The 56,463-nt window shown below is 71.3% G+C and carries 56 protein-coding genes (2 of these 56 running past the window's edge); 27 read left to right on the forward strand and 29 right to left on the reverse strand.

From position 1 onward, the window contains the following. Together H5965_RS42880 and H5965_RS42885 are read right to left on the reverse strand one after the other, a co-directional pair. Positions 1-321, reverse strand: partial view of a hypothetical protein gene (locus H5965_RS42880; RefSeq protein ID WP_310977036.1) — the beginning only. 624 nt of this gene lie to the left of the window's left edge; the window shows 321 of its 945 coding nt (coding positions 1-321); it begins with the start codon at positions 319-321; its stop codon lies off the left edge, out of view. A gap of 21 nt (positions 322-342) precedes the next feature. Beyond that, complete coding sequence (locus H5965_RS42885; protein ID WP_396136999.1) at positions 343-1,062, reverse strand: TetR/AcrR family transcriptional regulator; 720 nt, start codon at positions 1,060-1,062, stop codon at positions 343-345. 86 nt (positions 1,063-1,148) lie between these two features. Between H5965_RS42885 and H5965_RS42890 the strand changes: the two genes are divergently transcribed. Next, entirely contained in the window at positions 1,149-2,264 is a 1,116-nt protein-coding gene (locus tag H5965_RS42890; protein ID WP_310977038.1) for an NAD(P)/FAD-dependent oxidoreductase, read from the forward strand. 145 nt (positions 2,265-2,409) lie between these two features. Here the strand turns inward: H5965_RS42890 and H5965_RS42895 are convergent, their stop codons facing one another. Together H5965_RS42895 and H5965_RS42900 are read right to left on the reverse strand one after the other, a co-directional pair. Further along, positions 2,410-2,991 (reverse strand): dihydrofolate reductase family protein, encoded by a 582-nt coding sequence (locus H5965_RS42895; protein WP_310977039.1) that lies wholly within the window; start codon positions 2,989-2,991, stop codon positions 2,410-2,412. Positions 2,992-3,054: 63 nt separating this feature from the next. Next, entirely contained in the window at positions 3,055-3,876 is an 822-nt protein-coding gene (locus tag H5965_RS42900) for a helix-turn-helix domain-containing protein (protein ID WP_310977096.1), read from the reverse strand. A 241-nt stretch (positions 3,877-4,117) separates the two neighbouring features. Between H5965_RS42900 and H5965_RS42905 the strand changes: the two genes are divergently transcribed. The 3 genes from H5965_RS42905 to H5965_RS42915 all read left to right on the forward strand — a co-directional run bounded on the left by H5965_RS42905 (position 4,118) and on the right by H5965_RS42915 (position 7,220). Continuing rightward, positions 4,118-4,897 (forward strand): hypothetical protein, encoded by a 780-nt coding sequence (locus H5965_RS42905; RefSeq protein ID WP_310977040.1) that lies wholly within the window; start codon positions 4,118-4,120, stop codon positions 4,895-4,897. A gap of 125 nt (positions 4,898-5,022) precedes the next feature. Further along, the gene (locus H5965_RS42910) at positions 5,023-5,703 is read left to right on the forward strand and encodes an LppX_LprAFG lipoprotein (RefSeq protein ID WP_310977041.1); all 681 of its coding nucleotides are present in this window, start codon (positions 5,023-5,025) and stop codon (positions 5,701-5,703) included. After that, positions 5,700-7,220: an MFS transporter gene (locus tag H5965_RS42915; RefSeq protein ID WP_310977042.1), complete on the forward strand. Its 1,521-nt coding sequence runs from the start codon at positions 5,700-5,702 to the stop codon at positions 7,218-7,220. Before H5965_RS42910 ends, H5965_RS42915 begins: the two co-directional genes overlap by 4 nt. Here H5965_RS42915 and H5965_RS42920 read toward each other — a convergent pair. After that, on the reverse strand, positions 7,201-7,692 hold the full coding sequence (locus tag H5965_RS42920; RefSeq protein WP_310977043.1) for a GNAT family N-acetyltransferase: 492 nt from the start codon (positions 7,690-7,692) through the stop codon (positions 7,201-7,203). The genes H5965_RS42915 and H5965_RS42920 overlap by 20 nt on opposite strands. An 81-nt stretch (positions 7,693-7,773) precedes the next feature. Here H5965_RS42920 and H5965_RS42925 point away from each other — a divergent pair, with 81 nt between their 5' ends. Beyond that, entirely contained in the window at positions 7,774-8,490 is a 717-nt protein-coding gene (locus H5965_RS42925) for a VOC family protein (protein WP_310977044.1), read from the forward strand. A 23-nt stretch (positions 8,491-8,513) separates the two neighbouring features. Here H5965_RS42925 and H5965_RS42930 read toward each other — a convergent pair whose 3' ends face one another. Next, a complete protein-coding gene (locus H5965_RS42930) occupies positions 8,514-9,368 on the reverse strand; it encodes an SDR family oxidoreductase (RefSeq protein WP_310977045.1) in 855 nt (284 codons plus the stop codon). Between the two features lie 101 nt (positions 9,369-9,469). On the opposite strand from H5965_RS42930, the gene H5965_RS42935 reads away from it, so the two are divergent. The 3 genes from H5965_RS42935 to H5965_RS42945 all read left to right on the forward strand — a co-directional run bounded on the left by H5965_RS42935 (position 9,470) and on the right by H5965_RS42945 (position 11,481). Beyond that, positions 9,470-10,306, forward strand: a complete 837-nt coding sequence (locus tag H5965_RS42935; protein ID WP_310977046.1) for a helix-turn-helix transcriptional regulator — start codon at positions 9,470-9,472, stop codon at positions 10,304-10,306. A 119-nt stretch (positions 10,307-10,425) separates the two neighbouring features. After that, the gene (locus H5965_RS42940; protein ID WP_310977047.1) at positions 10,426-10,935 is read left to right on the forward strand and encodes a hypothetical protein; all 510 of its coding nucleotides are present in this window, start codon (positions 10,426-10,428) and stop codon (positions 10,933-10,935) included. Between the two features lie 39 nt (positions 10,936-10,974). After that, complete coding sequence (locus tag H5965_RS42945; protein WP_310977048.1) at positions 10,975-11,481, forward strand: hypothetical protein; 507 nt, start codon at positions 10,975-10,977, stop codon at positions 11,479-11,481. A 1-nt stretch (position 11,482) separates the two neighbouring features. Here the strand turns inward: H5965_RS42945 and H5965_RS42950 are convergent, their stop codons facing one another. Further along, a complete protein-coding gene (locus H5965_RS42950) occupies positions 11,483-12,703 on the reverse strand; it encodes an Ig-like domain-containing protein (protein WP_310977049.1) in 1,221 nt (406 codons plus the stop codon). A gap of 65 nt (positions 12,704-12,768) precedes the next feature. Continuing rightward, positions 12,769-13,188 (reverse strand): VOC family protein, encoded by a 420-nt coding sequence (locus H5965_RS42955; RefSeq protein ID WP_310977050.1) that lies wholly within the window; start codon positions 13,186-13,188, stop codon positions 12,769-12,771. A gap of 187 nt (positions 13,189-13,375) precedes the next feature. Here H5965_RS42955 and H5965_RS42960 point away from each other — a divergent pair, with 187 nt between their 5' ends. Continuing rightward, entirely contained in the window at positions 13,376-13,993 is a 618-nt protein-coding gene (locus H5965_RS42960; protein ID WP_310977051.1) for a TetR/AcrR family transcriptional regulator, read from the forward strand. A 26-nt stretch (positions 13,994-14,019) separates the two neighbouring features. Beyond that, positions 14,020-15,105: a winged helix DNA-binding domain-containing protein gene (locus tag H5965_RS42965; protein WP_310977052.1), complete on the forward strand. Its 1,086-nt coding sequence runs from the start codon at positions 14,020-14,022 to the stop codon at positions 15,103-15,105. Here H5965_RS42965 and H5965_RS42970 read toward each other — a convergent pair. Beyond that, positions 15,102-16,058 carry a YafY family protein gene (locus tag H5965_RS42970; RefSeq protein WP_310977053.1) on the reverse strand — a complete coding sequence of 319 codons (957 nt, stop codon included), beginning with the start codon at positions 16,056-16,058 and terminating at the stop codon, positions 15,102-15,104. The two genes, H5965_RS42965 and H5965_RS42970, sit on opposite strands and share 4 nt — an antisense overlap. 111 nt (positions 16,059-16,169) lie before the next feature. Here H5965_RS42970 and H5965_RS42975 point away from each other — a divergent pair, with 111 nt between their 5' ends. Beyond that, positions 16,170-16,628 (forward strand): nucleoside deaminase, encoded by a 459-nt coding sequence (locus H5965_RS42975; protein WP_310977054.1) that lies wholly within the window; start codon positions 16,170-16,172, stop codon positions 16,626-16,628. A gap of 38 nt (positions 16,629-16,666) precedes the next feature. After that, on the forward strand, positions 16,667-17,629 hold the full coding sequence (locus H5965_RS42980; protein WP_310977055.1) for a 2-oxoglutarate and iron-dependent oxygenase domain-containing protein: 963 nt from the start codon (positions 16,667-16,669) through the stop codon (positions 17,627-17,629). A 9-nt stretch (positions 17,630-17,638) separates the two neighbouring features. On the opposite strand, the gene H5965_RS42985 is transcribed toward H5965_RS42980, so the two are convergent. Beyond that, the gene (locus H5965_RS42985) at positions 17,639-18,919 is read right to left on the reverse strand and encodes a GGDEF domain-containing protein (RefSeq protein WP_310977056.1); all 1,281 of its coding nucleotides are present in this window, start codon (positions 18,917-18,919) and stop codon (positions 17,639-17,641) included. A 218-nt stretch (positions 18,920-19,137) separates the two neighbouring features. Here H5965_RS42985 and H5965_RS42990 point away from each other — a divergent pair, with 218 nt between their 5' ends. Continuing rightward, entirely contained in the window at positions 19,138-20,097 is a 960-nt protein-coding gene (locus H5965_RS42990; RefSeq protein ID WP_310977057.1) for a chitinase, read from the forward strand. A gap of 72 nt (positions 20,098-20,169) precedes the next feature. Here H5965_RS42990 and H5965_RS42995 read toward each other — a convergent pair whose 3' ends face one another. From H5965_RS42995 to H5965_RS43005, 3 genes are all read right to left on the reverse strand, one after another. Further along, the gene (locus tag H5965_RS42995; protein ID WP_310977058.1) at positions 20,170-20,649 is read right to left on the reverse strand and encodes a hypothetical protein; all 480 of its coding nucleotides are present in this window, start codon (positions 20,647-20,649) and stop codon (positions 20,170-20,172) included. 273 nt (positions 20,650-20,922) lie between these two features. Then, the gene (gene murJ, locus H5965_RS43000) at positions 20,923-22,704 is read right to left on the reverse strand and encodes a murein biosynthesis integral membrane protein MurJ (protein ID WP_310977059.1); all 1,782 of its coding nucleotides are present in this window, start codon (positions 22,702-22,704) and stop codon (positions 20,923-20,925) included. Between the two features lie 75 nt (positions 22,705-22,779). Beyond that, positions 22,780-23,037 carry a hypothetical protein gene (locus tag H5965_RS43005; RefSeq protein WP_310977060.1) on the reverse strand — a complete coding sequence of 86 codons (258 nt, stop codon included), beginning with the start codon at positions 23,035-23,037 and terminating at the stop codon, positions 22,780-22,782. Positions 23,038-23,191: 154 nt separating this feature from the next. Here H5965_RS43005 and H5965_RS43010 point away from each other — a divergent pair, with 154 nt between their 5' ends. Further along, on the forward strand, positions 23,192-23,494 hold the full coding sequence (locus H5965_RS43010; RefSeq protein WP_310977061.1) for a hypothetical protein: 303 nt from the start codon (positions 23,192-23,194) through the stop codon (positions 23,492-23,494). A gap of 380 nt (positions 23,495-23,874) precedes the next feature. Here the strand turns inward: H5965_RS43010 and H5965_RS43015 are convergent, their stop codons facing one another. The 8 genes from H5965_RS43015 to H5965_RS43050 are packed head-to-tail and all read right to left on the reverse strand — an operon-like array spanning position 23,875 to position 33,653. After that, positions 23,875-24,477 carry a TetR family transcriptional regulator gene (locus tag H5965_RS43015; protein WP_310977062.1) on the reverse strand — a complete coding sequence of 201 codons (603 nt, stop codon included), beginning with the start codon at positions 24,475-24,477 and terminating at the stop codon, positions 23,875-23,877. After that, positions 24,474-25,307, reverse strand: coding sequence for an NAD(P)-dependent oxidoreductase (locus H5965_RS43020; protein WP_310977063.1), 834 nt, complete (start codon positions 25,305-25,307; stop codon positions 24,474-24,476). The genes H5965_RS43015 and H5965_RS43020 overlap by 4 nt, the downstream gene beginning before the upstream one ends. Before the next feature lie 9 nt (positions 25,308-25,316). Next, the gene (locus H5965_RS43025) at positions 25,317-26,483 is read right to left on the reverse strand and encodes an acyl-CoA dehydrogenase (RefSeq protein ID WP_310977064.1); all 1,167 of its coding nucleotides are present in this window, start codon (positions 26,481-26,483) and stop codon (positions 25,317-25,319) included. Beyond that, positions 26,480-28,429 (reverse strand): biotin carboxylase N-terminal domain-containing protein, encoded by a 1,950-nt coding sequence (locus H5965_RS43030; protein ID WP_310977065.1) that lies wholly within the window; start codon positions 28,427-28,429, stop codon positions 26,480-26,482. Before H5965_RS43030 ends, H5965_RS43025 begins: the two co-directional genes overlap by 4 nt. Before the next feature lie 7 nt (positions 28,430-28,436). Beyond that, a complete protein-coding gene (locus H5965_RS43035; protein WP_310977066.1) occupies positions 28,437-30,035 on the reverse strand; it encodes a carboxyl transferase domain-containing protein in 1,599 nt (532 codons plus the stop codon). After that, entirely contained in the window at positions 30,032-31,180 is a 1,149-nt protein-coding gene (locus H5965_RS43040; protein WP_310977067.1) for an acyl-CoA dehydrogenase family protein, read from the reverse strand. Before H5965_RS43040 ends, H5965_RS43035 begins: the two co-directional genes overlap by 4 nt. Next, positions 31,177-32,865, reverse strand: a complete 1,689-nt coding sequence (locus H5965_RS43045; protein ID WP_310977068.1) for an acyclic terpene utilization AtuA family protein — start codon at positions 32,863-32,865, stop codon at positions 31,177-31,179. Before H5965_RS43045 ends, H5965_RS43040 begins: the two co-directional genes overlap by 4 nt. Beyond that, positions 32,862-33,653: a TIGR03084 family metal-binding protein gene (locus tag H5965_RS43050; RefSeq protein WP_310977069.1), complete on the reverse strand. Its 792-nt coding sequence runs from the start codon at positions 33,651-33,653 to the stop codon at positions 32,862-32,864. Before H5965_RS43050 ends, H5965_RS43045 begins: the two co-directional genes overlap by 4 nt. Positions 33,654-33,809: 156 nt before the next feature. On the opposite strand from H5965_RS43050, the gene H5965_RS43055 reads away from it, so the two are divergent. The 5 genes from H5965_RS43055 to H5965_RS43075 all read left to right on the forward strand — a co-directional run bounded on the left by H5965_RS43055 (position 33,810) and on the right by H5965_RS43075 (position 40,794). Next, positions 33,810-35,039, forward strand: coding sequence for a DUF222 domain-containing protein (locus H5965_RS43055; protein WP_310977070.1), 1,230 nt, complete (start codon positions 33,810-33,812; stop codon positions 35,037-35,039). Between the two features lie 115 nt (positions 35,040-35,154). Then, entirely contained in the window at positions 35,155-35,994 is an 840-nt protein-coding gene (locus H5965_RS43060) for an enoyl-CoA hydratase-related protein (protein ID WP_310977071.1), read from the forward strand. After that, entirely contained in the window at positions 35,991-36,575 is a 585-nt protein-coding gene (locus tag H5965_RS43065) for an acetoacetate decarboxylase family protein (RefSeq protein ID WP_310977072.1), read from the forward strand. Before H5965_RS43060 ends, H5965_RS43065 begins: the two co-directional genes overlap by 4 nt. A 225-nt stretch (positions 36,576-36,800) precedes the next feature. Beyond that, entirely contained in the window at positions 36,801-39,704 is a 2,904-nt protein-coding gene (locus H5965_RS43070) for a ribonucleoside-diphosphate reductase subunit alpha (RefSeq protein ID WP_310977073.1), read from the forward strand. 16 nt (positions 39,705-39,720) lie between these two features. Next, entirely contained in the window at positions 39,721-40,794 is a 1,074-nt protein-coding gene (locus tag H5965_RS43075; RefSeq protein WP_310977074.1) for a ribonucleotide-diphosphate reductase subunit beta, read from the forward strand. Positions 40,795-40,842: 48 nt separating this feature from the next. Here the strand turns inward: H5965_RS43075 and H5965_RS43080 are convergent, their stop codons facing one another. Then, positions 40,843-41,298: an NUDIX hydrolase gene (locus H5965_RS43080; RefSeq protein WP_310977075.1), complete on the reverse strand. Its 456-nt coding sequence runs from the start codon at positions 41,296-41,298 to the stop codon at positions 40,843-40,845. Next, positions 41,298-41,696 (reverse strand): pyridoxamine 5'-phosphate oxidase family protein, encoded by a 399-nt coding sequence (locus H5965_RS43085; RefSeq protein ID WP_310977076.1) that lies wholly within the window; start codon positions 41,694-41,696, stop codon positions 41,298-41,300. The genes H5965_RS43080 and H5965_RS43085 overlap by 1 nt, the downstream gene beginning before the upstream one ends. Before the next feature lie 81 nt (positions 41,697-41,777). Between H5965_RS43085 and H5965_RS43090 the strand changes: the two genes are divergently transcribed. From H5965_RS43090 to H5965_RS43105, 4 genes are all read left to right on the forward strand, one after another. Further along, positions 41,778-42,749 (forward strand): AraC family transcriptional regulator, encoded by a 972-nt coding sequence (locus tag H5965_RS43090; protein WP_310977077.1) that lies wholly within the window; start codon positions 41,778-41,780, stop codon positions 42,747-42,749. A gap of 18 nt (positions 42,750-42,767) precedes the next feature. After that, positions 42,768-44,228: a cytochrome P450 gene (locus H5965_RS43095; protein WP_310977078.1), complete on the forward strand. Its 1,461-nt coding sequence runs from the start codon at positions 42,768-42,770 to the stop codon at positions 44,226-44,228. Between the two features lie 237 nt (positions 44,229-44,465). Then, positions 44,466-46,283, forward strand: a complete 1,818-nt coding sequence (locus tag H5965_RS43100) for an EAL domain-containing protein (protein ID WP_310977097.1) — start codon at positions 44,466-44,468, stop codon at positions 46,281-46,283. A gap of 73 nt (positions 46,284-46,356) precedes the next feature. Beyond that, a complete protein-coding gene (locus tag H5965_RS43105) occupies positions 46,357-46,818 on the forward strand; it encodes a peroxiredoxin (RefSeq protein ID WP_310977079.1) in 462 nt (153 codons plus the stop codon). Here the strand turns inward: H5965_RS43105 and H5965_RS43110 are convergent. The 4 genes from H5965_RS43110 to H5965_RS43125 all read right to left on the reverse strand — a co-directional run bounded on the left by H5965_RS43110 (position 46,815) and on the right by H5965_RS43125 (position 50,711). Beyond that, a complete protein-coding gene (locus H5965_RS43110; protein WP_310977080.1) occupies positions 46,815-47,345 on the reverse strand; it encodes a GNAT family N-acetyltransferase in 531 nt (176 codons plus the stop codon). The two genes, H5965_RS43105 and H5965_RS43110, sit on opposite strands and share 4 nt — an antisense overlap. A gap of 38 nt (positions 47,346-47,383) precedes the next feature. Then, positions 47,384-48,577 (reverse strand): LCP family protein, encoded by a 1,194-nt coding sequence (locus H5965_RS43115; RefSeq protein WP_310977081.1) that lies wholly within the window; start codon positions 48,575-48,577, stop codon positions 47,384-47,386. Between the two features lie 89 nt (positions 48,578-48,666). Further along, positions 48,667-49,923 carry a cyclopropane-fatty-acyl-phospholipid synthase family protein gene (locus tag H5965_RS43120; RefSeq protein WP_310977082.1) on the reverse strand — a complete coding sequence of 419 codons (1,257 nt, stop codon included), beginning with the start codon at positions 49,921-49,923 and terminating at the stop codon, positions 48,667-48,669. Between the two features lie 95 nt (positions 49,924-50,018). Next, positions 50,019-50,711 carry an alpha/beta fold hydrolase gene (locus tag H5965_RS43125; RefSeq protein ID WP_310977083.1) on the reverse strand — a complete coding sequence of 231 codons (693 nt, stop codon included), beginning with the start codon at positions 50,709-50,711 and terminating at the stop codon, positions 50,019-50,021. A gap of 117 nt (positions 50,712-50,828) precedes the next feature. Between H5965_RS43125 and H5965_RS43130 the strand changes: the two genes are divergently transcribed. Both H5965_RS43130 and H5965_RS43135 read left to right on the forward strand, forming a co-directional pair. Further along, positions 50,829-51,557, forward strand: a complete 729-nt coding sequence (locus H5965_RS43130; protein ID WP_310977084.1) for an SIS domain-containing protein — start codon at positions 50,829-50,831, stop codon at positions 51,555-51,557. Positions 51,558-51,665: 108 nt separating this feature from the next. After that, the gene (locus H5965_RS43135) at positions 51,666-52,832 is read left to right on the forward strand and encodes a serine hydrolase domain-containing protein (RefSeq protein ID WP_310977085.1); all 1,167 of its coding nucleotides are present in this window, start codon (positions 51,666-51,668) and stop codon (positions 52,830-52,832) included. A gap of 105 nt (positions 52,833-52,937) precedes the next feature. Here the strand turns inward: H5965_RS43135 and H5965_RS43140 are convergent, their stop codons facing one another. Next, entirely contained in the window at positions 52,938-54,809 is a 1,872-nt protein-coding gene (locus H5965_RS43140; RefSeq protein ID WP_310977086.1) for an ABC transporter ATP-binding protein, read from the reverse strand. Between the two features lie 98 nt (positions 54,810-54,907). Then, entirely contained in the window at positions 54,908-55,339 is a 432-nt protein-coding gene (locus H5965_RS43145; RefSeq protein ID WP_310977087.1) for a MarR family transcriptional regulator, read from the reverse strand. 72 nt (positions 55,340-55,411) lie between these two features. Between H5965_RS43145 and H5965_RS43150 the strand changes: the two genes are divergently transcribed. Both H5965_RS43150 and H5965_RS43155 read left to right on the forward strand, forming a co-directional pair. Beyond that, positions 55,412-56,266, forward strand: coding sequence for an LLM class flavin-dependent oxidoreductase (locus H5965_RS43150; RefSeq protein WP_310977088.1), 855 nt, complete (start codon positions 55,412-55,414; stop codon positions 56,264-56,266). Between the two features lie 32 nt (positions 56,267-56,298). After that, positions 56,299-56,463: the 5' end (the start) of a glycosyltransferase 87 family protein gene (locus H5965_RS43155; protein ID WP_310977089.1), read on the forward strand. 1,188 nt of this gene lie beyond the right edge of the window; the window shows 165 of its 1,353 coding nt (coding positions 1-165); its start codon is at positions 56,299-56,301; its stop codon lies beyond the right edge, outside the window.

A 56,463-nucleotide genomic window follows, 5' to 3' on the forward strand; every position in this document is an offset into this window, starting at 1 on the left:
CGTGCCGATCGCGCACAGAACGCCGACGAAAACGGGCCGCACCGAAGTGAAGTAGTAGGCGCTGATGGAGTGCTGCCAGCACAGACCGTCATTGACGAACAGGAACTGCCAGAGGATGGCGAGGAACAGCAGCGCCACGAGCATGACCATGGCGACGCGAAGCGCCAGGTAGGTTTGGTGAATGTTTTCTTCCCGGTTTTCGACGCTCACGCCGACCTCCTTTCGGGAAACGTCCGTTGCCCGTGCAGGACGCCGTCGGGCCGCGGTTGTCCGGAGGTCGCAGCTTCTTCGCCGGCCGTTACCGTCCAGGAAAAACGTCACCTGAACGAGTCTTCAACGGAATCAACGGGACGACCGGGTCCGGCTGAGGTTGTCCACGATCAGACCGACGGTGAACTCGAACCGATCGTCCCCGCTCCCGGAAGTCAGCTCGGCGGCAAAGCGCCGCGTTTGCGGAAAAGCATCAGCCGGCAGTGCGGCGAACCGGTCCAGCAACTCCTCCTGGCCGACCACCCATTCGTCCTCCGGACGTTTCCGCCGCTGCCGCACCAGCGACTGCTCCAACGCATACGCGCTGACATAGAGAGACAGCGCATCAAGGCCCCACGCGGCGGCCTGCGGCTCGACACCCCCGGCCAGCAGAATCGCGAAAAGCCCTTCACGGACCCGCAGCGCGTCGAGGTTGGTGGGAACCATGCCCAACGCAGCCCGGGAAACACCGGGATACCGCAAATACTGATCCCGGATCCGGGAGTACACGTCGAGGATTTGCGTCCGCCAGATCGCCGGGTCCGGTTCGGGCAGCTCGATCCCGGCGCACAGCCGGCCGATGAGCAGGTCGTCGAGGTCGTCCTTGTTCACGATGTGCGCGTACAGCGACGACGGCCCGGTTTCGAGCACCGCGGCGACGCGGCGGATCGTCAGAGCGTCGTAGCCCTCGGCCGCCACGACCTGCAGGGCCGCGTCGGTGATCCGGTCGACCGTGATCGGCCTCTTGGGCGACGGGGCCGCGGGGTTGCCCGCGTGCCGGGCGGCTCGGCGTTGCCGGGGGTCCGTGGGCATGTCGATCACTATAGCTTGAGACGAACTAAGTTCGCGTGCTAGAACTTAGTTCGTCACGAACGAACTAAGTTCGAAAGGGATCTGACATGCGCGTTTCCATCGCCGGAGCCGGTCTGGGCGGCCTGTGCCTGGCGCAGGGCCTGCGCCAGGCCGGCATCGAAGCCGACGTGCACGAGCGGGACCCGGCGATCACCGCACGGTTCCAGGGCTACCGGCTCGTGCTGAACCCCACCGGGCTGGCGGCGCTCCGAGGCTGTCTGCCGCCACGCTGGCACCCGCTGCTGGACGCGATCACCGGCGACGCCTACGGCGAGCGGCTCGTCCTGGACCCGCGGCTGAACAAGATCGGCGAGCTCGGCCCCGGGAGAACCGGCACCGTCATCGACCGGCACGTGCTCCGCCACCTGCTGCTGACCGGGCTCACCGTGCGCACCGGGGCCGCGCTGACCGGCTACGACGTGCTGGACGACGGCCGCGTCGAAGCCCGGTTCGCGGACGGGGACCCGGTCGTCGCCGACCTGCTCGTCGGCGCGGACGGGGTCGGCTCCGCCGTCCGCGCGGTGCTCTCGCCGCAGACCACGCCGACCGACACCGGCGTCCGGTTCGTCATCGGCCGCACGCCGCTGACCGGGCAGTTCGCCGGACTGGCGCGGGCGTTCGGCTCGAAGATCGCCGGCAACGGCGTCAGCCTGCTGCTCGGCGCGATGCGCTTCCGCACCCCGCCGAAGGAAGCGGCCGAGACGCTGGCGCCCGAGGTGGTCCTCCCCGACGTCGGCGACTACGTGCGCTGGGCCATGATCCTGCCGCCGGACGGCCCGGCCGGCGGCCTGACCCCACAGGAGACCGTGCTGGCCCGGACCGAGGGCTGGCACCCGGACCTGCGGGCGCTCATCGAGCAGGCCGACCCGGACAACAGCACCCTGCTGTCCATCCGGGTGGTCGAGCCCCGCGAGCGCTGGGCGCCCGGCCCGGTCACGCTGCTCGGCGACGCCATCCACGCCACCTCCCCGACCGGCGGCAACGGCGCGAACACCGCCCTGCGCGACGCGGACCTGCTGCGCCGCTGCCTGACCGAGGGCCGCCCGGACCTCCCCGGCGCGGTCGACGCATACGAACGGCAGATGCTCCAGTACGGCGCCGAGGCCGTGCGCCACAGCCTCGACGCGCTTCCCGCCTTCGTGCCACAACCCGAATCGGCCTGACTCGAAGACGGGCAAAACCGGACAATCGGGCCGCTCACCCGAGAAAGTGACGCCTGACGCGGGGAGAAACCGGCCCGGTGCGCCACGGCCCGGCCCCGGCCGGCACTCGATCTACCGGCCGTGGTGCTGAAATCCCGCGGGGCGATCAGCGACGCACCCGGTAGCAGACGTGAAGCACCCGGTTGCCCCGGATGACCACTTCGGGATCCTCCAGCAACCGCTGCCCGTGAACCGGCCCGAAGAACCGCTTGCCGGTCCCGAACACGACCGGCACGACGTCCATCCGCACCTCGTCGACCAGTCCCGCGGCCAGCACCTGGCCACCGACGTCCCCGGCGGCGACCTCGACCACGCGGTCACCCGCGAGCTCCTGCGCCTTCGCCACCGCTGCCTCGACCCCGTCGACGAAGTGGAACGGCGCCTCGGAGTCCCAGCCCTCGGGCGGCGGCCGGTGCGTCACGACGACCACGTGGTCGACCCCGGCGGGCGGCGCGCCGTCCCAGCCGTCCGTCAGGTCGAAGACGTGGCGGCCGGCGATCGTCGCCCCGATCCCGTCCCAGTACGGCCGGACGTGGTCGTAGGACGTCTGCGACACCTTCAGGACGCCGCCGGCGTCCAGCGGGACGTCGCCGCCGGTGAGCCAGTCGAACAGCGGTCCGGGCTGGTCCTTCTCGTCCGCGATGAAGCCGTCCACCGACACCGAGCTGTACATGACCACCTTGCCCACGGGCCCTCCTTTGCTTGGGGGTGCCCAAATTAGCCCGTCGTGCGCGGTGGCTCTTGTAAGAAATCAATCGGCGGGCAGCGGCCAGCCGTCCAGCACGTGACCGGGGTGTTCGCGCAGGAACCGCCGCCGGATTTCGACGTACCGGGTGGGCGTCAGCCCGGTGAAAGCCCGGAATTCGTGGCCGAAGTGGGCTTGGTCGAAGTAGCCCGCTCCCCCGGCGAGGCCGCTCCAGTCGATCGGCCCGGCGGGGTCGATCGCGAACACGGTCGCGGTGAAGCGGTGGGTGCGCGCCAGCCGTTTCGGCGTGACACCGACGAGCTCCTTGAACCGCCGGACCAGGTGCGTGCTGCTGACCCCGGCGGCCACGCTCAGGTCGCCGATCGCCACCGCCCCGCCGGCCGCCGCGATGACCCCGCTCGTGTGGCGGACCAGCTCCAGGCCGGCGGTCTCGGTCAGCCGTCGCAGCAGCTCCTCTTCGAGCAGCGTCAGCATCTCGTGCGGTCCGGCCGCCGTGGCCAGCCGGTCGCGCAGCTCGGCGACGGCGGCCCGGCCCCACACCTGCTCCAGCGTCACCGGCCGGTCACACAGCTCGCCCGCGGGCATCGGCAGGAACGGCGCCAGCCCCCACGGCTTCACGTGCGCGCCGACCGACCGCGTCGGGACCGGGTAGCCGAATTCCAGCGCGCGGGTGGGTGTGCTGACCACGCAGCCGTCGGCGTACCCGGCCGTCTCGGCGTCGGTGCCGCCGCGGATGCGGAACGGCGCCCCGAGGTTGACGATGAGAAAGGCCCCGGGCATCGGCGGCAGCATCAGCCGGGCATAGGGCGGCGCGCCCTCCAGGTAGTAGAGGTCGTCGATCAGCCCGTCCAGCGGCGGTCGCGGCACTCGGGACACGTACTCCACACCCCTAGCATCGCCCACGGGACGATGGCAGGCTCACGCCTGGGGTGCGAGGGGACGCTACGCGGGCGACGGCTGGACCATCAAAGCCGCGCCCCCGGAATGCGAGAGGTCGCTCCTGGACGGGGAAGCGCAGGTGATCAAAGACGCCATCGCGGGAACGCGCTGACCGGCCACTTCCGCGCTCCCCGTGAAAATGTCTTGTCGGCAAAGGTAAATTGAAGTCATGACGCTGTCCGGGGAACAGTGGTTGGCGCAGGTCTTCCGACCGGCCGTGGCCGGGGTGAGCCGGGTCCGGCGCGAACAGTCCGCCGGCGTGGTTTCCGTGGATCCGTTGCGCATGCTCGGAAGCCGGCTCACGGCGCAGGTCGAGGCCCTCGGTGCCACCGGGGTGCTCACCGACGAGCAGGAAAGCGCCGCGCTCGACGCCCTCGAGGAGGCCGGGATCAGGCCGGAAATCCGGTCGGTGACAGCCTCGGTGTCGTCTTCGACGGCCGGGGGCACCTTCGCTCCCGTGGCCGCGCGGACGGGATCGGCACCGGTCGTGGCCCCCGAGCCGGCCGAGCCGCCGACGTTGCGGGGTGTGCTGGCGGGGCCGCGGCACCTCGGGCACCTCGGCGGACGGCCGGTGACGCTGATCTCGGCGGAGCTGTGGAGCGACCGGATCCTGGTCGACCTCTACACCCACCCCGGCCCGGAGCACCACGAAAGGCGGGCCCAGGCCGCGCGCGAGCACCTGGAATGGCTGAACCGCCGACGCCGCGGGCAAGCCACCGACCCACCGGCCCGCACGGTGGCCGGCTCGCCACTGGCCGACGTCACCTGGGAACTCCGCGACGAGCAGGGCACGGCGTACCGCCGGACCGGCGGCTCGGCCGAATCGGGCGACCACCTCGACCGGCTGAGAATGCAGTGGTCTCCGGCGCCGCCTGCGCATCCCGGACGCCTGACCCTGCTCGCCGGCACGACCGCGCTCGAAATCCCCATCCCACGATCAACCACGTGACGCCGGGAGTCCGGCGTCCGAGCGCCGGCAACTGTCCCCGCCGTTCACGCACCGCAGTGTTCCGGCCGAGCAGCCGTCACGAGGCGGTTCGTGCCTGGGGGTGGCTCCTGATCTAGGGTGTGCGCATGATTCTGCGGCGTAGCCTGCTCGCGGTGCTGGCCCTGGGCGCGGCGATCGTCACCGGCTGTTCCTCGAGCGGTGACGCCACGTTGCCCGACGCCGGTGCCCTGCTCAAGGACAGCGCGTCGGCGGCGGGCGCCGTCACCAGCACGCACTTCACGCTGAAGGTCACCGGCACCGTGCCGGGCCTGAGCGTGCACAGCGTCGACGGTGACCTGACCAAGGCCAACGGCGGCGGCGCGAAGGGCACCGGCACGCTGGACCTGATGGGCCAGGTCGTCGACGCCCAGTTCGTCCTGGTGAACGGCTCGCTGTACATCAAGGGACCCACCGGCGGGTTCCAGCGGATCCCCGCCGCGCTGAGCTCCTCGATCTACGACCCGTCCGCGATCCTCGACCCGCAGCGCGGTATCCCGAAGGTGCTGGCCTCGGTCCAGGGCCCGAACACGGAAGGCACCGAAGACGTCGGTGGCACGCCGACGTACCGCGTCGCCGGAACGGTCCCGAAGGAGGCGCTGACCGCGCTGGTGCCGGGAACGGCCTCGAACGTGAACGCCACCTTCTGGCTCCGTCAGGACGGCGGCCACCTGCCGGTCAAGGCTTCGCTGGGGTACCCCGGCGGCGCCACCGTGGACGTCACACTGTCCGATGTGGACAAGCCGGTCACCGTGACCGCGCCGGCGTGACCGGGCCGGTCGCCTCGCGCGGCGGCCGCGCGCTCGCGGTCGGCGCCGGCGGGCTCGCCGTGCTGCTCGGCGCGCTGGACACCTACGTCGTGGTCGGCCTGCTGCGGCAGATCATCGACGACCTGAGCGTCCCGGTGAACCGGCTGGAGATCGTCACGCCGGTCATCACCGGCTACCTGCTCGGCTACGTGGCCGCGATGCCGCTGCTCGGCCAGTACTCCGACCGGTTCGGCCGCAAGCTGCTGCTGCAGGCCTGCCTCGGCGGGTTCCTCGCCGGGTCGGTGCTCACCGCGCTGGCCGGCACGGTCCCGCTCCTGGTCGCGGGCCGGGTGCTCCAGGGGACCGCCGGGGGCGCGCTGCTTCCGGTGACCCTCGCGCTGGCCGCGGACCTGTGGCCGGGGAACCGCCGCTCCGCCGTGCTGGGGGCCGTCGGCGCCGCGCAGGAGCTCGGCAGCGTGCTCGGGCCGATCTACGGGATCGGGCTGGCCGCCGCGACCGGCTGGCGCGGCGTGTTCTGGGTGAACGTCCCGCTGACCGTGCTGGCCGCCGTCGCGGTGCAGGTTTCCGTCCGGGGCGGCAAACCCGCCGAGCGGCCGCGCGTGGACCTCGTCGGTGTCCTGCTGCTGGCGCTCACGCTCGCACTGCTCGTCATCGGTTTGGACAACCCGAACCCGCGCGAGCAGGTGCTGCCGCCGTGGGGAGTGCCGTTCCTGATCGGTGCTGGGGTCGGTCTGGTCGCGTTCCTCTGGTGGGAGTCGCGCGCGGAAGTCCGCCTCATCGACACGGCGAACGTCTCACTGCGGCCGTTCTTCACGGCGCTCGGGACGAGTGTCGCCGCGGGGGCGGCGTTGATGATCACCCTGGTCGACGTCGACCTGTTCGCACAGACACTGCTGGGCCGCGACGACGGCGGCAGTGTCGAGCTCCTGCTGAGGTTCCTGGTCGCGCTGCCGGTCGGAGCGCTCCTCGGCGGCCTGCTCGCCACGCGAATCGGCGAACGTTGGATCGTCGGCGCCGGGATGCTGCTCGCCGCGGGCGGCTACCTCCTGATGTCCCGCTGGCCGGCGGACGTGCTCGCGGCCAGGTCCGTCCTGGGGCTGCCGCGCCTCGATGTCGACCTGGTGCTCGCCGGACTGGGCCTCGGCCTGGTGATCGCCCCGCTGTCGGCCGTGGCGCTGCGTGCGGTACCGCGCGCCCAGCACGGCGTCGCCTCGGCCGCGGTCGTGGTCGCGCGGATGACCGGCATGCTGGTCGGCGTCGCGGCGGTGTCGGCCTTCGGCCTGCACTACTTCCACACGCTGACGGCATCGCTGAACCCACCGATCCGGATCCTGTTCCCCACTCAGCCGGCCTACGACCGCGCCCTCGCCGACTACCTCGGCGCGGTCCGTGAGGCGCTGCTGACGGAGTACCGCGCGATCTTCCTGATCACGTCGGTGGTGTGCCTGGCAGGAGCGGCCATCGGACTGTGCATCGGCGGCCGGACGTCCCGAGGTGCTACAGCCGCTTCGAGGTGACCAAAGAAGGTCCGTGGATCCCGTCCACGTGTTCGCGCCCGACTTCGACGAACCCGAGCTTCTCCAGCACGCGGCGCGAGGCCGTGTTCCACTCCCACACCGTGGCCCACAACCGCTCGTACCCGGCCGACCTGGCCCAGTCCAGGACAGCCACCGCAGCCTCGGTCGCGTAGCCCCGCCCCCAGGTCCGGCGCAGCAGCTCGAACGCCAATTCCGGTCGTCCCTCGTCTTCCCCGATCACCCCGCAGTAGCCGATGACGTCGCCGACGGCCTTCCGCTCGACCGCCAGCAACCCCACGGACGCGCGAATCGCCTCCTCGAGCTCGGCAACAGTGGGATGCCCAGCGGCATCGATCCGCCGGTGCGGCGGCACTCGCGGATCACGTTCGGCCCACAGCTCACGCTGCACGGCAGCCTCGGCCACCCGCCACGGTCGAAGCACCAGACGCTCGGTCTCGAGGTCAACTGTCATGGAAGCAATCTCCCATGCGCAGGTTTCCGCCGGTTCCATAATGGTTTGCCGCCGCAGGAGAGCGGTGTCTACGTTCCGGTGATGCATTCGGAACTGCTGGCGGTGACCTTCGAAGCGGACAACCCGGCTGAAGCGGCCCGCTTCTGGGCCGGCCTGCTCGGCCGGGAAGTCACCGAGGACACCGGCGGTCTGCTGCTCCCGGGCGAGGACACCCAGCTCGGCCTGCGGTTCACCCCGGGCCGCGCCGGCCGCCCCGGCGCGAACCGGATGCACCTGCACCTGACCAGCACCGACCTCGACGACCAGCAGCACACCGTGGCCACGGCACTCGAGCTCGGCGGCCACCACCTCGACGTCGGGCAGCAACCCGAAGAGCCGCACGTCGTCCTGGCCGACCCGGCAGGCTACGAGTTCTGCGTCATCGAGCCCTGCAACGACTACCTCGCCGGCTGCGGCCCCCTGGGCGAACTCACCTGCGCCGGCACCCGGCAGACCGGCCTGTTCTGGAGCAAGGCACTGGGCCGGCCCCTGGTCTGGGACCGCGGCGAGCAGACCGCAATCCAGTCACCCCACGGCGGCACGAAGATCGCCTGGGACACCTGGGATGGCACACCCGTGACACCGGAGCCGAACCGCCAGCGCTTCGAACTGTTGCCGGCCGACGGCGACCAGCAGGCGACGGTCGACAGGCTGATCTCCCTCGGCGCCACCCACCTCGACACCCGCACCGACGGCACCGTCGTCCTGGCCGACCCCGACGGCAACGAGTTCTCCACGCACACCACAGCGGGGCGCTGACCGCTCCTGGCGCAGCTGCGGGCTCAGAGCCCCATCGTGTGGCGCACCATCCGGTCGAGCAGACGATCGGAGACCAGGTGCGTCAGCCGGGTCATCACAGCGGCGTCGCGACCGACGGTGTACCGGGTCCGCGGCCTGCGCTCCCGGATCGCCTTTGAGACGGCATCGGCGGCGACGCTCGCGTCCAAACCGTTGACGCCCCAGGCTTCTGTGGTGGCGCGGAAGGCTTTCGTGAGTCCGGTGTAGCGGGCTCGCTGCTCCGGGGTCATGCCCGCGATCAGCCGTTCCGCCGTGGCGTTTCCGCGTTCGGTCAGCTTGGTGCGGATCGCACCGGGAATGACCACGGCGACGGCGACACCGAACGGTTCCACCTCGCGGCGCAAGGAGTCGCTGACGGCTTCCATGGCGAACTTCGCGCCGGAGTAGGCACCGAAGCCCGGCATGGCGACCTTCCCGCCGGTGGAGCCGATGTTGACGATGCGGCCCTTGCTCCGCAGAAGAGCGGGCATGAGTGCCTGGACGACCGCCACCTGACCGAACACCGAGACCTCGAACTGCCGACGCCACTCGGCCAGCGGCAGCGCTTCGATCGGGGCGTTCACCGCGATCCCGGCGTTGTTGACCACCGCGCGCAGCGGACGGCGGTCCGCGCGAACCCGGTCGGCGAGCGCGGTCACCTGGCTCTCGTCGGTGATGTCGAGCAGCACCGGTTCGATGCGCCCGGCCGTCACCTCCGCGGCGGCCGCCTCGGTCCGGACGCCCGCCAGGACGTGGAAGCCGTCGGCGGCCAGCCGCTGCGCGGTCGCCCGCCCGATGCCGGTGCTTGCGCCCGTGACGATCACGAGTTCGGAGGGTGTGCTGGACTGGGTTGCGTTCATGGGATCACCCTGCGCCGCGGCCCGGGCGAGAGACAGCCACGGCATGTCCTGGTACAGCCGGTACCACCACGAACGAGGTCCGCTGAGCGCACAATGACCGCATGGACGATCTCGGGCGGGCACTGCGGACATGGCGCGATCGCCTCGATCCCGCGAGCGTGGGGATCCCGCACAAAGCGCCCCGCCGTGCTCCGGGCCTCCGCCGCGAGGAACTGGCCGTCCTCGCCGGCATCTCGATCGAATACGTCGTCCGGCTCGAGCAAGGACGCGCGGCCAATCCGTCCGCCCAGGTCTGCACCGCGCTGGGCCGGGCGCTGCAGCTGTCGGACGCCGAGCACGCACACCTCATGCGGCTGGCCGGACACTCGGCCGACCCGCACCGCGTCCCCCGGCTGATTCCCGGCAGCGTCCGCCGCCTGCTGGAACGGCTGGAGACCCACCCGCTCGCCGTGTACGACGCCACTTGGCAGCTGCTGCACTGGAACCCGCTGTTCGCCGCGGCGTTCGGCGACCCGACGACGGTGACCGAGGACCACCGCAACCTGGTGCTCATGCAGTTCGAGGGCATGCCGAACCCCGCGCGGTTCAGCCCCGGGGACCGGGCCGCGTTCGAACGATCCCTCGTGGCCGACCTGCGCGCCACGACCAGCCGGTACCCCGACGACCCGGACGTCGAGGCGTTGATCACCCGGCTGCAGCGGGCACCGCGCTTCCGGGAACTGTGGGCGGCCGCGTCGGTCGCCGAGCACCAGAGCGGGCACAAGCTGATCGAGCACCCCGAAGCCGGCCCGATCGACCTCGACTCCGACGTCCTCATCACCCAGGGCTCGAACCTGCGGGTCGTCGTCTACACGCCCCGGCCGGGCACCGACGCCCGGGAAAAGCTCGACCTCCTGGCCGCGACGGGCACCCAGCGAATGGCCGCCGACCGCAAGTGACCCCAGGACTTCCACGCGGAGTCGCAGACGGAAGGCCAGGCGGATCGCCCGCGCCGGTCCACCGGTCATCGTGCGGAAACGAGGATGCCGGAATCAGCGGCCTGTGGGACCGTTCGCCGGTGACTCCGAAGGACCCTCACGTCTCCGGCTGGGTGCCTGCTTTCCTGCCCGCCGACGACCAACTCGACCGGCAGGCCGCGCGGCTGCGGTCCCTGCCGGGGCATCGGATTGCCGAAACGTGGACAGTCTGGTCCCTCGAACACGACGAATGGTTCGCCGACCTGCCCGTTGTCCTGCGTCTGGATGACGGACCGCAACTCGAGGTCTGCTGGGAGCAGTTCGACCACCTCTCCATCACGTGGAACACCATCGACGTGGCAGTCACGCCTAGGGCCTGGGTGGAGTGGCCCCTGGAATGGCGGCAGGCTGCGCATCCCGCACTCGCGGCGATCGCGGACGCCACTGTGGACGAGGTAGCCGCGACCTCATCGCGTTTCGCGGCCGAAAACGCGGTCGGCACCAGAGCGACCTGGCTGACCACCGGTCTCTGGCTGAAGACCAGCCGCGGCGATCTCCACATCTTCAACGCCCTGGACGAAAACGGACTGGCAACCCACCGTCCCCGATGACTGGTCCGGCCCTCCCCGCCGGACGGCTATCGTTCCCGCGTGCTCGATCGCCTCAACGCCCGCGCCGCGGCCCTGCTGGCCGATGTGTTCGACTTCGACGTCGCCCGCCTGGATCCCGTCGAACCGGTGCGGCCGGCCTCCGGTGGCGCGCTGCGCGCCGTCGCCGGGGATGCATCCGGAGGCACCTTCTTCCTCTGCGGCGACGACGGACCCGTGCTCTACGCCAGCTCCGAAGGCAGCGCCGGAATCCTGGCCGCCGACCTCGAAGCCGCGATTCGCCTCATCGTCGCGATCCCGACCTGGCAGGACGTCGTCCCGCTCGCGCCCGATCTCGCCGCCATGCGGGCTTCCTTCGAAGCCTCCTACACCGAGATGCAGGAGTACGAACCGCGGATCGACCAGCTCCGCGCCGAAGCCGCCGCGGAGCTGGGGCTCGGCCCCGTTCCCCTCGATGAACTGCTGACGTCGCTGAGCGTCTGCCTCACCGAACTCTCGCCCGCCTACGTACTGCTCAACGAAGACGGCGACGCCTACGACAGCCTCTGAATCAGCCGCGCAGGGCGCTGCCGGCCTGCCAGGCGCTCCAGCTGATCGCCCAGTCGCCATGGCCGTTGTTGATGGCCAGCTGGGGGCCGCCCGAGTTGGTCACCTCGACGACGTCGCCGACGTTGAAGTTGTCGAAGAACCACTTGGCGTTCTCGGTGTTCATGTTGAGGCAGCCGTTGGAGACGTTGTCGCTGCCCTGCACGCCGACCGTCTTCAGGTTCTCGTGCAGGTACTCGCCGTCGTTGGAGATCCGGACGTTCCAGTTCTCCGGCGCCTTGTAGTAGCCCGGGTCGCCCTCGCAGACTCCGTAGCTGCAGGAGTCCATGATCTTGTGGTCTTCCTTCCCCAGCACGGTGTGCGTGCCGTTGAAAGTCGGCGTCGGGCCGCGCGGCGGGGTGTTCGCCGTCTTGCCCATGCTGGTCGGCGCGGTCTTCACCAGCTGTCCGTTGTGGTAGGCCTTGATCTGGTGGGTCTTGCCGTCCGCCTTGGCGATCCAGGAGTCGTGGATCTTGTAGGTGGCCGAGACGTCCTGGCCGCCGTACGAGCCGCCGCCGATCGGCGTGCCGAAGGTCGTCGTCTCGAGCTTCACCGTCGAGCCGGCCTTCCAATAGTCCTTGGGCCGGTAGTGCACCTCGCGCTTGCCCACCCAGTACCAGCCGCCCTCCTGGGCGGGCGAGGATGTCACCTTGAAGGACTTCTCCACGGTGGCCTTGTCGGTGATGTCGTGGTCGAACTTCAGGCCGATGACCAGGCCGACACCGAAGTCGCCCGACGGCGCCTGGAAGAGCGCGGGAGTGGCGACCGCGGCCGGCTTGATCGTGTGCACTTCCCCGCGCTGCTCGGTCGCCGCGCCCGCCTGGTTCACCGCGGTGGCGACCACCTGGTAGGTGGCCGCGTACCGGAGGTGGTCCTTGCTGGTCCACGTCGTCTTGTCCGGCGACAGCTCGCCTTCGACGGCGTTGCCGGTCTGCGGGTTCGTCACCGCGACCGCCTGCAACGTCCCCCCGGACGCCTTGACGACGATCGGGTCCTTCGGGCTCAGCTGGTCCCCGCCCTCGAACGCCACGGTCGCGGCCGGTACCCCGGGCGCTGTCGCCGTTCCGGCCGGGCCGGCCACCCCGACCGCCTGCGCGGTCCCCGCGGTCTCGGACTGTCCACTGCACGCCGCCAGCAGAAAGGCGGCCAGGCCGAGGCCGGCCATGCGGATCGTTCTCACGCTCATCGGACGCGCGAGGCGACCCGAAGTTGTGTAACGATCCGATTTCCCCGCCGGCGCGATGCCGTCGTTCACTTCCCGCCCTCCGCCCAGTCGGCGGCGGTCATGCCGTCGGCGTGGCCCGGGGGCCACTGGACGAGTTCGATCCGGCGCCCGTCCGGGTCGGCGACCAGGGTCGTCGTCGGGGCGTCGCCGCCGCCGTCGTGCACCGGGCCGACCGGCTCGATCCCGTGCTCCGCCAGCGCGCGGAGCGTGCCGGCCATCGATTCGACCTGCACGACGAGGTGGCTGACGTCGGTGCCGTGCTCGACCGGCCCGCCGTCGTGGACGAGTTCGACGGTGACGAACTCGTCGCCGGGGAGCTTGAGCATGGTGAGGTGCCCGATCGGCGTCTCGGCGACCTCGCCGACCACCTCGTAGCCGAGGGCGGCGTAGAACGCGAGAGACCGGTCGAGCTCGCTCACCCGCAGCGCGATGTGCAACGTCCTCAAGCGCGTTCCCTCCTCGAAGGTGGTGGTGCGGACCGCACTTCCCCTGCGGCCGCACCACCACCCGACGAACACTGTACCCGACCCTCGAACGGGTGTTCGACCGGGGGTGTCTGCCGGGTCCCCCGCACAAAGCGCCCGCTTACAATGGGGACGACCGCGCGGGCGGGCGAGCTGGGAGGATCACCGGATGACGATGTCGCTGTCGGCCGAACTCTGGCCGGACGTGCAGCCGGAGACCGCCCGGCGGCTGATGCTGGCCGGCGTCGAGGCCTTCGCCCAGCGCGGCTACCACGCCACCACCACGCGGGACATCGCCGGCGCCGCGGGGATGTCCCCCGCCGCGCTGTACGTCCACTTCCCCTCGAAGGCCGCGCTCCTGTTCGCCATCAGCCGGTACGGCCACGAGCAGACCCTCGCCCTGGTCGAGAACGTCGTCGCCAAGGAATCCGACCCGGTCGAGCGGATCCGGCTGATCGTCGAGGACTTCGTGGCCTGGCACGCGCGGCGCCACACCGTCGCGCGGGTCGTCCAGTACGAGCTGCAGGCGCTGCCGGAGCAGGAGTTCGAGGTGGTCGCCGAGCTGCGGCGCCGGATCGAGCGGATCGTGCGGGAGGTCATCGCCGAGGGCGCCGGGAGCGGCGTCTTCACGGTGTCCGACCCGCACGTCGCCGCCCGGGCCGTGCTTTCGCTCGGCGTCGACGTCGCCCGCTGGTACAGCGAGCGCGCCCGCCAGACGCCGGCGGCGCTCGGCAAGGAGTACGGCAGCCTGGTCCTGCGCATGCTCGGAGTAGCGGACACACCCTGACCGCTGTCTGCGGCAAGGTGGGTCCCGTGCACCACGTCCTCGACGCGCGGGCCCTCAACCGCGCCACCCTCGCCCGCCAGCTGCTGCTCGAACGCGCCGACCTGCCCGTCTTCGACGCGGTCGCCCACCTGGGCGGCCTGCAGGCCCAGGAACCCCAGGAACCGTTCACCGGGCTGTGGTCGCGGTTGCGCGGGTTCGACCCGGCCGCGCTGGACGCGCTGCTGACCGGACGCCGGGTCGTCCGGACCCACCTCATGCGCCGCACCGTCCACCTGCTGACCGCCGACGACGTCCTCGCGTGGCGAAGCCGGTTCGACACCATGCTGCGGCAGCGGGTCGTCACCACCTACCGCAGCGAACTCGAGGGCGTGGATTTCGCCGAGCTCGCCGCGGCGGGCCGGGCGGTGCTGGCCGACGGCGAGCCCCGCTCGATGGGCGAGCTCGCGCGGGCGGTCGCCGACCGGTGGCCCGATCCCGGCCCGCGTCCGCTCGGCGAACTGCTGGTCGCCGCGCTGATCCCGTCGGCGCAGCTGCCCCCGCGCGGACTGTGGCGCACCAAGGCGGGCGTGCGGAACCTGCCCCTCTCCGCTTGGCTCGGCCGCGACGCCGACCCGCTCGACCCGGACGACGGTGTGGGGCGGACGCTGGTCCGGCGCTACCTGGCGGCGTACGGCCCGGCGGCGACCGCCGACCTGCGCGCGTGGTCCGGCCTGACCGGCTTACCGGCCGCGGTGAAGGCGGTGCGCGAGGAACTGGTGGCCTTCCGCGACGAGCGCGGCCGCGAGCTGCTCGACCTGCCCGAAGCGCCGCGGCCCGACCCGGAGACCCCCGCGCCGGTCCGGTTCCTGCCGGCGTTCGACAACGCGATCCTCGGCTACGACGACCGGACCCGGATCATCGACGACGCCCACCGCGGGCTCTCGGTGGCCGGCGAACGGGTGGTCCTGGTCGACGGCCGCGTCTCGGCGACCTGGACGGTGACGGAGGGCGCGGTCGCGGTGCACCCGCTGCGGCCCCTGACGAAGACCGAACGCGGCGAGGTCGCGGCCGAAGGACGCGAGGTGGCCGCGTTCCTGAGCGACGGCGAGAGCGACCGGGTGCGGCTGAGCTAACCCACCGCCCGCGCGAACCGCTCCGCCACCTGCCGCAGCCGCTCCACCAGCCCCGGCGGGGCCTCCTCGACCACGAAGTCGTACCCCAGCTGGGCCAGGTGGTACGGCACCGCGTCCAGGTCGCTCGCCCCGGTCCGGACCCGGCAGCTGCCCTCGTCGATCGCCTCCACCACGCCCGCCGACGGCGGGATGCGCCGGGCCAGCACCGCCGCCGGGGCGGCCACCCGCAGGACCAGCCGGTGCGGGTACGGCGCCGTCGAAATCTGCCGCGAGACGTACTCCGCCAGGTCCGCGGCCGGCGGCTCGCGCGGCGGGAAGCGGAAGCCCACCGACGGCACCCCGTCGATCCGGTCGACCCGGAACGTGCGCCAGTCCGCCCGGTCGAGGTCGAAGGCGACCAGGTACCAGCGCCGCCCAGTGCAGACCAGCCGCAGCGGCTCGACCGACCGCTGCGTCGCGGCGCCGGACCGGTCGCCGTAGCCGAAGCGCAGCCGTTCCTGGTCGCGGCAGGCCGCCGCGAGCACCGTCAGCACCGAGGCGTCCACCGTCGGGCCGGCCCCGGGCAGGGACAGCGTCGCCGCCTGCAGGGCACCCACGCGCGGCCGCAACCGGGCGGGCAGGACCTGCTCCAGCTTCGCCAGCGCCCGCACCGACGTCTCCTCGATGCCGCTGACCGTGCCGCTCGCCGCCGTGCGCAGGCCGACCGCGACCGCCACCGCCTCGTCGTCGTCCAGCAGCAACGGCGGCAGGGCCGCGCCCGCGCCCAGCCGGTAGCCGCCCGCCACCCCCGGCGTCGCGTGCACCGGGTAGCCGAGCGACCGCAGCCGCTCGACGTCCCGGCGGATCGTGCGGACGTCGACCTCCAGCCTCGCCGCGAGGTCGGCACCCGGCCAGTCCCGGCGCGCCTGCAGCAGCGACAGCAGCCTGAGCAGCCGTTCCGATGTGCCGTACATGGCACGCAGTGTGCCAGACATCGCGGACAGCTTCTGTCCGTGATCCGCCGGAAGGTGCAGTCTCGCCGTCAAGCACTTGCCAGGCACCACCCCGGCCGGAAAGAGTGACGCATGCCGATCGATCCGCACGCCCTGCTCGCCGTCGCCCGCGAAGAAGCCGAGCTGGGCCGGGCCGAAGGAGGCGTGCCGATCGGGGCCGCGCTGTTCGACTCCGCGGGCACGCTGCTGGGCCGCGGGCACAACCGGCGCGTGCAGGACGGCGACCCGTCGATGCACGCCGAGACCGCGGCCTTCCGCAACGCCGGCCGCCGCCCGCACTACCGCGACACGATCATGGTCACCACGCTCTCGCCGTGCTGGTACTGCTCCGGGCTCGTCCGTCAGTTCGGTATCGGGCACGTCGTCATCGGTGAGGCCGAGACGTTCCACGGCGGTCACGACTGGCTCGCCGGGCTCGGGGTCGAGATCACCCTGCTCGGCGATCCCGGCTGCACCGCGCTGATGACGGAGTTCATCGCCGCGCGCCCGGACCTGTGGTTCGAGGACATCGGGGTCGAGAAGTCCGAATAGGACAGGGTAGAAGAAGACAGCGCCCAACAGGAGCCGGTATGCCGTCATCCGTTCCGCTCGTGGACCTTTCGCCGTGGTTCGCGGGCACGTCCGAGGGCCGGGCCGAAGTGGCGGGCCGGATCGACCAGGCGCTGCGGGAGTCCGGCTTCCTGCTGGTCACCGGGCACGGCGTCCCGGACGACCTGCGCCACCGGACGCGCGAGCTGGCACGGGAGTTCTTCGCGCTGCCCGAGGACGTCAAGCAGCGCTACGCCGTCACGGTCGGCGGCCGCGGCTGGCTGCCGCCCGGCGTCGAGGCCAACGGCTACGCCGAAGGCACCGAGACCCCGCCCGACCTCAAGGAGTCCTACTCGGCGGGCGCGGACACCCGCACCGGCGTCGCCGAGGTCGACGGGTTCTGGTTCCAGCCGAACGTCTGGCCGCACGAGGTGCCCGGGCTCGGCGAGGCGGCCACCGAGTACATGCGCCGGATGCGGGCGCTGGCCGACCACCTCCTGGAGATCTTCGCCGCGGCGCTCGGCCTCGCCCAGAGCCACTTCACCCGGCACACCGGGCACCCGACGTACACGTTCAACATCAACTGGTACCCGCCGATGACCCACGTCGGCGCCCCGGCACCGGACCAGTTCCGGATCGGCCCGCACACCGACTTCGGCACGGTCACGGTGCTCGACCGCCAGGCCGGGGTCGGTGGCCTGCAGGTCTGCACGGCCGAGGGAGAGTGGGAGGACGCACCGTTCCACCCGGAGGCGTTCACGGTGAACATCGGCGACCTGATGGCCCGCTGGACGGGCGACCGCTGGCGGTCGACCCGCCACCGCGTCCTCCCCCCGGCCGCGACGGCGCCCGACGAGGACCTCGTGTCGTTGATCTTCTTCTACGAGACCGACCACGACGCGCGGATCACGTCACTGGCGCCGCCGCTGGGGACCCGGACCTACCCGGAGGTGATCGCGTCGCAGTACCTCAAAGAGAAATTGGACGCGATCACGATGTCCTAGAGCCTGTTCTCACGGCTCCGGCTCGGCGCAGACCGTCCGGTTCCGGCCCGCCGCCTTCGCCTGCAGCAACGCCTGTTCCGCGGCCAGCAGCGCGTCGTCGAGAAGCCCGTCCGCGCAGCCCGCCACGCCGATCGACACCGTCACCCCGACGAACTGCGGGCCGTCGCCCGAGGCCTTCAGCGCCACCAGCGTCGAGGCGATGCGCAGGCGGATGCGTTCGGCGATCGCCATCGCGTCGAACGGGCCGGTGCCGGGCAGCAGCACCGCGAACTCCTCGCCGCCGGAGCGGCCCACCAGGTCGGCGGCCCGGACCTCGTCGCGCAGGGTTCCGGCGACCGCGCGCAGCACGGCGTCGCCGATCCGGGTGCCGTAGCGGTCGTTGAGGAGGCGGAAGTGGTCGAGGTCGAGCAGCAGCACGGCCGGGCCGGGGCCGCCGGGGCGGTCCAGCCGGGCCTCGGCGGCGCCGCGCCAGGAGGCGGCGGTCAGCACGCCGGTGCCCGGATCGAGGGTGACGTGGTCGCGGCGGCCGCTGCCCAGCCCGCCGCGGTGCAGCACGACGGTGGCGCCGGCCAGCACCGGGACCAGCAGCGGCGCGGCGACGGCGGCCCAGGCGAGCGGGAGGCCGAACGCCGTCATCGCGGCGTCGAAGGCGTGACCCGGCGCGGCTTCGCGTGGCCGGCGGGGCCCGTCGGCGCCGGTCACGAGCGCGGCGTTCACCGCGAGGAACACCAGCCCGGCGACGGTCAGCAGGAGGACGGTCCGCGCGTCGAGGACCTCGCCGAGCGGCCGGACGCCGGTCGCGGTGAGGAAGGCACCGGCGGACAGCCCGGCCAGCGCCGTCGCCGCGGCGCCGAACACCTGCCGGTGGACGGGTCTTCTGCGGACCCGGAACCACTGGTGCAGCGCGGAGAGCACGACCAGCGCGACGGCCAGGCCGGGCCGGAGCACGAGCACCCCGGCGAAGACCCACGGCGTGTCGACACCGGGCCCGAGGAGGGTGTCCTCGCGGTGGCGTTCGACCGGCCGCGCGAGTTCCGCCGAGACCAGCATCCCGGCCGTGAGCAGCGCGAACGGCGCCAGCATCGCGGCGAGCGGCGGGAAGCGGAGGGTGGCGAGCACCACCGCGGCGACGGCCAGGAGGTCGATCCCGACGAGGTAGCAGACCTGGCCGCGGCGCGGCAGCCGCCACAGCGCCCACCGCCGCAGGGACCAGCGCCGCAGGACGAGGGCGGGCAGGAACCGGCCCGGGCGGCGTTCCCCGCCGGCGGCGACCGTGGAATCCCCCACCATTTCGGCAAAGTAGCCGGAACGCAGGCTCATGTCGATCCGCCTTCAGGGGAATTTGACATCGTCGGTGACCGGGCACTCCGTGGGTCATTTTCCGACCGACGGAGGGTTGACACGGCATATTGGTCTAGTCCACTGTGTGGTGGCACACAGCACTCCTCCCGGGTTGATCCCGCCGCCTCAAACCGGAGGTGCTCCACCTGCGCTTTTGGAGGACCCCCATGAAATCAGTGCGCCGTCTCCTCACCCTCGCCGCCGCGGCTTCGGCCGCGCTGGCGACGACGGTCGGGCTCGCCCCGCAGGCCATGGCCGCGGTCGACCCGGTGCTCGCCTCGCCGTACCTGTACCAGTGGGGCGGGCAGACCAGCCCGTCCGCCGCGATGTCCGCGACCGGCGTGAAAGCGTTTACGCTCGCGTTCGTGCTGTCCGACGGGACCTGCAACCCCAAGTGGGACGGCACCCGGTCGCTGACCGGCTCGGACAAGACGATGATCCAGAACATCCGCAACGCGGGCGGGGACGTGATCCCCTCCTTCGGCGGCTGGTCCGGCACGAAGCTGGGCTCGAAGTGCACGTCGGCCTCCGCGCTGGCGGGCGCCTACCAGAAGGTGATCGACGCCTACGGCCTCAAGGCGATCGACCTCGACATCGAGAACACCGACGAGTTCCAGAACAACACGGTCCAGGACCGCATCCTCAACGCGGTGAAGCTGACCAAGCAGAAGAACCCGAACCTCCGCGTGGTGATCACCATCGGCACCACCACGACCGGCCCCGACTCCTGGGGCAAGCGCCTGATCAACCAGGCCAAGGCGATCGGCGCCCCCGTCGACGTCTGGTCGGTCATGCCGTTCGACTTCTCCAGCGGCGGTGACATGGCGGCGCTGACGAAGTCCGCGGTCGACGGGCTGAAGAACCAGCTCAAGACCACGTTCGGCTGGAACGACGACACCGCCTACCGGCACAGCGGCCTCTCCTCGATGAACGGCAAGACCGACAACGCGGGCGAGACGGTCACGGTGGCCAACTTCAACTCCATCCGCGGCTACGCGGCCAGCCACCACCTGGCCCGCTTCACGTTCTGGGCCACCAACCGCGACTGCAGCGGCGGCGGCGAGTGCAGCGGCATCAGCCAGGACAAGTACGCGTTCACCAAGATCGTCGCCGGCTACACCGGCTGACATCCGGACCCGTAGTGGGGCTGTCGGGGGCCCTCTCACCGGCATCGGGGTCGGTGAGGGGGCCTTCGCGGGTCAGCGCCGCCCGCAGTTGTACGGGTAGCAGCCGTAGTAGTTCCACCGCGGGTCCCAGGTGGACGGCGCCGGGCTCGAGGTGGCGGGCGGGGGCGGCAGCTCGACCGTGACGGTCGGGGTCGGCGTCGGCGTCCGGCGCGCATGCATCACGACCGGCGACGGCGTGGTGGTCTCGGTCGGCAGGGCGAGCGCGGTCGACGTCGGGACGGCGGTGGCCGGCTGCAGCTGCGGGAATTGCCGGTCACCGGGCCCGGAGTCGGGCCGCACGGCGAGCACGACCACCAGCCCGCCCAGCACGACGATCACCGCCGACGCCAAGGCCATCCGCGCCACCCCGCTGGGCCCCGGTTCGGCCCCGGAACCCCGGCGCGCGGCGAGCTCCGCCGCCCGCGACCCCGGTTTGCGCGGCTGTTCCCCGGTCTGCCGGAGCAGTTCGTCGACCGTGACCCGGTCCCGTCGCCTGCGCGCACTGCGCGTCATGCACGACCTCCACCCGATACCCCCGCTGCCCGCTCGCCGGCGGCAGCCTTGATCCCCGGTGGATAGTAGAAACCCTTGCGGCAATTGTAAACGCGCTGATCGCCGCGGTCTCGTTACCGTTTCGAGACAACCGGATCGCGTTCCCGGCCGTAGCCGTCAACGAGCCGCGAACCCCTGCCGCCGGTGCCGCGAATGACTCATTCGGGACGTCCGAGGTCCCGAATGAGTCATTCGCGACGTTCGAACCGCGATTGCCCCCGAGCCGCCGCCCCCTCACCGAGCCGCGAACCGCCGCCGCAACCCCGCCACCCGCCGGGTCACCGGCGTGAACTCCGGCAGCTTCAGCAACGCCAGCAACCCGAACGGCACCGCCATCCCCAGCAGCCCCTGCACCGGCAGCTTCACCCACGCTCCCGGGATCACGCCCAACGACGCCGGCACCGCGTGCCCCGCCAGTACCGCGGCCACCACCCCGAGGCCGCTCACCGAAAGCGTGATCAGCCCGACCCGCAGCGACCGCTTGCTGCGCAGGTGCCCGAGCCGCACCCACAGCCACACCTGGCCGAGGACCGCCCCGACCACGAAGCCGGCGCCGTTGACCAGCATGACGCCGTACACCACGTGCTCGCCGTCGAGCAGGCCGCGGCACAGCAGCAGGAGGGGGATCTTCACCGCCGTCATCACGAGCATGATCAGCGTGGGCGTGCGGGCGTCCTTCATCGCGTAGAACACCCGCAGCTGCAGCATGACCAGCGCGAACGGGAGCAGCCCGACCGCCGAGACGGCCAGGGTCTGGCCGAGCCGCTCGGCGTCGTCGAGAGTGCCGCGGCCCCAGGTGAAGATCGCGATGCCGATCGGGGTTCCGACCACCGCCAGCACCGCCGAAATCGGCACGAACAGCACCGTCGACATGCGGGACGCGAGCGAGAGGTCGCCGACGAGCGAGACCGTGTCGCCGTCCGCGGCCGCGCGGCTCATCCGCGGCATCAGCGCCGTCAGCAGCGAGACGCCGAGGATGCCGTACGGCAACTGGAAGAGCAGGGACGCGTAGCTGTAGGCCGTGACGCCGCCGCTGTTGCCGCCGGTCAGCACCCTCGTCGTGATCACGAACCCGACGTGGCTGACCACGACGTAGCCGAGGATCCACGCGGCGAGCCCGCCGAACTCCTTGATCCGCGGGTCGAAGCCCCAGCGCCAGCGGAACCGGAAGCCGGTGCGCAGCAACGCCGGGATGAGCACCACGGCCTGCGCGACGATGCCGAGCGTGGTGCCGAGGCCGAGCACGAGCAGCTTGGGGTCGCTCATGTGGACCGGGTCGAGGGTCAGCTCCCCCGGCACGAAGGCGAACGCGACGAGCGTGCCGGTGACGACGACGTTGTTCAGCACCGGCGCCCAGGCCGGCGGGCCGAAGACGTTCTGCGCGTTGAGGATCGCCGAGAGCAGCGCGAAGAGGCCGTAGAAGAGGATCTGCGGCAGCAGCAGGTACGCCAGCGCGGTGGTCAGCGCCGGATTGGCCGTCGGGGACGATTTGTCGACGTAGAGCGCGGTGAACAGCGGGGCGATCGCGACCGCGACGGCCGTGCCGACGGCGAGCAGCACGAGCGCCATCGTGATGAGCCGCTGGGTGTAGGCGCGGCCACCGTCGGGGTCGTCGTGCGAGCGGACCAGCAGCGGCACCACCACGCTGGCGAGGACGCCGCCGAAGAGCAGTTCGAAGACGATGTTGGGCAGGGTGTTCGCGACGGTGAAGGAGTCGTTGACGACCCCGGCCCCGACCACGGCGGCGAGCAGCAGCTTCGCGACGAACCCGGTGACCCGGCTGACGGCGGAGGCGACCGCCATCCGGCCGCTGGAGCGGGCCAGCGACGAACCGGCACCCTCCCCGCGCCCGGCGCTGACCGGCGACGCGGGCGGCCGGGCGACGATCTGGCCGGCGAACTCGTCGTAGGCGCGCCGCGAGACGTCGGGGTCACGGGTCGGCCAGTGCGGGCCCCGCAGCTCGCTCGGGAGGAAGACCGTCGCCTCGTCGTCCACCGGTCGTGGGTGCTCCGCCATGGGGACAAGCCTGCCAGGTCAGGGGCACGGACGGGAGTCCGAACACTTGTTCGAAGCAGCGACACTCCGTGACGCTCAGGCGGCGACGGTGATCTCCAGTACGGCCCGCCCGGCCTCGGTCAGCTCGGCGGCCACCCGCCCGGTGCCGCCTTCGACGGCGGGCCGCAGGTAGCCGCCGTGGGCGAGGGCGTGCGCGGTGATCTGATCGCAACAGGCGAATCCGTCGATGAAGAGGTCGGGCTCGCAGCTGCACGACATCTGCGCACGACCCGCGGCCACCGCCTTCAGCATCGCCATCGCGCGGTGGGTGAGCTCGACTCCTGAACCGGACACCGGACTGCCTCTCTCGTTTCGCCACTACAACGGGTCATTCGCCCGTTGGGCCGATTGTGTTACTTACCGCACTATGACGTTTGGGGTGCGGGTGAGGTTCCCCGGGCGGAAAAGTCTGTCTCGAGGCAGACGCGCCGGCTGCTCGAATCGAGGCATGAAAGCCCTGCTCAAGCGGGCGACGGCGGTCGCCACGCTGCTCGTGACCGGAGCCGGCACCGCCACGGCCGCCGGCGGACCGGCGTGGCGAGACTGTTACAAGGGCTTGCCCTGTACCGAGATCGAGGTGCCCGCTGACCGGGACGCCCCGGCCGGCGGCGCGACCGGAAACTCGGCCGTGCCGGGCTACCGCGACCAGTTCACCGACCTCGCGGCGCGGTTCGACGTGGTGGTGTCGACCCGCGCGGCCTCGACGTCACGTGCCCGGCGCAGGTTCCCGCGCCCGTGCCGGGGCCGCTGACCAAGAGCGCGTACGACGCCTACGCGGCCGCGAACGCGCAGTTCGCGGCCGGCTGCCCGGCGGCCCGTGGTCGCCTCGGCGCCGACCAGGTCGCCCGCGACATGGGCGCGATCCGGACTTCTCGTGGGGCGGCTTTTAGGAGAAGATGTCCTCGCCGGACGGGCAGGCTCTGGGATGACCCTGGCTCCCGTTGTCGGCTCGCCCTGGGTGGGTGGGCCGCGGGAGGTCATCCCGTCGCCTGATTGAGGCCTATCACTTTGAGCCGGGCCCGCAAGCTTTGTCATGGCCGCTTGGCTTGGGCTTTGGGTTGCGGGCCCGGCTCAAAGCGATTTTTGCGCCTCAGGCGACGGGATGACCTCGCCGCTCCTTTGTCGTTGTGGTCAGCTCTCGCTCAGGCGTAGCTCCAGCGTTCTTGCCCACTCGCGGACGATCTGGCGCCGACGGCGGGTGTCGTCGGTCAGCAGGTTGGCCAGGCCGAGCCCGCGGGCCAGGTCCAGCGTGGCCTGGACCAGTTCCCGCACCCCCGGCCGGGACTCGTCGACGCCGAGCAGCTCGACCGTCACCCGGTGCGCCTCGCGGCCGACCCGGGCCTCCAGTGGGACCAGCACGGCACGCAGGGCCTCGTCGGTTGCCGCGACCGACCAGAGCTGGAGGGCCGCTCGGAACAGGGGGCCCGTGTACAGGTTCAGGACCATCTCCACGACTCGCTCGATGCGGGAGGCTCCGCTCGGCAAGTCGGCCGCCTGGGCTCGGAGCTCCTCTATCTGAGCCTCGCCCAGCAGGTCCACCGCCGCCACCACCAGGTCCTCGCGGGCCGGGAAGTGGTGCTGGGCCGCGCCTCGGGAGACGCCCGCGCGCTCGGCTATGCCCGCCACCGTCACGCCGTGCCAGCCTCGCTCGCCGAAGCTGTCCAGCGCCGCCTCGATCAAGCGCCGCCGCGTGGTGCGGCTGCGCTCCTGCTGGGGTTCGCGGATGCCCGTCAAGCCCGCTCCACCCAGAAATCGAGCTGGAGGTCCTCCTCCGAACCGCCGACGCGGTACTTCGCGAAGTTCGTGACGCCGGCCGCCCGCAGCACCTCGTCGTCGAGGTAGAAGTTGCCCGTTGCCTCGCGGCTCGGCTTCGTCAGGATCGCGTGCGCCGCGTCGGCCATGATCTCCGGCGTTCGGCTGCGCGAAGCCAGCTCCGCCCCGACGACGTTGCGGATCGCCGCCGTGTCGATCGTCGTGCGGGGCCACAGTGAATTGACCGCGACGCCGTCCTGGCGCAACTCCGCCGCCAGCCCCACCGTCACCAGGCTCATCGAGTACTTCGCGATGCTGTAGGCGAGGTGGCCGGCCGTGAACCACTTCTCGTCGAGGCTGATCGGCGGCGACAGCGTCAGGATGTGCGGGTTCGCCGACCCGCGCAGGTGCGGGATGGCCAGTTTGGACAGCAGGAACGTGCCGCGCGCGTTGATGTCCTGCATCAGGTCGTAACGCTTCATGCTGACCCGCTCGGTCGGCGTCAGGTCGATCGCGCTCGCGTTGTTCACCACGATGTCGATGCCGCCGAACTGCTCGACGGTCTTCGCCACCGCCGCCGCGACACCGTCGTCGTCGCGGACGTCACCGATGATCGGCAACGCCCGGCCGCCCGCCTTCTCGATCGCCTCGGCCGCCGTGTAGATCGTGCCCGGCAGCTTCGGGTGCGGCTCGGCCGTCTTCGCCAGCAGGGCCACGTTCGCGCCGTCGGCCGCCGCGCGCAGGGCGATCGCCTCGCCGATTCCCCGGCTGCCGCCGGACATGATGATCGTCTTGCCGTCCAATGTGGCCACAGCGACCTCCTAGTACGACTTCGGGAGGCCGAGGCTGTGCTGGCCGACGAAGTTGAGCACCATCTCGCGGCTCACCGGGGCGATCCGGCCCAGCCGCACCGCCGTGACCAGCGTGCCGAGGCCGTATTCCGTGGCCAGGCCGTTGCCGCCGTGGGTCTGGACGGCCTGGTCGGTCGCGCGGATGGCCACCTCGGCCGCCGCGTACTTCGCCATGTTGGCCGACTCGCCCGCGCCGAAGTCGTCGCCGGAGTCGTAGAGCGACGCCGCCTTCTGCGTCATCAGCTTCGCGAGCTCCAGCTCGATCTTGATCTCCGCGAGGGGGTGCGCGAGACCCTGGTGCGTGCCGATCGGGGCGCCCCAGACCTGCCGCTCGTTCGCGTAGCCGACGGCCTTGGCCAACGCGTACCGGGCGATGCCGAGCGAGAACGACGCGCCCATGATGCGTTCCGGGTTGAGGCCGGCGAACAACTGCGCGATCGCCGCGTCCTCCTCGCCGACCAGCGCTTCGGCGGGCAGGTGGACGTCGTCGAGGAACAGCGAGAACTGGTTCTCCGGCGCGACGATGTCCATCGGGATCTTCGTGTGCTCGAAACCCGGGGTGCCGGACGGCAGGATGAACAGCGCCGGCTTGAGCCGGCCGGTCTTCGCGTCCTCGGTGCGGCCGACGACCAGCACGGCGTCGGCCTCGTCCACGCCGGAGATGTAGACCTTGCGTCCGTTGAGGACCCACCCGCCGGCGTCGCGCCGCGCGGTGGTGGTGATCTTGTGCGAGTTCGACCCGGCGTCCGGCTCGGTGATCGCGAAGACCATCCGCTTGGTGCCGTCGGCGATGCCGGGCAGCCACTGCTTCTTCTGCTCGTCGGTGCCGAACCGGGAGATCACGGTGCCGCAGATGGCCGGCGAGACGACCATGAGCAGCAACGGCGAGCCCGCGGCGGCCAGCTCTTCGAGCACCGCGGCGAGGTCGGCGATGCCCGCACCCCCGCCGCCGTACTCCTCGGGGATGTTGACGCCGAGGTAGCCCAGCCGCCCGGCCTCGTCCCACAGTTCGTGCGTCTTCTCGTCCGCGCGGGCCTTGCGGGCGTAGTACTCGTGCCCGTACTTGGCGCCGAGTTCGGCGACGGCCTTGCGAAGCGCGATCCGCTCCTCCGGCTCGACGAAGTTCATCGCGTTCATTCTGCTTCTCCCACCACCGCGAGGATCGTGCCCACTTCGACCTGCTGTCCGACCGTCACCGGCAGTTCCGTCACCACGCCGTCGGCGGGCGCGGCGATCCGGTGCTCCATCTTCATCGCTTCGAGCCACAGCAGCGGGTCGCCCGCCTTGACCGGGTCCCCGGCCTGCACGGCGAGCCGGACGACCGTGCCGGGCATCGGCGCCACCAGCGACCCCGCGGCCAGGGCCGCGTCCGGGTCGGCGAACCGCGGCTCGGCCTTCAGCGCCACCGACCCGAGCGCGGAGTCCACATAGGACACGTCGTCGTGCCGGGCGACGTCGAACGCGCGCCGCACGCCGGCGACGTCCAGCACGACCCGTCCCGGCTCGGCGCCGACCAGCCCGGCCTCGAAGCCGTCGGCGCGGAGACCGTCCCGGGTCAGCGAGTAGACCACCTCGTACTCGCGGTCGGCCACTGTGAAGACCTTGCGCTGCCCGGCCGAGCGGACGTTGCGCCAGCCACTCGGGAGCCTGCCCTGCGTGGTCGCCGACGCCCGGTTGCCCGCCGCGTCCGCCAACGCCGCGGCGAGCGCGGAGAGCCGTTCGGCGTCGGGCGTGGCCAGCGGTGCGGCGAGGGTGTCGAGGCCGTGCCGGTCGAAGAACGCGGTGTCGGTCTCCCCCGCCAGGAAAGCCTCGTGCCGCAGGATGTTGACCAGGAGGTCGCGGTTGGTCACGACGCCGTGGATCTTCGCCGCCGCCAGGGCCTTCGCGAGCCGGCGGGCGGCTTCGGCGCGGGTCGGCGCCCAGGTGATCACCTTGGCGAGCATCGGGTCGTAGTGGACACCCACCACGGACCCGGTCTCGAACCCGGAATCGAGCCGTAGCCCGGGCCCGTGCGTGAACGAACGGTCCACATCGGGCACTTCGAAGGTGTGCAGCGTGCCGCTCTGCGGCTGCCAGCCCGCGGCCGGGTCTTCGGCGTAGAGCCGGACCTCGATGGCGTGACCGACGGTGGGCGGCGGGTCGGCCGGCAGGCGCTCCCCCTCGGCGATCCGCAGCTGCAGCGCGACCAGGTCGAGGCCGGTGACGTTCTCGGTGACCGGGTGCTCGACCTGGAGCCGGGTGTTCATCTCGAGGAAGTAGAACCGGCCGTCCGGCCCGGCGAGGAACTCGACCGTGCCCGCGCCGACGTAGTCGATGGCCTTGGCGGCCTTGCGCGCGGCCTCGAACAGCTCCTCGCGCATCCCCGCGTCGACGAACGGCGAGGGCGCCTCCTCGACGACCTTCTGGTGCCGGCGCTGGATGGAGCACTCCCGCTCCCCCACCGCCCACACCGTGCCGTGCCGGTCGGCCAGCACCTGGACCTCGATGTGGCGCCCGGTCTCCAGGTAGCGCTCGCAGAAGACGGTCGGGTCGCCGAACGCCGACCCGGCCTCGGCACTGGCCCCTTCGACCGCCTCGGCCAGCTCGTCGAGCGAGCGGACCACGCGCATCCCGCGGCCGCCACCACCGGCAGACGCCTTGACCAGCAACGGCAAGTCGTCCGCGGTCACCGAAGCCGGGTCCAGTTCGGACAGCACCGGCACCCCGGCCGCGGCCATCAGCCGCTTGGACTCCACTTTGGAGCCCATGGTCTCGATGGCTTCCGGCGGCGGCCCGACCCACGTCAGCCCGGCGTCGAGGACGGCCCGGGCGAACGCGGCGTTCTCGGACAGGAAGCCGTACCCGGGGTGGACGGCGTCGGCGCCGGTCTCGGCCGCGGCCTTGACCAGCAGGTCCGCCCGCAGGTACGTCTCGGACGGCGCGTTGCCGGGCAGCCGAACGGCCGCGTCGGCCTCCAGGGTGTGCGGCGCGGCGGCATCGGCGTCGGAGAACACCGCGACCGTGCCGATCCCGGCGTCGCGGCAGGTGCGGAAGACGCGGCGGGCGATCTCGCCGCGGTTGGCGACCAGCAGGTTCTGGATCATCGCTCGCTCACATCCGGAAGACGCCGAAGCCCTCGGCGCCCTTCACTGGTCCATTGTGGATCGCGGACAGGCTCAGCCCCAGCACGGTGCGGGTGTCGCGCGGGTCGATGATGCCGTCGTCGTAGAGCATGCCGGAGAGGAACATCGGCATCGACTCGGCCTCGATCTGCCCCTCGACCATGGCCCGCATGGCCTTGTCGTGCTCCTCGTTGTACTCCTGGCCGCGGCTTTCGGCGGCCGCGCGGGCCACGATGGACAGCACGCCGGCCAGCTGCGCCGGGCCCATCACCGCGGACTTCGCGCTCGGCCACGCGAACAGGAACCGGGGATCGTAGGCGCGGCCGCACATCCCGTAGTGCCCGGCACCGTAGGACGCTCCCATGAGGACGGACAGGTGCGGCACCTTCGAGTTCGAGACGGCGTTGATCATCATCGCGCCGTGCTTGATGATGCCGCTCTGCTCGTACTCCTTGCCGACCATGTAGCCGGTCGTGTTGTGCAGGAACACCAGCGGCGTGTGGATCTGGTTGGCCAGCTGGATGAACTGCGCGGCCTTCTGCGACTCCTCGCCGAACAGCACACCCTGCGCGTTGGCCAGCACGCCGACCGGGTAGCCGTGGATGCTCGCCCAGCCCGTGACCAGGCTCGATCCGTAGAGCGGCTTGAACTCGTCGAAGTCGGAACCGTCGACGACGCGGGCGATCACCTCGCGCGGGTCGAACGGCACCTTGAGGTCGGTCGGGACGATGCCGAGCAGGTCCTCGGCGTCGTACAGCGGCTCGGCGTAGTCCGGTTTCGGCGTCGGCCCCTGCTTCGTCCAGTTGAGCCGCTTGACGATGTTGCGGCCCAGCCGGATCGCGTCCTGCTCGTCGACGGCCAGGTAGTCGGCCAGGCCGGAGGTGCGGGCGTGCATCTCGGCCCCGCCCAGCGACTCGTCGTCGGACTCCTCGCCGGTCGCCATCTTGACCAGCGGCGGCCCGCCGAGGAACACCTTCGCGCGTTCCTTCACCATCACGACGTAGTCCGACATGCCCGGCAGGTACGCGCCACCCGCGGTGGAGTTGCCGAAGACCAGCGCGATCGTCGGGCAGCCCGCCGCCGAGGCCCGCGTGAGGTCGCGGAAGATCCGGCCGCCGGGGATGAAGATCTCCTTCTGCGTCGGCAGGTCCGCGCCGCCGGATTCGACGAGGTTGATCGACGGCAGCCGGTTCTGCGCGGCGATGTCGGCGGCCCGGAAGCTCTTCTTGGTCGTCCACGGGTTGCTCGCGCCGCCCTTGACCGTCGGGTCGCTGGCCGAGATCAGGCATTCGACGCCTTCGACGACCCCGATCCCGGTGACCAGGCTCGCCCCGACGCGGTAATCGGTGCCCCAAGCGGCCAGCGGCGACAGCTCCAGGAACGGCGAATCCGCGTCCAGCAGCAGTTCGATCCGTTCCCGGGCCAGGAGTTTGCCGCGCTTGCGGTGCCGTTCGACGTACTTCTCGCCACCGCCGGCGACGGCCTTGGCGTGTTCGGCGTCGATCTCGGCGAGCTTCTCCAGCATCGCCTCGCGGTTCGCGCCGAACTCGGCGGCCCGGGTGTCCACTGTGGACCTCAAAGCAGTCACGAGGTGTATCCCAATCGCTTCGCGGCCAGGCCGGTGAGGATCTCGGTGGTGCCGCCGCCGATGCCGAGGATCCGGACGTCGCGGTAGTGCCGCTCCACTTCGGACTCGCGCATGTAGCCGAGGCCGCCGTGCAGCTGGACGGCCTCGCTGACCACCCATTCGGCGGCCTCGACGGCGGTGTTCTTGGCGAAACAGGCTTCGGCGATGACTTCCTCGCCCGAGACGTGCCGGATCGCGGCCTGCCGGGTGTAGGTGCGGGCCACGTCGATCTTCCGCGCCATTTCGGTGAGCTTGTGCTGGACGACCTGCCGCGAGATGAGCGGGCGGCCGAACGTCTCGCGCAGCCGGCACCAGTCCAGCGTCAGGTCGAGCGCGCGCTGGGCGTGCGCGTACGCCTGCACGGCCAGGGACAGCCGTTCGGTGACGAACTGGGTGGCGACCTGGGCGAAGCCGCTGTTCTCGGCGCCCACCAGGTTCTCCGCCGGCACCCGGACGTCCACGTAGGACAGTTCGGCGGTGTCGGAGCAGAGCCAGCCCATCTTGTCGAGCTTGCGGCTCACCGTGAAGCCCGGCGTGCCGCGTTCGACGACGATCAGCGAGAGCCCGTGCGCGCCGTCGCCGCCGGTGCGCACCACCGTCGTCACGAAGTCGGCGCGGCAGCCGGAGGTGATGAACGTCTTGGCGCCGTTGACGACGTACTCGTCGCCCTCGCGGACCGCGGTGGTGCGGATGCCGGCGACGTCGGAGCCGCCGTCCGGTTCGGTGACCGCGAGGGACCCGATCTTGGTTCCGTCGAGGGTGGGCCGCACCCAGCGTTCGATCTGGACCGGGTCGCCGGCCTCCGCGATGTGCGGGACGGCGATGCCACAGGTGAACAGCGACGCGAACAGCCCGCCGGAGCCGCCCGCGTAGTGCATCTCCTCGGCGACGACCAAGGCGTCGAGGTAGTTGCCGTCTCCCCCGCCGATCTCCTCGGGGAAGGCAACGCCGAGCAAGCCGAGGTCCCCGGCCTTGCGGTGCAGCTCGCGCGGCAGCTCGCCCGCGCGCTCCCAGTCGTCGAGGTGCGGCAGGACCTCCTGCTCGACGAACTTCCGCACGGTCTTGCGCAGTTCGGCCCGTTCGGGCGTCCGGAAGGGATCGGTCACCGGAGCACCTCGGGGACGTCGATCTCCCGCGACCGCAACCACTCGCCGAGGGCCTTGGCCTGCGGGTCGAACCGCGCCTGCGACGCGACGCCCTCGCCGAGGATGCCCTCGACGACGAAGTTCATCGCCCGCAGGTTGGGCAGCAGGTACCGGGTCACCGGCAGGTCGGCGGTTTCGGGCAGCAGCAGCTTGAACTCCGCCACGGTCAGCCGGTGCACGAGCCACCGCCAGGCCTCTTCGGAGCGCACCCAGACGCCGACGTTGGCGTTGCCGCCCTTGTCGCCGCTGCGCGCCCCGGCGATCGTGCCCAGTGGCACCCGCCGCACCGGCCCGTGGTCGAGCGGTTCGGGCAGCGCGGGTTCATCCACATCGGACAGGTCCTGAGTGGACGCCGAAGGCGCTATGTCGACACGCATGCCGTCCGGCAGAACGGCGACGTGCGGCACCTTGTCGGCCGCCACGTAAGCCGCGGTGTAGACGCCGTACGGCGAGGCGTCCGACGGCGGCGCGATGACGTGGAACCCGGGGTAGCTGGCCAGCGCGAGTTCGACAGCGGCGCCGGTGAAGGCGCGCCCGGCGACCTTCGGGTCGGCGTCCTTGACGGCGACGTGCAGGAGGGCGCTCGCGGTCTGCTCGGTTTCGGCGTCGGCGTGGTCGGTGCGGGCCAGCGTCCACCGGACGTCGGCGGGCGGCCGGTCCTTCATGGACGCTTCGAGCTGTTCCCGCACCAGGGCGGCTTTCGCCTCGATGTCGAGTCCGGTGAGGACGAACGTCGTCTCGTTGCGGAACCCGCCGAGGGTGTTGAGGGCGACCTTCAGCGTCGGCGGCGGCGCTTCCCCGCGGACACCGGAGATGCGGACGCGGTCCGGCCCCTCTTCGGTCAGCGACAGCGTGTCGAACCGGGTCGTGACGTCCGGCCCGGCGTACCGCGCGCCGGTGATCTCGTACAGCAGCTGGGCGGTGACGGTGCCGGCGTTCACCACACCGCCGGTACCCGGGTGCTTGGTGATGACGCTGGAGCCGTCGGCTTCGATCTCGGCGATCGGGAAGCCGGGCACGCCGAGGGTGTGCTCGGTGAAGAAGGCGTAGTTGCCGCCGGTGGCCTGGGCCCCGCACTCGATGACGTGCCCGGCCGCGACCGCGCCGGCGAGCGCGTCGAAGTCGTCACGGGCCCAGCCGTAGTGCGCGGCGGCCGGGCCGACGATGACGGAGGCGTCGGTGACGCGGCCGGTGACGACGACGTCGGCGCCCGCGTTCAGGCACTCCGCGATGCCCCAGGCGCCGAGGTAGGCGTTGGCGGTCAACGGTTTGCCGAGGTCCAGCTCGTCGGCGCGGTGGACGAGGTCGTCGCCTTCGACGTGGGCGATCTTGACGTCGAGCCCGAGTTTCGCCGCCAGCTCCCGGAGCGCGTCCGCCAGCCCGGCCGGGTTGAGCCCCCCGGCGTTGGCGACGATCTTGACGCCCTTTTCCCGCGCCAGCCCGAGGTTTTCCTCCATCTGGCGGAGGAAGGTCTTGGCGTAGCCGCGGGTGGCGTCCTTCATCCGGTCGCGGCCGAGGATGAGCATGGTCAGCTCGGCGAGGTAGTCGCCGGTCAGGACGTCGAGCGGGCCGCCGGTGAGCATCTCGCGGACGGCGGAGAACCGGTCGCCGTAGAACCCGGACGCGTTGCCGATGCGGTAGGTCATGCGAACTGCCCCGGCTTCCGGCCGTTGCCCGGTGGCCCGGCGAAGGCCTGCGCGATGCCGAGCCACTCTTCGACGTCGGCGCCGTGGGCGACGAGATCGGTGTCGGCGGGGTGCCGCCGCTGGGTGACGACCAGGCAGAAGTCCAGGGCGGTGCCGGTGAGCTTCTGCTCGGCGTCCTCGGGCCCGAAGGCCCAGGTGGAGCCGTCGGGCGCGGTGAGTTCGACGCGGAACTCCCCGGCCGGCGGGGCGAGCGAGTGGACCTTGTAGGCGAAGTCGCGGGTGCGGGTGCCGAAGCGGGCGATGTGCCAGAGGCGGGCGGTCGGCTCGCGGGTCAGGCCCAAGGTGTCGAAGATGTCCTGGCCGTGCGCCCAGGTTTCCATCATCCGCGCGGTCGCCATCGAGGCGGCGCTCATCGGCGGCCCGTACCAGGGCAGTTTCTGCCCGTCCGGCACCGCCTCGAGGGCCGCGGCCAGCAGCCGGCGGCCGTCACGCCAGTCTTCGAGGATCTCCCGCGGCGGCCGCTGCGCCCCGGCGGCGGCCCCGTCGTCGACGTAGGTTTCGCCGGCTTTGAGGAGTTCTTCGACCTCGGCCTGCCAGTTCTCCGGGTGCGCGGCCGCGATCAGGGCCTTGCGATCGGTCCAGGCCAGGTGCGCGATCTGGTGCGCGATCGTCCACCCCTCGGCGGGGGTCGCGCGCGCCCAGTCCGCGTCCGGGAGCGCCGCCACCGCGTCGTCGATCGTCTGTGTCTCCGCGTCGAGATCCCCGAGGATCACGCCGAGGTCCGCCATCGCCCGCCTCCTTGCGTCCTGGGGCTCAGGGTGGCACCGGTGGTCGGAAAAATCAAGCACGCCTGATTGTTTCTCGGTCGGCCGCCGTTCCGGTGTGCCGCGCTTTGCACCCGTTCGAGTGGTGAACTTGTGTTCGATGGTCGGTAATCTTGATCTATGTCCGACAGTGGTTCTTCGTCTGCCGAGGCGGTGGCTTTCGCCGACCGTCTCGGTGAGTTGCTCGCGTGTATGCGGTCTGCTGAGGCGGAGCTGGGGGCGCTGGTGGTGGAGATCGAGCAGCGTGGGGTGATGGAGGTGTTCGGCTACCGGTCTGTTGCCCGGTTGCTGGAGCATCTCGGTGACCTTCCGAGGTCGGCGGCGGAACGTCTGGTGAAGCGTGCTCGCTTGGTCAATCCGGGCCGCGCTCTCGATGGCACCCCGATCCCGGCTCTGGCGCCGGGCACGGGTGTTGCTGCCTTGTCTGGGTCGCTGAGTGATCCGATGATCGACACGATTACCGGGGTGCTGGCCGAGGTTCCGCCTGAGCATCGCGACCGCGTCGAGGCTGATCTGTTGGCGTTCGCTGCCGAGGCCGGGCACAAGCAGGTCGCGGTTCTCGGTGCCCGGATCCTTGCTCCCCTCAACCCCGATGGCGCCGAACCCGACGACACTGAGCCGGTCGTCCCGGTTCGGGAGTTGTTCCTGCGGCGTCGAAGATCCGGGGTGTGGGTGTTGAACGGCAAGTTCGACGATGAGACCGGCACCCGGGCCAGCGCCCTGCTCGATGCCCTGGCCGAACGCCGCACCGGCGACGACGGTCCCGACCACCGCCCCCGCCCCCAGCGCTACGGCGACGCGTTCTCCGACGCGGTCGACCTGGCGTTGAATTCCCCGGATTTGCCGATGCAGGCCGGGGAACGGGCCCACGTCATGGTCGCGGTCTCCCTCACCGACCTGCAGTCCGGCACCGGTCAGGCCACGCTCGGTGACACCGGGACCATGACCGCCGCCGAAGCCCGGGTCCACGCCTGCGACGCCATGGTCATTCCGGCGGTGTTGGGTGCGAAGAGTGAACCGCTCAACCTGGGTCGCCTTCGCCGTTTGATTTCCGCCGGGCTTCGCCGGGCGTTGTTCCTGCGCGACCGCGGTTGCGCGTTCCCCGGCTGTCACCGCCCGCCGCGGCACTGCCAGGGCCACCACATCCGGCATTGGGCCGACGGTGGCCCTACTGACCTGAACAACCTGGTGTTGATGTGCGCCCACCACCACCGGCTGCTGCACCGCTCAGGCTGGGAGGTCCGCATCGCCGCCGATGGTCTCCCGGAATTCCTTCCACCGATCTTCCTGGACCGGCGCCGAAAACCCCGGCGCAACAACCTCCACGAACCGCTGCCATTCGCAGCCTGAACACGGGAAAGGCCCGCGGCCACACGGCCGCGGGCCCGCACCCGCGTCACCCGGCCGGCCCGCTCCCGCTATTGACATCTTGCCAGTAGCGTCCCGCTGCAATAGCTTCCTCACCATGGCCGACTACGCCGAGATCACCTACGCCGTCGAGGACCGGGTTGCCACTGTCACCCTCGACCGGCCTGAGGCGCGCAACGGCTACACCATCCGGATGGCCGATGAGCTCGCCGCCGCCATGGAGCGCGCCGATCGGGATGAAGACGTCCGGGTTGTCGTGCTGACCGGTGCCGGGAAAGACTTCTGCGTCGGGGCCGATCTCTCCCAAGGCGGCTTCGACTTCGATCCCGCCGAGGGGCCCGGGGACGCCTGGCAGGAGCCCGCCGGCCGGTGTTCGAAGCGGATCTTCACCATGAACAAGCCCGTCATCGCCGCCCTGCACGGGGCCGCCGTCGGCGGCGGGCTCACCATCACGCTCTCGTGCGACTACCGGCTCGCCTCCGAGGACTCGCGGTTCGGCTTCGTGTTCACCCGCCGCGGCATCTACCCCGAAGGCGCGTCCGCCTGGTTCCTGCCCCGGCTCGTCGGGATGGGGACCGCGCTCGACTGGATGGTCAGCGGGCGCGTCTTCGATGCGGCCGAAGCGCAGGAAAAAGGCTTGGTGCACAAGGTGTTCCCCACCGGCACCGTGCTGGACGAAGCGAAGAAGCTCGCGAAGGAGATCGTCGAGACGACCGCGCCGGTGTCGGTCGCCGTCACGCGGCAGCTGCTCTACCGGATGGCGAGCGCCGAATCGCCGTTCCCCGTGCACGAACTGGACTCGAAGCTGATCGGCGGGCTCGGCACCAACCCCGACGCCGTCGAGGGTGTCCTGTCGTTCCTGCAGAAACGGCCGCCGTCGTTCGGGATGCGCGTCGAGAAGGACCTGCCCGACTACCTGCCCTGGCTGGAGAAATGACCACCTACCCGCCGCAGCCCTGGCACCTCGTCGCCGACGCCCACGTGTCGATCTGGCGGGTCCCCGCGCACGACGTGCACCCCAGCGCGCTGTCCGTCGCCGGGTTCACCACCGTCTTCACCGCCTGGATCAGGTACCACGAGCCGGGGCAGCTCAGCTACCACGAGCTGCTCGCCGCCGTCCCGGTGCGCGGGAAGCGGACCACCTGCACGATCACGCAGATCTGGGTCGACTCCGAAGTCTCCCTCGCCGGCGGGCGTGAGCTGTGGGCCATCCCGAAGGACCTCGCCGCCCTCCAGTTCACCGACCGCACCTACACCGCGGCCACCGGCGACGACTGGATCGCCACCGCGGCCTTCACGCCGCGGCCGGGCTCACCCCTCGCCCTCCCCAGCCGGTTCGACGTCCTCCAGGACCGCGACGGCACCCCCGTCCGGACGCCGGTCGGCGCGAAGATCCGGCCCAGGCTCGCCGCCGCCGACTGGGCGGTCAACGCGCGCGGCCCGCTCGGCTACCTCGCCGGTCGGCGGCCGTTCCTGAGCCTCGCGCTGCCCGGCAGCGAGCTGCGGTTCGGAGCTTGAGCAGCACCTCTGGGTGATCACGCAACCTCGCCAGAGTGAACTCGTGACACGCCATCTGGGGTCCCGTGCGCACCCCGACCCCTACATGTAGTCTCTCAACACCGGCAGCCCCCAGCGACGGGGAGACCGCTGCGGAGGGTCGCCGGGCAGCTTTGGAGAAACCGCAGCGCACGGCCTCGCGAGGCCGTGTGGCGATCGAACGCGCCCGAAAACTTGGAGACACGCATGTCAGTCGAAACCGGTCAGCGGCCGTCCGCTGCCGACTCACCCACCGCGATCCGGGTCATCCGGCGGGACGGCAGCGTGTCGCCGTTCGACGCCGGGAAGATCTCGGTCGCGCTGACCAAGGCGTTCCTCGCGGTCGAGGGCGGCGACGCCGCCGCGTCCTCCCGCGTGCACCACGTCGTCGCGGAGCTGACCCAGCAGGTCGAGACCACCCTGCTGCGTCACGCCGGCCCCGAAACCGCCCTGCACATCGAGCAGATCCAGGACATCGTCGAGCTCGCGCTGATGCGCGGTGAGCACCACAAGGTCGCCCGCGCCTACGTCCTCTACCGCGAGGAGCGCGCGAAGGCCCGCGAGGCCGCGAAGCCGGCCGCGACCGAGGCCGCGCTGAACGTCAAGGGCACCGACGGCGTCCTGCGCCCGCTCGACTGGGCCCGCGTTTCCCACGTGGTGGGCGAGGCCGTCGCCGGCCTGGACGACGTCACGGCCGAGCCGGTGCTGGCCGAGACCAAGCGCAACCTCTACGACGGCATCAGCGCCGACGAGCTCGCCCTGGCCCAGATCATGGCCGCCCGCGTGCTGGTCGAGCAGGAGCCGAACTACTCCTACGTCTCCGCCCGCCTGCTGCTGGACAAGCTGCGCGGGGAAGCGCTGAGCTACCTCGCGCAGAAGCCGCGTCAGGCCAGCCAGGACGAGATGGCCGCCGAGTACCCGGCGTACTTCCGCGCCTACCTGCGCCGCGCGATCGAGCTGGAGCTGGTCGACGGCGAGCTGCAGCGCTTCGACCTGGACAAGATCACCGCCGCGATCCGCCCCGAGCGTGACCTCGACTTCGGCTTCCTCGGCCTGCAGACGCTGTACGACCGGTACTTCCAGCACCACGACGGCACCCGCTTCGAGCTGCCGCAGGCGTTCTTCATGCGCGTCGCCATGGGTCTCGCGATCCGGGAAGACGACCGCGAAGCCCGCGCGATCGAGTTCTACGAGCTGCTGTCGAGCTTCCACTTCATGGCCTCGACGCCGACGCTGTTCAACTCGGGCACCACGCGCCCGCAGCTGTCGTCCTGCTTCCTGACCACGGTGGACGACGACCTAGACTCCATCTTCCAGGCGTACAAGAACAACGCGCTGCTGGCGAAGTACTCGGGCGGCCTCGGCAACGACTGGACGCCGGTCCGCGGCCTCGGCGCGCACATCAAGGGCACCAACGGCCAGTCGCAGGGCGTCGTGCCGTTCCTCAAGATCGCCAACGACACCGCCGTCGCGGTCAACCAGGGCGGCAAGCGCAAGGGCGCGGCGTGCGCGTACCTCGAGACGTGGCACGTCGACATCGAGGAATTCCTCGACCTGCGCAAGAACACCGGTGACGACCGCCGCCGCACCCACGACATGAACACCGCGAACTGGGTGCCGGACGAGTTCCTCCGCCGTGTCGAGGCTGACGCGCAGTGGACGTTGTTCTCGCCGAACGAGACCCCGGACCTGCACGACCTCTACGGCAACGAGTTCTCCCAGCGCTACCGCGAGTACGAGGCCGCCGCCGAGCGCGGCGAGATCAAGGTGTTCCGGCGCGTCCGCGCGGTGGACCTCTGGCGCCGCATGCTGACCATGCTGTTCGAGACCGGCCACCCGTGGATCACCTTCAAGGACCCGTGTAACCTGCGCTCGCCGCAGCAGCACGTCGGCGTCGTGCACTCGTCCAACCTGTGCACCGAGATCACGCTGAACACCAATAGCGAAGAGGTCGCGGTCTGCAACCTCGGCTCGGTGAACCTGCTCAAGCACGTGACCCCCGAGGGCCTCGACACGAAGCGCCTCGAGAAGACCGTGCGCACCGCCGTCCGCATGCTGGACAACGTGATCGACATCAACTTCTACACGATTCCGGAGGCGCGCCGCTCCAACCTGCGCCACCGCCCGGTCGGGCTGGGGCTGATGGGCTTCCAGGACGCGCTGTTCGAGCTGGGCCTGCCGCTGTCGTCGGAGGCCGCCGTGCAGTTCGCCGACACGAGCATGGAGCACATCTCCTACTACGCGATCTCGGCGTCGACCGACCTCGCCGAGGAGCGCGGCCAGTACCAGTCGTTCGAAGGCTCGCTGTGGAGCAAGGGCATCCTGCCGATCGACTCGATGCAGCTGCTCATCGACGCGCGCCAGGGTGACAACCTCGACGTCGACCTGTCCACGACGCTGGACTGGGCGCCGCTGCGCGAGCGGGTCAAGACCGTCGGCATGCGCAACTCCAACGTGATGGCGATCGCGCCGACCGCGACGATCTCCAACATCTGCGGGGTCGGCCAGTCGATCGAGCCGCTGTTCCAAAACCTGTACGTCAAGTCGAACATGTCCGGCGACTTCACCGTGGTGAACCCGCACCTGGTCCGTTCGCTCAAGGCGCGCGGGCTGTGGGACGAGGTCATGGTCAGCGACCTCAAGTACTTCGACGGCAGCCTCGGCCAGATCGACCGCGTGCCGGACGACCTGAAGGCGCTGTACGCGACGGCGTTCGAGATCGAGTCGAAGTGGCTGGTGGACGCCGGTTCGCGGCGCCAGAAGTGGATCGACCAGGCGCAGTCGCTGAACCTGTACATCGCGGCGCCGAGCGGCCGCAAGCTCGACCAGCTGTACCGCTACGCGTGGCACAAGGGCCTCAAGACCACGTACTACCTGCGGGCGCAGTCCGCGACGCACGTGGAGAAGAGCACCCTGCGCGGCACCGACGGCAAGCTGAACGCCGTCTCGGCCACCCCGGCTCCGGCCGCGGCCGCTCCGGCTCCCGCGCCTGCCCCGGCTCCGGCCCCGTCGCCCTCTCCGTCGCCCAAGCCGGAGCCGGACGTCGACTTCGTGGCCACCGAAGGCGCCGCCTGCCGCATCGACGACCCCGACTGCGAAGCCTGCCAGTAAAGGAATCCCTGCACAGATGACCAACGTGGAGACGACGGACGCGACCGGCCTCGGGGAGATCGAGGTCGGCGCCGCCCGGATCAACGTCGACGACAAGCGCATGATCAACGCGCGCGCCGACGTCAATCAGCTGCTGCCCATGAAGTACAAGTGGGCGTGGGAGAAGTACCTGGCCGGCTGCAACAACCACTGGATGCCGACCGAGGTCGCCATGCAGGCCGACATCGCGCTGTGGAAGTCGCCCGACGGCCTCACCGAGGACGAGCGACAGATGCTCAAGCGCAACCTCGGCTTCTTCGCGACCGCGGAGTCGTTGGTGGCCAACAACATCGTGCTCGCGGTGTACCGGCAGATCACCAACCCCGAGTGCCGCCAGTACCTGCTGCGCCAGGCGTTCGAGGAGGCCGTGCACACGCACACCTTCCAGTACATCTGCGAGAGCCTCGGCCTGGTCGAGGGCGAGCTGTTCAACATGTACCGCGAGGTCCCGTCCATTTCGGACAAGGACGCGTGGGCGCTGAAGTACACGCAGAACCTGGAGAACCCGGACTTCGAGACCGGCACGCCGGAGGCCGACCAGGCGTTCCTGCGTGACCTCGTCGCGTTCTACGTGATCTTCGAGGGCATGTGGTTCTACACCGGCTTCGCGCAGATCCTGTCGCTGGGCCGCCGGAACAAGATGGTCGGCATCGCCGAGCAGTACCAGTACATCCTGCGCGACGAGTCGATCCACCTGAACTTCGGCATCGACTGCATCAACCAGATCAAGATCGAGAACCCGCACCTGTGGACTCCCGAGTTCCAGGAAGAGGTGCGCGGGATGCTGCAGGAGGCGTGCGAGCTGGAGGTCAAGTACGCCCGCGACACGATGCCGCGCGGCATGCTCGGCTTGTCGGCGCAGCTGTGCGAGCAGTACATGCACTTCATCACCGACCGGCGGGCGCAGCAGATCGGGCTGGCGCCGATCTTCGGGGAGACGGAGAACCCGTTCCCGTGGATGTCCGAGGCGATGGACCTGAAGAAGGAGAAGAACTTCTTCGAGACCCGCGTCATCGAGTACCAGTCGGGCGGCGCGCTCGACTGGGACTGAGTCCCTGAAGCACACGGCCCCGCCCCGGTTCGCCGAGGCGGGGCCGTTTCACGTCGTCGCCCGCGTGGCCAGCTCCGCATCCAACGGGCTCAGGTCCGGATCGACGGCCTCGCGCGGCGACCACCACCGGAAGCCGAGTCCTTCCTCGCTCAGGACGAGCCGGGGCGCCGTGGCGAGCTCGGTGCGGTAGACGGCGAGGAACTCCCGCCGCCCGGGATCGGCCAGGTCGAACTCGGCCACCGCGGCGAAGGTCAGCGCGACGTCGTGGATGCCGGTCTCCTCGGCGAGTTCGCGGGCCGCGGCCTCGCGCGCGGTCTCCCCGGGTTCCCGCATCCCGCCGGGCAGTTCCCACTGCCCGCGGCGCTTGTCGAACATCATCAGCACCGCGCCGGCGTGGCGGACCACGACCAGCGAGGCGGCCACGGGCGGCAACTCGCTTTCGGCGACCCACCGCACCGCGAGCAGCACGTTCCCCGCCCGGTCCCGGAGCGGGAGCCCGGCCATCAGAACGCGTAGCGCCGCACGGTTTCCGGGTGCAGCACCAACCTCACCTGCTCCGTGTCCCGGATCGCCTTCGCGTCGGCCGCGCGGTCCGGGTCGTCGAGGTCCCAATACCGCGCCGCCAAGCGCTGCGCCAGCTCCTGCGCCCCGTCCGGCTCGATCGAAACGCGGCCGGCCACCGAAACCCAGCGCTCGCGCTCCCCCACCGGGGCCGCCACCACGATCGACGCGTGCGGATCGCGGCGGACGCGGCGCACCTTGGGCGCGTCCGGCTCCGAGAACAGCTGGATCGTGCCGTCGTCGGCCGCCTCGAACCAGACCGGGCGGGGCTCGGCGCCGGCCACGGTCAGGAACCCGTGCAGGGGACGGCGGAGGAACTCGAGGTCGTCGGAAGTCAGCATGTGCCCAGTGAACCGGAGCCGGCCGGACGATCCCATGGGTGAAACACCGGAATCCCTGTCCATTCGTCTACCCTCACGACCGTGGACGACCTCTTCCGCGGCGTGCGGGCCCACGGCTCGCTGTTCGGCAGCTCCGCCCTCACCCCGCCGTTCTCCCTGCACTTCGTCGACGGCGCCCCGCTGACCCTGTGCACGGCGCTCTCCGGCGGCGGGTGGATCGTCCCCGAGCGGGGCGAACCCGAGCCGCTGACCGCCTACGACACCGTCGTCGTGCGGGGACCGGGCACCTTCACCTTCGTCGACGAGCTCGGCACCGGCGCCGAACCGGTTGCGTGCGGCGAGTACTGCGCCGCCCCCGAACTGGGCGGGACGCGGCACCGGCGCGGCTGGCGCGACGACGGCGACGGCCCGACCACGCTGATCGTCGGCGCCTACCCGGCCGGCGGCGAGGTCAGCCGCCCGCTGCTGGACGCCCTGCCGCCGGTGTTGCGCGTCGACGGCGGCGGCACCGGGGACGCCGTCCTGGACCACCTCGCGGCCGAGGTGGCCGCCGACACGCCCGGGCAGCAGGTCGTGCTCGACCGGCTGCTCGACTGGATGCTCGTCTGCACGCTGCGCGCCTGGTTCGACCGGCCGGGCGGCGAACCCCCGGCGTGGTGGAGCGCCCAGCGCGATCCGGTGGCCGGCCCCGTGCTGCGCCTGCTGCACGACGAACCCGCGGCGCCGTGGACGGTCGCCGCCCTGGCCCAGCGGGCCGGGGTGGCGCGCTCGACGTTGGCCAAGCGGTTCGCCGAGCTCGTCGGCGAACCGCCGCTGACCTACCTCACCCGCCGCCGGATGGCGCTTGCCGCCGACCTGCTGGCCGAGCGGCCGGGCGCAACCGTCGCGGAGGTGGCGCGCGCCGTGGGGTACGCCGACCCGTTCGGGTTCAGCGCGGCGTTCAAACGGGTCCGCGGTGTCACGCCGAGCGAGCACCGGCGCCCGGCTCCACCCGAAAAGACGGCGTCCCAGGTGTTGTCAGAGCGTCAACAAGGGTGCATCGTGGAGGGATAGCCGATCTCGACGCAGGAGATGGTCACCTTGCCGGGCACCGTGAGCCGAGCCGCCGAAGCACTGCGCGAACGCGTGCCGCCCCTGACCGCTCTCCCCCTGCCGCCCAAGGTCGACGAACGGTGGCTTCGATCGCGCTGGCCCGTCAAGGAACTCGCGACGCCTCCCGCGGGCAGCGGCCTCAAGCCCGTGCTCGGCGACGAAGGCCCGCCCGTGGTCGGGCACATGCTGGAGATGATGCGGTTCGGCCCGGCGTTCGGCCTGCGCCGGCACGAGCTCTACGGCCCGGTCTCCTGGACCGGCGGGTTCGGCCGCCGGATCGTCGCGCTGTCCGGGCCCGAGGCGACGCAGATCGCGCTCGTCAACAAGGACAAGGCGTTCTCGCAGGAAGGCTGGAAGTTCTTCATCGAGAAGTTCTTCGAGCGCGGCCTGATGCTGATGGACTTCGGCGAGCACCACCTGCACCGCCGGATCATGCAGGAGGCCTTCACGCGCCCGCGGCTGACCGGCTACGTCGGCGAGATGGGTCCCGCACTGCGCGAAGGTGTCGCGAGCTGGGGCTCGAGCGAACGGCCGCGGCTGTACTGGGCGCTCAAGCAGCTGACCCTCGACGTCGCGACCCGCGTGTTCATGGGCATGCCCAGCGGCGCCGACGCCGCCCGGATCAACCGCGCGTTCGTCAGCTGCGTGCGGGCCGGCACCGCCTTCGTGCGCTTCCCGGTGCCGGGCGGGCGCTGGTCGGCCGGGCTGCACGGGCGCCGGGTCCTGGAGCGCTACTTCGGCGAAACCCTGCCCGCCAAACGGCGTTCGGGCGGTGACGACCTGTTCGCCGCGCTCTGCCAGGCCACCACCGAGGACGGCGACCGGTTCTCCGACACCGACATCGTCAACCACATGATCTTCCTGATGATGGCCGCGCACGACACGACCACCATCACCAGCAGCGCCATGGCCTACTACCTGGCCAAGCACCCGGAGTGGCAGGAACGCGCCCGCGCGGAGTCCCTGGCCCTCGGCGACGACGTCCTCGACATCGAAGCCGTCGAACAGCTGGAAACCCTCGACCTGGTGATGAAGGAGGCGCTGCGGCTGGTGGCGCCGGTGCCGTCGCTGACCCGCCAGACCGTCAAGGACACCGAGGTCCTCGGCCACTATATCCCCGCGGGCACGCTCGTCGGCGTCTCGCCGACCATCAACCACTTCACGCCCGAGTGCTGGACGAACCCCTTCGCATTCGACCCGGAGCGCTTCGCCGAACCGCGGCGCGAGGACAAGTCGCACCGGATGGCGTGGATGCCGTTCGGCGGCGGCGCGCACAAGTGCATCGGGCTCCACTTCGGCGGTCTCGAGGTGAAGTTGCTGATGCACGAACTGCTGCGCGCCTACCGCTGGTCGGTTCCGGAGAGTTACACCGCGCGCTGGGACTACGTCTCGCTGCCGGTGCCCGCGGACGGTCTGCCGGTCCACCTGACCCGTCGCTGACCCGGCCACCATCTACCGCCGCATACACTAGGTAACGAAAAGTTACCGTTTGTGGACATTCGTTCACTCGTTCAGCCGGTAGACACCCCGTGACACACATGATGGCGTGGCATCGATCGTGGGCGAAGGCTGCCTGGTGTGGCTTCATGATCCCCGACACCGTGTCCGACCTGGCCATACCTGTGCGTGAAGAGGTGGAGTGTGCCTGAACCCGGTGCCGCGTCAGGGCTACTGGACGTGGCGCGGCGGTGGGCGGCGACGTTGGCCGACACCAAAGGAGTAACGCTTCCCCCGGAAGAGCTCGAAGCTCTCCTGCTGGAGGTCGCGCACGACGCGGTCGACCAAGCCGGCTCGCAGCACGACGGCGCCCTGCTGCGGTTCACCGCGCTGTACGCCGCCTCGCCGATGGGCATCGCGCTGGCCGACCCCGACGGCGCCATCGTCGAGGCGAACCTCGCGCTCGGCCAGCTGCTCGGCTGCTCGCCAGAACGGTTGCGGGGCAGGCACATCACCGGCCTCGGCTCGACCGACCACGACGTCTCGCGGCTCGCGGCCGGCCTGGAGCAGGTGCGCGCGGGGCGCGACCGCTACCAGGAGCGGATGCTGCTCGACCACACCGAGGACGGGCAGCTCTGGACCGACGTGACGCTCGCCCGGCTGCCCGGCGACCGGCCCGGCTCGATCTACCCGGTGCTGATGGTGTCGGACGCGAACGAGCTGCACCTGCTGCAGGAGCGGCTGCTGCACCAGAACGTGCACGACCCGCTGACCGGGCTGCCCAACGCGTCGTCGTTCACCACCAAGCTCGAGGCGGCGCTCGGCGCCGGCGCCCGCGACGACATCGCGCTGATCTACCTCGACGTCGACGGCTTCAAGGTGATCAACGACGGGCTCGGCGCCGGGGTCGGCGACCAGGTGCTGCGCGGGGTCGCGAACAAGCTCTCGGCGGTGTTCACCGGTCACCACGACGGGTTCGTCGCCCGGCTGTCCGGCGACGGCTTCGCGGTGCTGCTGCGCGGCGAGCTGGCGGCGACCGAGGTCATCGGATTGGTCGAGCGGGCCCTGGAGGACCTCAACGAGCCGATCTACCTGGGCGGGCACGGCATCGGCGTCAGCGCGAGCGCGGGCATCGTCGTGCGCGCGGCGGTCGAGGGCGGCGCAGCGGAACTGCTGCGGGCGGCGGAAATCGCGCTGCACCGGGCCAAGGAGGCCGGCAAGGCGCAGTGGATGCTGTTCGACCCGGAGCTCGACGCCCGCGACCGCGGCCGCTACCAGCTGGGCGCGGTGATCGCCGGCGCGCTGGAGAACGGCGAATTCTCGCTGGTCTACCAGCCCACGGTGAAGCTGTCGCGGCCGGACGAGCTCGCGGCGGTCAACGCCGGGCTGCGGTGGAACCACCCGGAGAAGGGCGAGCTCGGCTCCGAGGAGTTCTACCCGCTGGCCCAGACCACGGGGATGACGGTCCCGCTGGGCCGCTGGCTCCTCGCCGAGTCCCTGGCGGCGACGGCCCGCTGGCGCACGCGCCTGGGCGACGCGGCCCCGGACGTCTGCGTCCGGCTGCCCACCCGGCTGGCGATCGACCCGGACCTGGTGCTGCTGGTGAAGGAGCAGCTGGACAAGCACGAGCTCCCGGCGCGGGCGCTGCGGCTGTGCACCGACCGGGAGTCGATGCTGGACCCGCGCGGCGAAGTCCTGGACTCCCTGGCGGTGCTGGCCGACCTGGGCGCGCAGCTGGTGCTGACGATTTCGGGCTCGGCGGACCTGGAGCTGATCCCGCAGCACCGCCTCCCGGTCCGGCACGTCATCCTGTCGGGCCCGGTCGTCGACGCGCTGGACACCGACGAGCCGGCGGAGTCCGACCTGCGCCACCTGACCCAGCTGATCACCCGGGCCCGTGAGCTGCACCTGAAGGTGGGGGCGGAGGGCGTGCGCACGCACGAGCAGGCGGCCCGGCTGCGCCAGCTGGGAGTGGTCGCGGCGCGGGGGCCGTTCGTGGCCGATTCGGCGACGGGCGACGAGGTCGACGAGCTGATCGCGCGGCACCCGCGGAAGTGAGGACCAAGCCGGTGTCCCGGCGGCTCCGAACGACCGGCAGGATGGGTTCTGCCGCCGACGAGAAGGGACGTCCATGGACGCCGGAGACCTCGCCCCCGACTTCACGCTGCCCGACGACCGGGGCCAGGAGCGCACGCTCTCGGACTTCCTGGCCACCGGGCCCGTGGTCCTGTTCTTCTACCCGGCCGCGATGACCGGGGGCTGCACCGCCGAGAGCTGCCACTTCCGCGACCTCGCGGCGGAGTTCGCGGCGGTCGGCGCGCACCGCGTCGGCATCAGCCCGGACGCCATCACCAAGCAGCGCTCCTTCGCCGAGGCGAACAGCTTCGACTACCCGCTGCTGTCCGATGTGGAGGGTGTGGTCGCGAAGCAGTTCGGCGTGTGGCGCAAACTCGTGCCGCTGCACACCAAGCGCGCCACCTTCGTCATCGGCGAAGACCGGAAGGTCATCGCGAAGATCAAGAGCGAGCTGAACTTCACCGTCCACGCCGACGAGGCGCTCAAGGTGCTGCGGGAGCGGAACAAGGTCTCCTAGCGGGGAGTCAGCCGCCACACGTGGTTGGTGCCCGTGCACGACGGCGCCAGCGGCTTCTCCGCCGGTTCCGTGCGCACCTCGGTGAAGCCGAGCCGGGCGGGCACCGCTCCACTTCGGACGTTCCGCTCGTCGTGCTTGATCTCGACGTACCCGGCGCCGAGGCGGAAGGCCTCGTCCGTCAGGAGCGTGACGGCGCGGGTCATCAGGCCGCGGCCGACGAACCCGGCCGCGAGCCAGTAGCCGATCTCGACGCCGCCGTCGCGGGTCATCACGCCGATGCCGCCGGCCACCTCCGCGCCCAGCCGCACCGCGTATTCGTACGCTTCGCCGCTCTCCCAGCGCTTCGCGGTCAGCCGGAGGAACTCCGCCGAGTCGTCGTCGGTGTAGCCGCCGGCGGCCCAGATCAGGAACGGGCTGAGGTGCGCCAGCGACCCGCTGACGACCTCCGTCAGCGTCGGGCGGTCGCCCGGGTGCCAGCGGGTCAGCGTCAGGTCACCGTCGCGGTAGGTCTCGGCCGGGGCTTCCATGCACTTCATGGTGCCCCGGCCGGGAGGTCAGGCGCGACTCAATTCACGATGACGCTGTCGGGCACGTCGGTGTCGTTCTTCAGCGCGTCGAACAGCTGCTTCGACTTGGCCTTGTCCCAGTTCTCCGCCGACCCGCTGGTCACCGGCACCGTCGTGGTCACCACGCCCCCGGAGGAGATCCCGCGCATCGCGAGTGCCAGGCCGGCCAGGTTGTGCACGTGGTCGCCCGAATCCATGGTCAGCGCGTCCGGCGCCGAGGACAGCAGCGGGAAGAAGTCGAACGGGTTCAGCAGCGTGCCCGGGCTGGCGATCTGGCTGACCAGCGCGCCGATGAACTTGCGCTGGTTGGCGACGCGGTCGAGGTCCGAACGCGGCGTCGCCGAGCTGTGCCGCATCCGCACGAAGCCCAGCGCCGACCGGCCGTCCAGGGATTGGCAGCCCGCCTTGATGTCGATGCCGGTCATCGTGTCGTTCATGTCCTTGTCGATGCACATGTCGACCCCGCCGATCGCGTCGACGATCTTGGCGAACCCGCCGAAGCCGATCTCCGCGTAGTGGTCGATGTGCAGCCCGGTGGCGCCTTCGACGGTCTGCGCCAGCAGCTTCGGGCCGCCGAGCGAGAACGCCGCGTTGATCTTGTTCTTGCCGTGCCCGGGAATCGACACCTGCGAGTCGCGCGGCAGCGACAGCAGCGTCGGCTTGGTGCTGTTGTCCGGGATGTGCGCGACCATGATCGTGTCGGTGCGCTGCCCGCCGCCCGCCGCGGCGACGTCGCCGGTGGCGAGCCGCTCCTCGTCCTCCGCGGTCAGGCCTTCGCGGCTGTCCGAGCCGACGATCAGCCAGTTGGTGCCGGCCGCGGCCACCGGGCGGCCCGAGTAGTCGGCCAGCGCGTCGACGCGCTTGATGGAGAACTCGAGGTAGATCCAGATGCCGGCGAGGAAGACGACGAAGACGAGCACCAGGGCGCCCAGGACCTTGCCGAAGCTCCAGCGGCGCCGGCGGGGCGGCCGGGACGGCGGGTAGTCGTCCTGGACCGGACGGCGCGGCGGGTCCTGCCGCGGAGGCGGCGGGGCGTACTCGGGCTCGCGGGTCCCCATCGGGCGGGTGCGCTCGTCGTACGGGCTCCGGCCCCGCCCGGGCAGCGGCATCATCTGCGCGCGCTGGTGGTCCCGGGAGCGGCTGGCCGGCGGCATCCGGCGCCCGCCGTCGTCGCCACGGTACGTCATCACCATCACCCAATCCCGATCCGGACAAACTTCTCGTCGTCAGTACACCGCACGTCCTCGGAAGGAGGACGTCCGGCACCGGGGTCGGGTTGCGGTTACCGGCCGGTTGCCTCGTAGCCGAACTGGTGGACCTTGAGGTACCCGGACCGGAACCCGGCCTCGGAATAGGCCAGGTAGAACTCCCACATCCGGCGGAAGACGTCGTCGAACCCGAACCCGGCGATGTCGGCCCAGCGGTGCAGGAACCGTTCGCGCCACCACCGTAGCGTGCGCGCGTAGTCCTGGCCGAACTCGCGCATCCCGGCCAGCTTGAGCCGGGTGTTCGCCTTGACGCCCTCCTCGACCGAGCGCACCGACGGGATCAGCCCGCCCGGGAAGATGTACTTGTGGACCCAGCTGTAGGCCCGCGACGCCGCCAGCATCCGGTCGTGGTCCATGGTGATGGCCTGCAGGCCGAACCGCCCGCCCGGGCGCAGCCGCTCGCCGATCACCCGGTAGAACTCCGGCCAGTAGGACGCGCCGACGGCCTCGATCATCTCGACGCTGACCACGGCGTCGTACTTGCCGCTCGACTCGCGGTAGTCGCACAGCTTCACTTCGACGCGGTCGGAGAACCCGGCCGCCGCGATGCGCTCGGTGGCCAGCGCGCGCTGCTCCTCCGAAATGGTCAAGGACGTCACGTGCGCGCCGCGGGCCGCGGCGCGGATGGCGAGTTCACCCCATCCGGTGCCGATTTCGAGGACTTCGCTGCCGTCGCGGACGCCCGCGTAGTCGAGCACGCTGTCGATCTTGCGGTGTTGGGCGGCGGTGAGGTCGTCGTCGCCCGGCGCGAACAGCGCGGAGGAGTACGTCATCGACTGGTCGAGGAAGGCGCCGAACAGGTCGTTGGAGAGGTCGTAGTGCCGGTGGATGTTCGCCCGCGCGCCCTCGAGGGTGTTCTCCTCCGACGGCGGCTGCGTCCGCTCGGCGAGCCGGCGGAACTTCTGCAGCGCCGGCGGGACGAGCGTGGCCATCCGCTCGGCGAACGGCGTCAGCACCTCGGCGAGGTCGGACGCGGTCCAGTCACCGGCCATGTAGGACTCGCCGAAGCCGATCTTGGCGTCGACACCGAGGCGGTGAAAGAACGCCTCGGGCCGCAGGATCCGCATTTCGGGTGACTCCGGGCCGCCGGCGCCGAGCACGGTGCCGTCCGGGAAGCTCACCCGGACGTCGAGCGGGCGGACCGCGCGGCGGAACAGCGCGGCGGCGATCCGCGCGCGCAGCGCGGAGTGCGGTGGGGTGGCCAGGCCCGGCCACCGGGTCCCGTCCGGGACGTCCCGGGCCGACGCCCGGTCAGCGCTCGAAGTGGTCACGGGTACTCCCTCCGGCCGGCCAGGTTCGCCGGTGATCGATCCTAGTCGCCGCACCCCCGCGGCGCGTCTCGGCGAATGCCCTGTTCGGGGCGTGTTCACACCGGTATCCGCAGCCGCTCGGGCCCGGTGGCGGCCCACGCCCCGCGGAGGGTCCCGCCGTCGTCGCCGGCGAGCAGGTCCAGGGTGAACGCCACGGTCAGCCGGGTCCAGACCCGGGCGCGGCGCAGCATCGCGTGGCCTTCGTTGGTGATCTCGAACCGGGCGACCCGCGCGGCCACGCCCGCGGCCCGTTCGGCGAAGGCGTGGGACTCCGCCGGGCTCGTCATCCGGTCGCGGGTGCCGTGCACGATCAGCACCGAGCGCCCGGCGACGGCCTCCACCGGCTCGCCCCGCGGCGTCCACGGCGCCAGCGCGCACACCCCGCGCACGGCCGGGTCGTCGGCCACGCGCAGCGCGACCCGTGCCCCCATCGAGTGACCGACCAGCACGACCGGCAGGCCCGGGTGATCGGCGTGGATGCGCGCGAGGGCCCAGCGGGCGTCCTCGATCGGGTCTTCGGAGGGTGCGTTCCAGCCGTAGCGGCGGTTGCGCAGAAGCCGCACCTCGACGCCGTCCCGACGGCCGGCGCGGTGCAGGGCGCGCGCGATCGGAACCATCCGCACGTAGGCCAGCTTCCAGGGCGGCACGCTGCCCGTGCCCCGCTCGGCGCCGCCGTGCAGCACGAGCACGACGGCCCGGGTCCGCCCGCGCGCCTTCCACACGGACACCGCCGGATCCACCTCGACCACCCGCGTCCTCCTCTTCCCCCGCATCCGGGTCAACCTCGGTCCCCCACCCGGCTATTCCACCGCGCGAAGTGGTCCGCACGGTAGATTCGGCGCCCGATCCCCGACGGAAGGGTGGGTGTGGTGAGCGCCACGGACATCGCAGGCAGCGTCGCCGGACAGCTGGCGGAAGTCGAGCGGGCCAACGCCGAAGCGGTGCGGGCCGCGGCGGACCTGGTGCTGGGGGTGATCCGGGCCGACGCACTGGTCTATACCGCCGGGGCCGGGCACTCGCTGGCCGCGGTCGCCGAGACGTTCTACCGGGCCGGCGGGCTGGCCTGCGTCTACCCGCTCTACCACCCGGAGCTGCTCCCGCTGCACGGCGCGGTGCCCAGCACGCAGACCGAGCGGCGCAGCGGCCTGGCCGCCGAGGTGCTGGCCGAGCGCGCGCCGGGCCCGGACGACGTGCTGGTGGTGTTCTCGACGTCCGGCGTCAACCCTTACCCCGTCGAGCTGTGCATCGAGGCGCGCAAGCGGGGTGCGGCGGTGATCGCGGTGACGTCGCGGGCGTGCGTGGCCGCGGCGCCGCGGCGGTCGTCGAGCACGCTGGTCGAGCAGGGCACGGTCGTGCTGGACTCGCTCGTCGTCCCGGGTGACGCGAGCTACCCGCCGGACGCGCCGCGCACCGCCCCGCTGTCCACTGTGGTCAACGCGTTCCTGTGGAACCTCGTGCTCGCCGACGTCTACGACCGCGGAACGGCCGAAGGCCTCGACGTCCCGCTGTGGCGGAGCTCCAATGTGGAGGGTGGCGACGAGGCGAACGCCGGGCTGCTGGCGAAGTACGGTGAAATCGTCCCCCGCCTGCGCTAGTTGGTGAACAAGCACCGGCCGGGCACGTCTTGACGCCGCGTGCCCGGCGGTTCTAGCGTCGACATACCGACTGGTCGGTGTGAACCGGTCGCTCCCGGAGGAGGTCCGATGGACAGTGCCACGGCGACGGTGCACGGCGAGTGCGCACCCGGCTTCGAACCGGTGCGCGCGGCCTTCGAGGAGAACTTCCGCTCCCGCGGCGAGCTGGGGGCCGCCTTCACCGCCGTCCGCGACGGCGAGGTCGTGGTGGACCTGTGGGGCGGGTGGTCCGGTCCGGAGCGTGACCGGCCGTGGCAGCCGGACACCCTGGCCAACGTCTGGTCGACGACCAAGGGCATGACGGCGCTGTGCGCGCACCGGCTCGCCGACGCGAGCGAGCTCGACGTCGACGCGCCGGTCGCGAAGTACTGGCCGGAGTTCGCCGCGGCCGGGAAGTCGGACATCCCGGTGAGGTGGCTGCTGTCGCACCGCTCCGGCGTGCCCGGGATCGGGCTGGACCGGCCGGTGGCGATCGAGGAGCTCTACGACTGGGACCTGATGACGTCGCTGTACGCGGCCCAGGAACCGTTGACCGAGCCCGGGTCCGCCGGCGGCTACCACGCGCTGGCCTACGGCTGGCTCGTCGGCGAGGTCGTGCAGCGGGTCGCCGGGCAGGGCATCCGCGAGTTCTTCGCCGAGCAGGTCGCCGGGCCGCTGGGCGCGGACTTCTCGATCGGCCTCGCGTCCGCGGCCGACCTCGACCGCTGCGCGACCCTGGTCGATCCCGTGCTGACCGAGGAGATGGCGAACGCGCTGGCCACGGCGTTCGCGGCGGCGGGCCCGGTCGCGCAGGCCGCACTGATGAACCCGCGCGTCCAGGGCCACGACGCCAACGACCCGGCCTGGCGGCAGGCGGTCATGCCGGCGTTGAACGGCCACGGCACGGCCCGCGCGATCGCCACGATCTACGCGGCCATCGCCGACGGCACCCTCCTGTCCCCGGCCGCGCTGGCCCGGGCCCGCGAAAGCCAGGGCAAGGAGATCGACGCGATCCTCGGCCTCCCGAACGAGTGGGGCCTGGGCTTCTACCTCGGCAGCGACGCCCGCGGCTTCGGCCCCAACCCCACCGCCTTCGGCCACGACGGCCTCGGCGGCTCCACCGGCGGAGCCGACCCGGAAAACGGCATCGCCTTCGGCTACACCCTCAACCAGCTCGGCCCCCTCATCCGCGACGACCCCCGCAAAATGGCCCTGGTCACCGCCCTCTACACGTGCGTGGAGAGTCGACACGCGTGATCCAGAGGTCGACACGCGTGATTGAAGGGTCGACACGGCACTTGCACCGTGTCGACCCTCCAATCACGTGAGCTGACCCTCCAATCACGCGTGATGACCCTCCAATCACGCGATGGCGGGTTCCTCGTCGGCGAACTGGGTTGCGTGGAGGGTGGCGTAGCGGCCGCCGGCGGCGAGGAGTTCGTCGTGGGTTCCGCGCTCGACGATCTCGCCGTGCTCGAGGACGAGGATCTGGTCGGCCGCGCGGACCGTCGAGAGGCGGTGGGCGATGACCAGGGCCGTGCGGCCCGCGAGGGCGTGGGTCAGGGCCTCGCCGACCGCCGCCTCGGACTCGGAGTCCAGGTGGGCGGTCGCCTCGTCGAGGATCACCACCTTGGGCTGGGCCAGCAGGAGACGCGCGATCGTCAGCCGCTGGCGCTCGCCGCCGGAGAGGCGGTAGCCGCGCTCGCCGACCGTCGTGTCGAGGCCGTCCGGCAGGGAATGGACCAGCTCGCCGAGCCGGGCCCGCTCCAGGGCTTCCCAGATCTCGTCGTCGGTGACGCCGGGACGCGCGTACGCCAGGTTGGCGCGGATCGTGTCGTGGAAGAGGTGCCCGTCCTGGGTCACGACGCCGACGGTTTCCCGCAGCGAAGCGAAAGTCAGCTCCCGGACGTCCACATCGGACAGCCGGACCGAGCCGGAGTCGACGTCGTAGAGCCGCGGCAGCAGCGACGCGATCGTCGACTTCCCCGCCCCCGACGACCCGACCAGCGCGACCATCTGCCCCGGCTCGGCCCGGAACGAGATCCCGTGCAGCACCTCTTCGCCGCCGCGGTGGTCGAGCGTGGCGACGTCCTCCAGCGACGCCAGCGAGTACTTGTCCGCCGCCGGGTAGCCGAAGCGGACGTCGGCGAACTCGACCGCAACCCCGCCCGCCGGAGCCAGCGCCCGCGCGCCCGGCTTCTCCTTGATCATCGGCTCCAGGTCGAGGACCTCGAAGACCCGCTCGAACGACACGAGCGCCGTCATGACGTCGACGCGCACGTTGGCCAGCGCGGTCAGCGGCGCGTAGAGCCGGGTCAGCAGCAGGGCCAGCGCGACGACGGTGCCGGGGGCCAGCGCCCCGGTCAGCGCCAGGTACCCGCCGAGGCCGTAGACGAGCGCCTGCGCCAGCGCCGACACCAGGGTCAGGCTGGTCATGAACCAGCGGGTCAGCATCGCCGTCCGGACGCCGATGTCCCGGACGCGCCCGGCGCGCACGCCGAAGTCGTCCGCCTCCTGCACCGGACGGCCGAACAGCTTCACCAGCGTCGCGCCCGGCGCGGAGAACCGCTCGGTCATCTGCGTGGTCATCCCGGCGTTGAGGTTCGCGGCTTCCCGCTGCAGCCCGGCCATCCGGCGGCCGAGCCGGCGCGCGGGGATGACGAAGATCGGCAGCAGCACCAGCGCGATCAGGGTGACCTGCCAGGACAGCGTCAGCATGACGGCCAGCGACAGCGCCAGCTGGATGACGTTGGTGACCAGCCCGGACAGCGTCGCGGTGAACGTCCGCTGCGCGCCGATGACGTCGTTGTTGAGCCGCGAGACCAGCGCGCCGGTGCGGGTGCGCGTGAAGAACGCGATCGGCATGCGCTGCACGTGCTCGAAGACCGCGCGCCGCAGGTCGTAGATGATGCCCTCGCCGATGCGCGCGGACTGCCACCGCTCGATCAGGCCGAACCCGGCGTCGGCGATCGCCAGCACGGCGATCACCAAGGCGAGCCAGACCACGACGGCGACGTCGTGGCCGCCGACGATCGCGTCGACCACCTTGCCCGCCAGCACCGGCGTCGACACGGCGAGCACCGCCGAAACCACGGTGAGCACGAGGAAAGCCAGCAGCCGCCGCCAGTGCGGCCGGGCGAAGCGCGCCACGCGTTTCAGCGTGCCGCGGGTGAGCGCCTTCGGCGCGTCGCCGGCGCGCATCGCCGAGCTCCACAGCCCCCACATGTTGTCCACGGGAAACCCCCAGGATCAGAAACCTCTAGATAAGCCGAGGTTTTCGCCGGATATGACCTGGACAACGCCCCCGTTGCCCGTTTGCTTCCCGAGGTCGTTCACTCGGCGCGAACAACCCGGTGCAGGGCGGCGCGCAGCCGCTCGGCATCCTCGGCGGAGAGCGGCTCCAGCAGGAGCGCCTCCGCCTGCCGCGTGACCTCCACGCCCGCCTCGCGAACCCGCTCCCCCTCGGGTGTGAGCAGCACGAGGCGCTTGCGCCGGTCCCCCGGCGCGACCTCGCGCCGGACCAGGCCCTTGGCCTCCAGCTCGTCGACGAGCGCGACCATCGTCGTCCGGTCCACGCCGAGCCGGGCCGCGCCGTCCTGCTGCGACTGCGCCGGCCCGTCCCCGAAGAGCGTGAGCAGCGCGAGCTGCCGCCCGGTGACGCCGAGCGGCGCGTACAGCGGCTCGGCCAGTTCGGCGAGCCGCAGCTGGGCGTGCTTGAGCAGGTAACCGAGCCGCTGGGTGACGACGAGGGGCGCGCTGGACACGCACAGACTCTACACCTACGCTGATCGTCAGTTTAACTGATGATTTTCTTGACTGACTATCAGGAGCTCCCCATGACCACCATCGGGCTCAAGCCCCCGCAGCAGCACCTCGGCATCGCCGCCCTCCGCGAGATCTGGGCGATCGCCGACGACGCCGGCTTCGACGGCTGCTGGGTGTTCGACCACCTCGCGCCGATGGGCCCCGACCGCACCGGCGACGTCTTCGACGGCTGGAGCCTGCTGGCCGCGATGGCCGAGGTGACGAAGCGGGTGCGGATCGGCTGCCTGGTGTCCGGCAACACCAACCGGCACCCGGGTACCTTCGCCAAGATCGCCGCGACCGTCGACCACCTGTCCGGCGGCCGGCTCGACGTCGGCCTCGGCGCGGGCGGCGACGCCCTGACCGACGCGATGATGGGCACGCCGACGCCGGCACCGGTCGAACGCGTCGAACGGCTGGCCGAGACCTGCGAAATCCTCGGTCTGCTGTGGACCCGGCCGGAAGCCACCTTCCGCGGCCGTCACTACACGCTCACCGGCGCGATCAGCGACCCGAAACCGGTGCAACAGCCGAAACCCCCGCTGTGGCTGGGCAGCAGCGGCGAAAAACGCGGCCTGCGGGTCGTCGCCGAGCACGCCGACGTCTGGCTCAACGCGGCCCTGCCCGGAACGGAAATCGCCGAGCTGCAACGGCTTTCGCGCGTCCTGGACGAGCACTGCGCGGCGGTGGGCCGGGATCCGGCGTCGATCCGCCGGGCCGTCCAGTTCCGGCTGCCGTCCGATGCGGACAGCGCGCTGCGTCTGACGCAGAGCTACACCGACGCGGGCTTCACCGAACTGGTGCTGATGCCCGCCGGCCGCGAAGACGTCGTCGCGGCGTCCGAAGCGGCCGCGAAGCTGCTCGCCCGCCTGCGAGACGTCGGCTGAACCGGGCGGCGGGCCCTCGGTAGCCTGGCGACGTGGAAACGGAGGTGGGCCAGGCGCCCGCATGGCGGCGCGCGGCCCGGCTCTTCACGGCGCCGCCGCGCACCGGAGAGGCCGCGCCCCTGCGCTGGGATCTGGGGTTCTACCTGGCCTGCCTGGCTTTCGCGCTGCCGACCGCGTTGGTGTCGGAGTTCTACGGC

It is taken from the genome of Amycolatopsis sp. 505 (assembly GCF_031625235.1).
Classification (GTDB): domain Bacteria; phylum Actinomycetota; class Actinomycetes; order Mycobacteriales; family Pseudonocardiaceae; genus Amycolatopsis.

Coding starts and splice junctions, on each gene's coding strand:
- H5965_RS42885 (WP_396136999.1), bottom strand. CDS start 1,062: ATGCCCACGGACCCCCGGCAACGCCGAGCCGCCCGGCACGCGGGCAAC.
- H5965_RS42890 (WP_310977038.1), top strand. CDS start 1,149: ATGCGCGTTTCCATCGCCGGAGCCGGTCTGGGCGGCCTGTGCCTGGCG.
- H5965_RS42905 (WP_310977040.1), top strand. CDS start 4,118: ATGACGCTGTCCGGGGAACAGTGGTTGGCGCAGGTCTTCCGACCGGCC.
- H5965_RS42910 (WP_310977041.1), top strand. CDS start 5,023: ATGATTCTGCGGCGTAGCCTGCTCGCGGTGCTGGCCCTGGGCGCGGCG.
- H5965_RS42920 (WP_310977043.1), bottom strand. CDS start 7,692: ATGACAGTTGACCTCGAGACCGAGCGTCTGGTGCTTCGACCGTGGCGG.
- H5965_RS42925 (WP_310977044.1), top strand. CDS start 7,774: ATGCATTCGGAACTGCTGGCGGTGACCTTCGAAGCGGACAACCCGGCT.
- H5965_RS42930 (WP_310977045.1), bottom strand. CDS start 9,368: ATGAACGCAACCCAGTCCAGCACACCCTCCGAACTCGTGATCGTCACG.
- H5965_RS42935 (WP_310977046.1), top strand. CDS start 9,470: ATGGACGATCTCGGGCGGGCACTGCGGACATGGCGCGATCGCCTCGAT.
- H5965_RS42950 (WP_310977049.1), bottom strand. CDS start 12,703: ATGAGCGTGAGAACGATCCGCATGGCCGGCCTCGGCCTGGCCGCCTTT.
- H5965_RS42960 (WP_310977051.1), top strand. CDS start 13,376: ATGACGATGTCGCTGTCGGCCGAACTCTGGCCGGACGTGCAGCCGGAG.
- H5965_RS42970 (WP_310977053.1), bottom strand. CDS start 16,058: ATGTACGGCACATCGGAACGGCTGCTCAGGCTGCTGTCGCTGCTGCAG.
- H5965_RS42975 (WP_310977054.1), top strand. CDS start 16,170: ATGCCGATCGATCCGCACGCCCTGCTCGCCGTCGCCCGCGAAGAAGCC.
- H5965_RS42980 (WP_310977055.1), top strand. CDS start 16,667: ATGCCGTCATCCGTTCCGCTCGTGGACCTTTCGCCGTGGTTCGCGGGC.
- H5965_RS42985 (WP_310977056.1), bottom strand. CDS start 18,919: ATGGTGGGGGATTCCACGGTCGCCGCCGGCGGGGAACGCCGCCCGGGC.
- H5965_RS42990 (WP_310977057.1), top strand. CDS start 19,138: ATGAAATCAGTGCGCCGTCTCCTCACCCTCGCCGCCGCGGCTTCGGCC.
- H5965_RS42995 (WP_310977058.1), bottom strand. CDS start 20,649: ATGACGCGCAGTGCGCGCAGGCGACGGGACCGGGTCACGGTCGACGAA.
- murJ (WP_310977059.1), bottom strand. CDS start 22,704: ATGGCGGAGCACCCACGACCGGTGGACGACGAGGCGACGGTCTTCCTC.
- H5965_RS43010 (WP_310977061.1), top strand. CDS start 23,192: ATGAAAGCCCTGCTCAAGCGGGCGACGGCGGTCGCCACGCTGCTCGTG.
- H5965_RS43025 (WP_310977064.1), bottom strand. CDS start 26,483: ATGAACGCGATGAACTTCGTCGAGCCGGAGGAGCGGATCGCGCTTCGC.
- H5965_RS43030 (WP_310977065.1), bottom strand. CDS start 28,429: ATGATCCAGAACCTGCTGGTCGCCAACCGCGGCGAGATCGCCCGCCGC.
- H5965_RS43045 (WP_310977068.1), bottom strand. CDS start 32,865: ATGACCTACCGCATCGGCAACGCGTCCGGGTTCTACGGCGACCGGTTC.
- H5965_RS43050 (WP_310977069.1), bottom strand. CDS start 33,653: ATGGCGGACCTCGGCGTGATCCTCGGGGATCTCGACGCGGAGACACAG.
- H5965_RS43055 (WP_310977070.1), top strand. CDS start 33,810: ATGTCCGACAGTGGTTCTTCGTCTGCCGAGGCGGTGGCTTTCGCCGAC.
- H5965_RS43060 (WP_310977071.1), top strand. CDS start 35,155: ATGGCCGACTACGCCGAGATCACCTACGCCGTCGAGGACCGGGTTGCC.
- H5965_RS43065 (WP_310977072.1), top strand. CDS start 35,991: ATGACCACCTACCCGCCGCAGCCCTGGCACCTCGTCGCCGACGCCCAC.
- H5965_RS43070 (WP_310977073.1), top strand. CDS start 36,801: ATGTCAGTCGAAACCGGTCAGCGGCCGTCCGCTGCCGACTCACCCACC.
- H5965_RS43075 (WP_310977074.1), top strand. CDS start 39,721: ATGACCAACGTGGAGACGACGGACGCGACCGGCCTCGGGGAGATCGAG.
- H5965_RS43080 (WP_310977075.1), bottom strand. CDS start 41,298: ATGGCCGGGCTCCCGCTCCGGGACCGGGCGGGGAACGTGCTGCTCGCG.
- H5965_RS43085 (WP_310977076.1), bottom strand. CDS start 41,696: ATGCTGACTTCCGACGACCTCGAGTTCCTCCGCCGTCCCCTGCACGGG.
- H5965_RS43095 (WP_310977078.1), top strand. CDS start 42,768: ATGGTCACCTTGCCGGGCACCGTGAGCCGAGCCGCCGAAGCACTGCGC.
- H5965_RS43105 (WP_310977079.1), top strand. CDS start 46,357: ATGGACGCCGGAGACCTCGCCCCCGACTTCACGCTGCCCGACGACCGG.
- H5965_RS43110 (WP_310977080.1), bottom strand. CDS start 47,345: ATGGAAGCCCCGGCCGAGACCTACCGCGACGGTGACCTGACGCTGACC.
- H5965_RS43115 (WP_310977081.1), bottom strand. CDS start 48,577: ATGGTGATGACGTACCGTGGCGACGACGGCGGGCGCCGGATGCCGCCG.
- H5965_RS43135 (WP_310977085.1), top strand. CDS start 51,666: ATGGACAGTGCCACGGCGACGGTGCACGGCGAGTGCGCACCCGGCTTC.
- H5965_RS43150 (WP_310977088.1), top strand. CDS start 55,412: ATGACCACCATCGGGCTCAAGCCCCCGCAGCAGCACCTCGGCATCGCC.